Annotated in this window: 54 protein-coding genes, 1 pseudogene and 1 riboswitch (1 of these 56 running past the window's edge); of the genes and pseudogenes, 35 read left to right on the top strand and 20 right to left on the bottom strand. The window is 39.9% G+C overall.

The annotated features are described in order from the left end of the window. Both DK861_RS01840 and DK861_RS01835 read left to right on the top strand, forming a co-directional pair. Positions 1-296, top strand: the 3' portion of a protein-coding gene (locus tag DK861_RS01840; protein WP_109399088.1) for an aminodeoxychorismate synthase component II. The gene continues 280 nt to the left of window position 1, outside the view; only the last 296 of its 576 coding nucleotides appear in the window; the start codon falls outside the window, past its left edge; its stop codon occupies positions 294-296. A 117-nt stretch (positions 297-413) separates the two neighbouring features. Next, complete coding sequence (locus DK861_RS01835) at positions 414-1,628, top strand: aspartate aminotransferase family protein (protein WP_072064792.1); 1,215 nt, start codon at positions 414-416, stop codon at positions 1,626-1,628. 95 nt (positions 1,629-1,723) lie between these two features. On the opposite strand, the gene crp is transcribed toward DK861_RS01835, so the two are convergent. After that, positions 1,724-2,356 (bottom strand): cAMP-activated global transcriptional regulator CRP, encoded by a 633-nt coding sequence (gene crp / locus DK861_RS01830; protein ID WP_004246872.1) that lies wholly within the window; start codon positions 2,354-2,356, stop codon positions 1,724-1,726. Between the two features lie 313 nt (positions 2,357-2,669). Between crp and DK861_RS01825 the strand changes: the two genes are divergently transcribed. Beyond that, complete coding sequence (locus tag DK861_RS01825) at positions 2,670-3,077, top strand: OsmC family protein (RefSeq protein ID WP_072064790.1); 408 nt, start codon at positions 2,670-2,672, stop codon at positions 3,075-3,077. 89 nt (positions 3,078-3,166) lie between these two features. Here DK861_RS01825 and DK861_RS01820 read toward each other — a convergent pair whose 3' ends face one another. The 3 genes from DK861_RS01820 to DK861_RS01810 form a co-directional block, all read right to left on the bottom strand. Further along, complete coding sequence (locus DK861_RS01820; protein WP_006534664.1) at positions 3,167-4,036, bottom strand: phosphoribulokinase; 870 nt, start codon at positions 4,034-4,036, stop codon at positions 3,167-3,169. A gap of 65 nt (positions 4,037-4,101) precedes the next feature. Continuing rightward, a complete protein-coding gene (locus tag DK861_RS01815; protein WP_006534665.1) occupies positions 4,102-4,323 on the bottom strand; it encodes a YheU family protein in 222 nt (73 codons plus the stop codon). After that, complete coding sequence (locus DK861_RS01810; RefSeq protein WP_072064788.1) at positions 4,320-5,300, bottom strand: hydrolase; 981 nt, start codon at positions 5,298-5,300, stop codon at positions 4,320-4,322. The genes DK861_RS01815 and DK861_RS01810 overlap by 4 nt, the downstream gene beginning before the upstream one ends. Before the next feature lie 99 nt (positions 5,301-5,399). On the opposite strand from DK861_RS01810, the gene DK861_RS01805 reads away from it, so the two are divergent. The 3 genes from DK861_RS01805 (at position 5,400) to DK861_RS01795 (ending at position 9,272) form a co-directional block, all read left to right on the top strand. Next, entirely contained in the window at positions 5,400-6,005 is a 606-nt protein-coding gene (locus DK861_RS01805; protein ID WP_109399087.1) for a LysE family translocator, read from the top strand. A gap of 712 nt (positions 6,006-6,717) precedes the next feature. Then, on the top strand, positions 6,718-7,578 hold the full coding sequence (locus DK861_RS01800; protein ID WP_109399199.1) for an SIS domain-containing protein: 861 nt from the start codon (positions 6,718-6,720) through the stop codon (positions 7,576-7,578). A 149-nt stretch (positions 7,579-7,727) separates the two neighbouring features. Then, a complete protein-coding gene (locus DK861_RS01795; protein ID WP_109399086.1) occupies positions 7,728-9,272 on the top strand; it encodes a PAS domain-containing methyl-accepting chemotaxis protein in 1,545 nt (514 codons plus the stop codon). Between the two features lie 92 nt (positions 9,273-9,364). Here the strand turns inward: DK861_RS01795 and DK861_RS01790 are convergent, their stop codons facing one another. The 3 genes from DK861_RS01790 to DK861_RS01780 all read right to left on the bottom strand — a co-directional run bounded on the left by DK861_RS01790 (position 9,365) and on the right by DK861_RS01780 (position 15,607). Beyond that, entirely contained in the window at positions 9,365-11,113 is a 1,749-nt protein-coding gene (locus tag DK861_RS01790) for a methyl-accepting chemotaxis protein (RefSeq protein ID WP_109399085.1), read from the bottom strand. A 539-nt stretch (positions 11,114-11,652) separates the two neighbouring features. Then, positions 11,653-13,341: a methyl-accepting chemotaxis protein gene (locus DK861_RS01785; protein WP_109399084.1), complete on the bottom strand. Its 1,689-nt coding sequence runs from the start codon at positions 13,339-13,341 to the stop codon at positions 11,653-11,655. Between the two features lie 331 nt (positions 13,342-13,672). Then, positions 13,673-15,607: an ABC transporter ATP-binding protein gene (locus tag DK861_RS01780; RefSeq protein WP_109399083.1), complete on the bottom strand. Its 1,935-nt coding sequence runs from the start codon at positions 15,605-15,607 to the stop codon at positions 13,673-13,675. A gap of 121 nt (positions 15,608-15,728) precedes the next feature. Here DK861_RS01780 and kefG point away from each other — a divergent pair, with 121 nt between their 5' ends. The 4 genes from kefG (at position 15,729) to slyD (ending at position 19,068) form a co-directional block, all read left to right on the top strand. Further along, the gene (gene kefG, locus DK861_RS01775) at positions 15,729-16,280 is read left to right on the top strand and encodes a glutathione-regulated potassium-efflux system ancillary protein KefG (RefSeq protein WP_109399082.1); all 552 of its coding nucleotides are present in this window, start codon (positions 15,729-15,731) and stop codon (positions 16,278-16,280) included. Beyond that, complete coding sequence (kefB, locus tag DK861_RS01770) at positions 16,280-18,142, top strand: glutathione-regulated potassium-efflux system protein KefB (RefSeq protein WP_109399081.1); 1,863 nt, start codon at positions 16,280-16,282, stop codon at positions 18,140-18,142. The genes kefG and kefB overlap by 1 nt, the downstream gene beginning before the upstream one ends. Positions 18,143-18,146: 4 nt before the next feature. After that, positions 18,147-18,350, top strand: coding sequence for a YheV family putative zinc ribbon protein (locus DK861_RS01765; protein ID WP_006534684.1), 204 nt, complete (start codon positions 18,147-18,149; stop codon positions 18,348-18,350). An 88-nt stretch (positions 18,351-18,438) separates the two neighbouring features. After that, complete coding sequence (slyD, locus tag DK861_RS01760; RefSeq protein WP_109399080.1) at positions 18,439-19,068, top strand: peptidylprolyl isomerase; 630 nt, start codon at positions 18,439-18,441, stop codon at positions 19,066-19,068. Between the two features lie 80 nt (positions 19,069-19,148). Here slyD and DK861_RS01755 read toward each other — a convergent pair whose 3' ends face one another. Beyond that, positions 19,149-19,367, bottom strand: a complete 219-nt coding sequence (locus DK861_RS01755; protein ID WP_023583298.1) for a SlyX family protein — start codon at positions 19,365-19,367, stop codon at positions 19,149-19,151. A 458-nt stretch (positions 19,368-19,825) separates the two neighbouring features. Between DK861_RS01755 and fkpA the strand changes: the two genes are divergently transcribed. Then, positions 19,826-20,575, top strand: a complete 750-nt coding sequence (gene fkpA / locus DK861_RS01750; protein ID WP_109399079.1) for an FKBP-type peptidyl-prolyl cis-trans isomerase — start codon at positions 19,826-19,828, stop codon at positions 20,573-20,575. A gap of 56 nt (positions 20,576-20,631) precedes the next feature. On the opposite strand, the pseudogene DK861_RS01745 reads toward fkpA, so the two are convergent. From DK861_RS01745 to DK861_RS18125, 3 genes and pseudogenes are all read right to left on the bottom strand, one after another. Then, positions 20,632-20,876 (bottom strand): annotated as a pseudogene (locus tag DK861_RS01745) (EamA family transporter); the annotation flags it as partial. Beyond that, positions 20,833-20,973 (bottom strand): hypothetical protein, encoded by a 141-nt coding sequence (locus tag DK861_RS18130; RefSeq protein ID WP_162556749.1) that lies wholly within the window; start codon positions 20,971-20,973, stop codon positions 20,833-20,835. The gene DK861_RS18130 and the pseudogene DK861_RS01745, both read right to left, overlap by 44 nt. A gap of 144 nt (positions 20,974-21,117) precedes the next feature. After that, positions 21,118-21,276: a hypothetical protein gene (locus DK861_RS18125; protein WP_157955979.1), complete on the bottom strand. Its 159-nt coding sequence runs from the start codon at positions 21,274-21,276 to the stop codon at positions 21,118-21,120. Between the two features lie 347 nt (positions 21,277-21,623). On the opposite strand from DK861_RS18125, the gene DK861_RS01740 reads away from it, so the two are divergent. The 18 genes from DK861_RS01740 (at position 21,624) to DK861_RS01655 (ending at position 43,029) form a co-directional block, all read left to right on the top strand. Continuing rightward, on the top strand, positions 21,624-22,328 hold the full coding sequence (locus DK861_RS01740) for a transcriptional regulator (protein ID WP_072064772.1): 705 nt from the start codon (positions 21,624-21,626) through the stop codon (positions 22,326-22,328). A gap of 9 nt (positions 22,329-22,337) precedes the next feature. Continuing rightward, on the top strand, positions 22,338-22,733 hold the full coding sequence (gene tusD, locus DK861_RS01735; RefSeq protein ID WP_072064770.1) for a sulfurtransferase complex subunit TusD: 396 nt from the start codon (positions 22,338-22,340) through the stop codon (positions 22,731-22,733). Continuing rightward, positions 22,734-23,102, top strand: a complete 369-nt coding sequence (tusC, locus tag DK861_RS01730) for a sulfurtransferase complex subunit TusC (RefSeq protein WP_109399078.1) — start codon at positions 22,734-22,736, stop codon at positions 23,100-23,102. A 31-nt stretch (positions 23,103-23,133) separates the two neighbouring features. Further along, complete coding sequence (gene tusB, locus DK861_RS01725) at positions 23,134-23,427, top strand: sulfurtransferase complex subunit TusB (protein WP_006534698.1); 294 nt, start codon at positions 23,134-23,136, stop codon at positions 23,425-23,427. A gap of 127 nt (positions 23,428-23,554) precedes the next feature. Continuing rightward, the gene (rpsL, locus tag DK861_RS01720) at positions 23,555-23,929 is read left to right on the top strand and encodes a 30S ribosomal protein S12 (protein WP_004236497.1); all 375 of its coding nucleotides are present in this window, start codon (positions 23,555-23,557) and stop codon (positions 23,927-23,929) included. A gap of 99 nt (positions 23,930-24,028) precedes the next feature. After that, positions 24,029-24,499, top strand: a complete 471-nt coding sequence (rpsG, locus tag DK861_RS01715) for a 30S ribosomal protein S7 (protein ID WP_004246897.1) — start codon at positions 24,029-24,031, stop codon at positions 24,497-24,499. 78 nt (positions 24,500-24,577) lie between these two features. Further along, the gene (gene fusA, locus DK861_RS01710; RefSeq protein WP_109399077.1) at positions 24,578-26,692 is read left to right on the top strand and encodes an elongation factor G; all 2,115 of its coding nucleotides are present in this window, start codon (positions 24,578-24,580) and stop codon (positions 26,690-26,692) included. A gap of 67 nt (positions 26,693-26,759) precedes the next feature. Continuing rightward, positions 26,760-27,944 carry an elongation factor Tu gene (gene tuf, locus DK861_RS01705; protein WP_006535489.1) on the top strand — a complete coding sequence of 395 codons (1,185 nt, stop codon included), beginning with the start codon at positions 26,760-26,762 and terminating at the stop codon, positions 27,942-27,944. A gap of 273 nt (positions 27,945-28,217) precedes the next feature. Then, the gene (gene secE, locus DK861_RS01700; RefSeq protein ID WP_006534701.1) at positions 28,218-28,595 is read left to right on the top strand and encodes a preprotein translocase subunit SecE; all 378 of its coding nucleotides are present in this window, start codon (positions 28,218-28,220) and stop codon (positions 28,593-28,595) included. Between the two features lie 7 nt (positions 28,596-28,602). Beyond that, on the top strand, positions 28,603-29,148 hold the full coding sequence (gene nusG, locus DK861_RS01695) for a transcription termination/antitermination protein NusG (RefSeq protein ID WP_004246900.1): 546 nt from the start codon (positions 28,603-28,605) through the stop codon (positions 29,146-29,148). A 146-nt stretch (positions 29,149-29,294) separates the two neighbouring features. Continuing rightward, the gene (rplK, locus tag DK861_RS01690; RefSeq protein WP_006534703.1) at positions 29,295-29,723 is read left to right on the top strand and encodes a 50S ribosomal protein L11; all 429 of its coding nucleotides are present in this window, start codon (positions 29,295-29,297) and stop codon (positions 29,721-29,723) included. Between the two features lie 4 nt (positions 29,724-29,727). Continuing rightward, positions 29,728-30,429: a 50S ribosomal protein L1 gene (rplA, locus tag DK861_RS01685; protein ID WP_072064767.1), complete on the top strand. Its 702-nt coding sequence runs from the start codon at positions 29,728-29,730 to the stop codon at positions 30,427-30,429. 326 nt (positions 30,430-30,755) lie between these two features. After that, entirely contained in the window at positions 30,756-31,253 is a 498-nt protein-coding gene (rplJ, locus tag DK861_RS01680) for a 50S ribosomal protein L10 (RefSeq protein ID WP_006534706.1), read from the top strand. Positions 31,254-31,316: 63 nt separating this feature from the next. Beyond that, on the top strand, positions 31,317-31,682 hold the full coding sequence (rplL, locus tag DK861_RS01675; protein WP_023583093.1) for a 50S ribosomal protein L7/L12: 366 nt from the start codon (positions 31,317-31,319) through the stop codon (positions 31,680-31,682). A 350-nt stretch (positions 31,683-32,032) separates the two neighbouring features. Next, positions 32,033-36,061, top strand: coding sequence for a DNA-directed RNA polymerase subunit beta (gene rpoB / locus DK861_RS01670; protein ID WP_072064766.1), 4,029 nt, complete (start codon positions 32,033-32,035; stop codon positions 36,059-36,061). 122 nt (positions 36,062-36,183) lie between these two features. Continuing rightward, complete coding sequence (gene rpoC / locus DK861_RS01665; protein ID WP_109399076.1) at positions 36,184-40,410, top strand: DNA-directed RNA polymerase subunit beta'; 4,227 nt, start codon at positions 36,184-36,186, stop codon at positions 40,408-40,410. An 80-nt stretch (positions 40,411-40,490) separates the two neighbouring features. Beyond that, a complete protein-coding gene (locus DK861_RS01660; protein ID WP_109399075.1) occupies positions 40,491-41,846 on the top strand; it encodes a polysaccharide deacetylase family protein in 1,356 nt (451 codons plus the stop codon). Positions 41,847-42,033: 187 nt separating this feature from the next. Further along, positions 42,034-43,029 carry an Rpn family recombination-promoting nuclease/putative transposase gene (locus tag DK861_RS01655; RefSeq protein WP_109399074.1) on the top strand — a complete coding sequence of 332 codons (996 nt, stop codon included), beginning with the start codon at positions 42,034-42,036 and terminating at the stop codon, positions 43,027-43,029. A gap of 236 nt (positions 43,030-43,265) precedes the next feature. Here DK861_RS01655 and thiH read toward each other — a convergent pair whose 3' ends face one another. The 7 genes from thiH to DK861_RS01620 all read right to left on the bottom strand — a co-directional run bounded on the left by thiH (position 43,266) and on the right by DK861_RS01620 (position 49,677). Further along, positions 43,266-44,384, bottom strand: coding sequence for a 2-iminoacetate synthase ThiH (thiH, locus tag DK861_RS01650; protein WP_109399073.1), 1,119 nt, complete (start codon positions 44,382-44,384; stop codon positions 43,266-43,268). Continuing rightward, entirely contained in the window at positions 44,384-45,163 is a 780-nt protein-coding gene (locus DK861_RS01645; protein WP_109399072.1) for a thiazole synthase, read from the bottom strand. Before DK861_RS01645 ends, thiH begins: the two co-directional genes overlap by 1 nt. 1 nt (position 45,164) lies before the next feature. Beyond that, complete coding sequence (thiS, locus tag DK861_RS01640; protein ID WP_006534717.1) at positions 45,165-45,365, bottom strand: sulfur carrier protein ThiS; 201 nt, start codon at positions 45,363-45,365, stop codon at positions 45,165-45,167. Beyond that, positions 45,362-46,111: a HesA/MoeB/ThiF family protein gene (locus DK861_RS01635; protein WP_072064755.1), complete on the bottom strand. Its 750-nt coding sequence runs from the start codon at positions 46,109-46,111 to the stop codon at positions 45,362-45,364. The genes thiS and DK861_RS01635 overlap by 4 nt, the downstream gene beginning before the upstream one ends. Further along, the gene (thiE, locus tag DK861_RS01630) at positions 46,105-46,752 is read right to left on the bottom strand and encodes a thiamine phosphate synthase (protein WP_109399071.1); all 648 of its coding nucleotides are present in this window, start codon (positions 46,750-46,752) and stop codon (positions 46,105-46,107) included. The genes DK861_RS01635 and thiE overlap by 7 nt, the downstream gene beginning before the upstream one ends. Beyond that, positions 46,736-48,688 carry a phosphomethylpyrimidine synthase ThiC gene (thiC, locus tag DK861_RS01625; protein ID WP_109399070.1) on the bottom strand — a complete coding sequence of 651 codons (1,953 nt, stop codon included), beginning with the start codon at positions 48,686-48,688 and terminating at the stop codon, positions 46,736-46,738. Before thiC ends, thiE begins: the two co-directional genes overlap by 17 nt. Positions 48,689-48,829: 141 nt before the next feature. Then, a riboswitch (TPP riboswitch) is annotated at positions 48,830-48,952 on the bottom strand. Between the two features lie 44 nt (positions 48,953-48,996). Next, the gene (locus tag DK861_RS01620) at positions 48,997-49,677 is read right to left on the bottom strand and encodes an HAD family hydrolase (RefSeq protein ID WP_072064751.1); all 681 of its coding nucleotides are present in this window, start codon (positions 49,675-49,677) and stop codon (positions 48,997-48,999) included. A gap of 147 nt (positions 49,678-49,824) precedes the next feature. On the opposite strand from DK861_RS01620, the gene nudC reads away from it, so the two are divergent. The 6 genes from nudC (at position 49,825) to DK861_RS01590 (ending at position 54,268) form a co-directional block, all read left to right on the top strand. Beyond that, positions 49,825-50,610, top strand: coding sequence for an NAD(+) diphosphatase (gene nudC, locus DK861_RS01615; protein WP_109399198.1), 786 nt, complete (start codon positions 49,825-49,827; stop codon positions 50,608-50,610). Between the two features lie 88 nt (positions 50,611-50,698). After that, positions 50,699-51,772, top strand: a complete 1,074-nt coding sequence (gene hemE / locus DK861_RS01610; protein ID WP_072064749.1) for a uroporphyrinogen decarboxylase — start codon at positions 50,699-50,701, stop codon at positions 51,770-51,772. Then, complete coding sequence (nfi, locus tag DK861_RS01605; RefSeq protein WP_109399069.1) at positions 51,765-52,433, top strand: deoxyribonuclease V; 669 nt, start codon at positions 51,765-51,767, stop codon at positions 52,431-52,433. The genes hemE and nfi overlap by 8 nt, the downstream gene beginning before the upstream one ends. A gap of 74 nt (positions 52,434-52,507) precedes the next feature. Beyond that, the gene (locus tag DK861_RS01600; protein ID WP_109399068.1) at positions 52,508-53,098 is read left to right on the top strand and encodes a YjaG family protein; all 591 of its coding nucleotides are present in this window, start codon (positions 52,508-52,510) and stop codon (positions 53,096-53,098) included. 190 nt (positions 53,099-53,288) lie between these two features. Continuing rightward, the gene (locus tag DK861_RS01595; RefSeq protein WP_004246922.1) at positions 53,289-53,561 is read left to right on the top strand and encodes an HU family DNA-binding protein; all 273 of its coding nucleotides are present in this window, start codon (positions 53,289-53,291) and stop codon (positions 53,559-53,561) included. Between the two features lie 44 nt (positions 53,562-53,605). After that, positions 53,606-54,268 carry a DUF1481 domain-containing protein gene (locus DK861_RS01590; protein ID WP_239452121.1) on the top strand — a complete coding sequence of 221 codons (663 nt, stop codon included), beginning with the start codon at positions 53,606-53,608 and terminating at the stop codon, positions 54,266-54,268. 27 nt (positions 54,269-54,295) lie between these two features. On the opposite strand, the gene purD is transcribed toward DK861_RS01590, so the two are convergent. Both purD and purH read right to left on the bottom strand, forming a co-directional pair. Beyond that, entirely contained in the window at positions 54,296-55,585 is a 1,290-nt protein-coding gene (purD, locus tag DK861_RS01585; RefSeq protein ID WP_109399066.1) for a phosphoribosylamine--glycine ligase, read from the bottom strand. 12 nt (positions 55,586-55,597) lie between these two features. Beyond that, positions 55,598-57,187, bottom strand: a complete 1,590-nt coding sequence (gene purH, locus DK861_RS01580; protein WP_006534734.1) for a bifunctional phosphoribosylaminoimidazolecarboxamide formyltransferase/IMP cyclohydrolase — start codon at positions 57,185-57,187, stop codon at positions 55,598-55,600. Positions 57,188-57,671: the final 484 nt, after the last annotated feature.

Genomic DNA, 57,671 nt, shown 5'->3' with positions numbered 1-57,671 from the left:
TCAGAGCGCGAGAAGTGATGCATGGTAAAAATTCATTAATACATCATAATCAACAAGGTGTTTTTAAAGGACTTAATCGACCTTTAAGTGTGACGCGTTACCACTCTTTAGTGATTGATGCGACAACATTGCCTGTACCTTTTGAAGTGACGGCATGGAGCCAGCATGATGGAAATGTTGATGAAATTATGGGAATTCGTCATCGTACTCTGCCTATTGAAGGAGTTCAATTTCACCCTGAAAGTATTTTAAGTGAACAAGGACTTGAGCTGTTAAATAATTTCCTTAAATATTAAATGGATAGCATTTAAATAGCGAAATAACGTCTTTTTATACAAAACCACATTTGATTTTTTATTCATATTTAGTGATTATATTTTCATATTGAACATGAATAACGATCAGGTGGGGTAATGACAACGCAAAGCATTAACAGGGCAACTTACGATCAAGTAATGTTGCCAATTTATTCACCCGCAGAATTTATTCCTGTAAAAGGGGTGGGGAGTCGTGTTTGGGATCAGCAGGGAAAATCGTATATTGATTTTGCTGGTGGTATTGCTGTTTTAGCATTGGGGCATGCTCATCCGGCTCTAAACCAAGCCTTGAAAGAACAAAGTGAAAAACTTTGGCATGTTAGTAATATTTTTACTAATGAACCTGCATTATGTTTAGCTCAAAAATTAATAGATAACACATTTGCAGAACGTGTCTTTTTTGCCAATTCAGGCGCAGAAGCGAATGAAGCAGCATTTAAATTGGCTCGCCATTATGCCATCACTCGCCATAGTCCTTATAAAACTAAAATTATTGCTTTTCACCATGCATTTCATGGTAGAACGTTGTTTACAGTATCTGTTGGTGGACAACCTAAATATGCCGATGGATTTGGCCCAAAACCTGCCGATATCGTACATGTTCCTTTTAATGATTTAGATGCTGTTAAAGCAGTAATAGATGATCACACTTGCGCCATTGTTTTAGAGCCAGTTCAAGGTGAAGGTGGCGTAACAGCTGCAACATCTGAGTTTATGAGAGGGCTACGTGCATTGTGTGATAAGCACCAAGCTCTGCTTGTTCTTGATGAAGTACAGACAGGTATGGGCCGTACAGGTAAGCTCTTCGCCTATATGAACTATGATGTGACACCTGATATTATTACCACTGCAAAAGCGCTAGGAAGTGGTTTTCCACTCAGTGCGATGTTAACAACAGATGAAATAGCTTCTGTAATGGGCGTAGGGACTCATGGCACAACTTATGGTGGTAATCCATTAGCTTGCGCAGTGGGCAATGTCGCATTTGATTTGATTAATACACCTGAAGTACTTGAGGGTGTTGAAAAGCGCTATCAATGGATTGTAGATGAGCTGGCGGTAATCAATCAAACGTACAATGTCTTTTCGCAAATCCGTGGGCAAGGTTTACTGATTGGTGCGCAATTGGCACCACAATATGAAGGTAAAGCCAAAGAGTTACTCGGCCTTGCTGCCAAACATGGTTTAATGATGTTAAACGCAGGAGCGAATGTGATGCGTTTTACACCATCATTAATTATTACTCAAGAAGAGCTACAAGAAGGAATGGCGGCATTAAAAGCGGCTATTGCGGAGTTTGTAAAAGGGTAGGCATTATTATAAACCCCATCGCAAGAATGGGGTTTATACAGATTTGTTATCAATAGCCCTTTGTATCGGGCTATTGTTTGTTCGGGCTGGGAAACTTAGCGAGTCCCGTAAACGACGATAGTTTTACCGTGTGCAGAGATCAGATTTTGATCTTCTAACATTTTCAGAATACGGCCTACAGTTTCGCGTGAACAACCAACGATTTGACCGATTTCCTGACGTGTAATTTTAATTTGCATGCCATCAGGATGCGTCATTGCATCGGGTTGTTTTGCTAAGTTTAATAAGGTTTGTGCAATACGACCTGTTACATCTAAGAAAGCAAGGTTGCCTACTTTTTCTGATGTCGTTTGTAATCTGTTCGCCATTTGAGCAGAAAGGCGCATCAGAATATCAGGGTTAACCTGAATTAATTGGCGGAATTTTTTATAGGAAATTTCTGCTACTTCACAGGCTGTTTTTGCTCTAACCCATGCACTACGTTCTTGATCTTCTTCAAATAATCCAAGTTCACCGATGAAATCCCCCTGATTTAGGTAGGAGAGGATCATTTCTTTTCCTTCTTCATCTTTAATAAGAACAGCCACGGAACCTTTAACAATATAATAAAGTGTTTCCGCTTTCTCACCTTGGTGGATCAGCGTGCTCTTGGATGGATATTTGTGAATATGGCAGTGTGACAAAAACCATTCAAGAGTCGGGTCTGTTTGCGGCTTGCCGAGAACCATTCGCGTTATCCTCTGTACGTTAAATGCAGCCTTTCAAAACGGATAGGCTCCCTTTTGAGACAGCGTGCTTAAAAATCCTATCTTGACCTATTAACTTCCTGAGAACACGGTAAGTTAATATGGAGTAGATTATAATAAATGAGAAAATAATGCATTGATCTTAACCACTATCATCAAGCAGATATTGTTTTTAACACAATTAGTGCATTAAGTCTCGTTTTACGCAGTCAGCATAATAAACCTATTTGCTAATTGCTAGTTGAATTATGAGAATGTACTCTTTTAGTTTCTGTCATCTTTAGGGGGAAAATAAATGGAAGCGAGAGTTAAGTGGGTTGAAGATTTATCTTTTGTCGGCGAATCTTCATCTGGCCATCAAATTATGATGGATGGGAATTCAGGAGATAAAGCCCCAAGCCCAATGGAAATGGTATTAATTGCTGCGGGTGGATGTAGCGCTATTGATGTTGTAAGCATTTTACGAAAAGGTCGCCACCAAGTGACTGATTGTGAAGTAAAATTAACATCAGAACGACGCGAAGAAGCTCCTCGTTTATTTACTGATATCAATTTACATTTTATTGTTTCAGGTAAGGAATTAACGGATAAAATCGTAGAACGAGCTGTTCAATTATCTGCAGAAAAATATTGTTCTGTTTCTTTAATGTTAGGAAAAGCAGCCAATATCACACATTCATTTGAAATAAAAAACGCTGACTAATTTTGATATTTTAAAATAAAGTTTAATTTGAAAAATAATATCCCTTAATTAATGGGATATTATTTTTATAGAGATAATTTTTATTTTGGTTAACTTATCTTTTCGCCATTTAATAATTTTTTGACTAATGGCGCCATAATTAATTCCATCGCTAATCCTAATTTCCCTCCCGGTACAACAATTGTGTTTATTGTCGACATAAATGAGCCATGCAGCATCGCAAGTAAATAGGGAAAATCAATATCGGTTAAACCTCGAAAACGAATAACAATAAAGCTTTCATCAAGAGTGGGAATTGCTTTGGCAGAAAAAGGGTTTGAAGTATCAACAGTTGGGACTCGTTGGAAATTAATGTGAGTGCGCGAGAATTGAGGAATAATGTAGCTAATATAATCATCCATTGAGCGTACAACCGAATCTCTTACCGCTTCTTGTGAGTGTCCCCTTTCAGTGGTGTCTCTAATAAGCTTTTGTATCCACTCTAGGTTTACGATAGGAACAACTCCGACTAATAAATCAACATGTTGAGCTACATTATGTTCGTTAGTAACAACGCCACCATGTAATCCTTCATAAAAGAGAACATCAGTATTATTGGCTAAGGGTTCCCAAGGGGTAAATGTTCCTGGTAATTGATTGTAAGGTGTTGCTTCATCATAAGAGTGTAGATATTTGCGGGATTGACCTTGTCCTGTATCACTATATTGACTTAATGTCTTGCTCAGTAGGCTAAAATCATTTGCTTCAGGGCCAAAATAACTGATATGTCTACCTTGTTCTCTCGCTTTCCTTATCGCCATATCCATTTCGGGACGGGTATAGCGATGGAAACTATCTCCATCAATTAATGCGGCATTTGCATTGAGTTGTTGGAATATTTTACGAAAAGCTTGGCTTGTTGTGGTAGTTCCTGCACCACTTGAGCCAGTCACTGCGATGATAGGGTGCTTGATTGACATAGGTTATCCTTTTGCTAAATAAGGTTGGCCCTTATTGATGGCGATGCATTGCTTGCTTTGAATAACTAACCAGAGCGAAACTGCGATGCTGGCATAATATTAACGCTCTCATGAAGTTCAGACCAAACCAACACAGCTTCACCCGATTTAAGTTGTTTTTTTACGTCGGCGACTTTTTGTTCAAGCGTTTTCTCTTGGATACCATAATCAGTGCCTTCTCGTAAAACAAAACTTTCAATAAGATTATCAAGTGTCTCTGCTGAAAGCTCATTCCAAGGAATTATCATTGAGTTTTCTCCAAATAAGCGGATAACCAGTCAGGTATTCGGCTTTCAAGCCACATCACAGGTTTTGAGAGTTTTCCACCAACAAATCCCACATGACCACCAAATTCTGTAAGTTGATATTCAATGTTGTTGGGGAGTGTTCTGACATCAGGAATAACATCCGCAGACATAAATGGATCATCTTTAGCATGAATGATAAGTGTAGTTTTCTTTATTTTATTTAATAAAGGTAATGCACTGCATTGGCGATAATAATCTAACGCATCTTTAAATCCGTGAATTTTAGATGTAATAAGATCGTCAAACTGGCGTAGTTTTTTGATGGATTTTATCGTTAATAAGCTGATTGGTAAGGATTCTGGATAACGAATAAGTTTTCGTGTTGCGTTATTTTTGAGTTCTTTTAACAGATACCATTGATAAAAACGAGAAAAGCCATGTTCAATTTTTGTTGAGCAAGGTTCTAGCATTAATGGTGCAGAGACAATAACGGCTGCATCTACAACGGCATTTTCGCCACTTTCTGCAAGATAATAGGCAAGCATATTTCCACCAAGAGAATAGCCAACCGCGGCTGTTGGTTGTTCACCAAATTCCTTTTTCAACCAATTTAAGAAGTAGCGAGCATCTTCCGTTTCACCTGAGTGATAAATACGGTTTTGTCTATTGGGTTCACCACTACATCCTCTAAAGTGCATCACAACGCCTAGCCAGCCTCTCTCTTTTGCTGCGGTTAACATGCCGTGAGCATAAGGACTACTAAATCCACCTTCTAAGCCATGAAAGATGACTAAGCGCGGTTTATTGAGTGCTGTTGTCGGATCTTCACTCCACGCTAAATCAACAAAATCGTTATCTGGAAGATTGAGTCGTTGCCAATGTGGCGTCAGTTGTGGCGTCCTACGTATAATTCTTGGTAAGAGTGTCTGTAAATGTGGATTTTTAGCCCAACGCATTGGATTAAAGTATTGAGACATATTTTCCGTCTATCAAAATGAATTAACACTTGTTTGCTAAATAACATACTGCTATTTTCGGTGAAAATAAAACGCCTGTCACATTTTTGAGCCTTTATCATGACAATTAGCCTTATTTTTTCCTTAACTATTTTCCTGTTTATTGCCGCGATAACACCTGGACCAAACAACTTACTGCTTACCTCATCAGGGGCAAATGTAGGTTTTAAAGGCTCGTTAAAACTAATGGCTGGCATTATGCTAGGTATGCAATGTGTTTTATTGAGCTCTGCATTTGGTGTTGCCACTTTATTGATAATTTATCCTGCTCTGCATGTCGGATTGAAGATAGTTGGGAGTGCGTATTTGCTTTGGCTTGCTTGGAAAACCGCAGCATCATCTTATCAGCGTTTAGATATTCCAGCAAAAACCTCGCAGGCAGTAAGTTGGTTTCAGGGTGGATTATTGCAATTTCTAAATCCAAAAGCGTGGATGATGGGATTAGGTGCAGTAGGAAGCTTCAGTTTATCGGGAGATGCTTATTTTAGCTCGGTTATTACTATTAGTATTGTTATGGTCATTGTTAATTTCGTTGCGGGTATTGTTTGGATATTAGGTGGAACATTTATTAGTCTATTTTTACAAAGCCGACGTGCTTGGTTTATTTTCAATATCTCAATGGGATTATTAACGGCGCTCTGTGTACCGTTGATCTGGATAGAATAAGTTAATAAAATAATTTAAAATCAATAACTAATAAATATTTTTTGATGTAAATGATGTTTGTTTAAGATTGGTCGAAATGATATCTTTTAATATGTATTAAAAAAAGAGTATTTCTCTATAAAAAGAGCGATCTACGATCGCCCACCGACACAATTATTCATGTTAAAATACTACTTTATATAAACAGATGACTCATTTTTAGTCGCCATACAGATCTTATTATTTAACGACTTGATTTTTTATTTTTCATTCTTTACATCATTAAAATGAAAAAATAATTATTTTATAGAGAATTATTTATTCTTTTTTTGTGGTTTTCTTTTAAAATAATTTATATTACGTTTACGTTTTTGAATTGTTGTTAACTTAATGAAACTATTTGAAAATAATAAATCATTAAGTGTAAATAGAATAAGCCTATATCGTCCTATTGACCTAAAAGAATAAATTATTATTTAAAACAAAGAGGAAAGTAAATTAAGTATTATAAAAGCTGGGTTCGATAAACATAGATTGGATTGAAAAGATAATTATAAAACTATTATAAAAATAAGTATTCTAATAATAAGGCAATTTCCCCTATACTTTATGATTGTTTATTTTCTATTTTTAATTGATTTTATTCTAAAAATTTCATTTTTTAGGTAGTAAACGCTGTACTAAGAACTATTCCAGATATAACTATATAGAACTCGAAGTGGATATTGTCATTATGCCAACATTAACAAAAATTGCCTGGATAAAGCCAGGTATGGCTACAAATCAGCGCAAAATAGCGGACTATATTTTAGACAATCCGGAAAAAACAGTGACTCTTTCATCACAACAACTTGCTCAAATTATGGGGGTGAGTCAATCGGCAATTGTTAAATTTAGCCAAAAAATAGGATTTAAAGGTTTTCCTTCTTTGAAACTTGCAATCAGTGAAGATCTTGGCAGGAAAAATGCGAACTCAGGAACCAACCCTAATATATTACATAACCAAATAGACGCTGATGATAGCTTAGTTGTTATTGCACAGAAACTCGCTCAAGAGAAAAGTAATTCAATTTATGATACGACTCGTCAAATTAATTACCTTCATTTTGAAAAAGTCGTTCAGCTTATTGATGAAGCACAACGTGTTCAAATTATCGGTATTGGTGGCTCAGGGTTAGTTGCGAGAGATCTAAGTTATAAATTGCAAAAAATAGGAATAACAACGCTGATTGAAACAGATCATCATGTACAAATATCTGTTGCCCAAATGTTAAGTCCAAAGGATTTACAGATTGTAATTTCTTATAGCGGTAAAAGGAAAGACATGTTAGTTGCAGCCTCTGTGGCTAAAAAACAGGGGGCCAAAATCATTGCTATTACAGGAGAAAAACATTCACCATTGGGCCAAATTTCTGACTATATATTAGAAACAATTGCGGATGAGGGAGAGTGGCGAAGCGCTTCAATCTCTTCACGTACAGCACAAAATACGATCACTGATCTTATTTTTATGGCGTTATTAAAGAAACGAGATGAATGTGCGAAGACATTAGTACTAAGTTCACAGGCATTAATTAATAGTCTTGATAATTAAAAAATTTGAACTGATTCAAAAAACTAATATTTAAAGATGGGTATTTACACTTATCACTAAAGTTATTCTCTTAACGGCCGAAACGATAGTTATTTAGGCAGTCTTTTTTTGTTGAGATGTTTTAATTTCAATATCGAGGAGAGTAACTGATGCGTAACAATCAACCGGTGACACAGCGAGAATACCCGGTATCTGAAAACGCAACACTGATGTCGACGACAGATCTTGATGGCAATATTATTTATGCCAACGAGGACTTTATTGAAGTCAGTGGATTTTCAATGGAAGAGCTTGTGGGGCAACCCCATAATATTGTCCGACATCCAGATATACCTTCAGCAGTCTTTAAGGATATGTGGCAAACGTTAAAGCAAGGAGAAGTTTGGACTGGGATCGTGAAAAATCGACGTAAAAATGGGGATTATTATTGGGTAAGAGCAAATATCACCCCAATTATACGTCAGGGTAAAATTCAAAGTTTTATGTCGGTAAGGACTTCAGTAAAAAAAGAGGAAACCGCACAGGCTTCAGCACTTTACGCTGCATTTAATCAAGGTAAGTATCCTTCACATATGTTTTTAAAAGGCGCTTTTGTGTATAAAGGATGGCAACGTTGGCGCTCATGGAATCAAACCATTTCATTAAAAAAACGACTCCGTCTTTTTATCCTATTACCTCTACCTTTCATGTTGTTAAGTGCATGGTTTGCTGGTTTATCGGGTTATGCTCTTTTTATGCATATTATGATTTTGCTGGTATTACTGATGGCAAATGAGCGTATTCTCTATTTTCAGCTTGTTAAGCCAATTAGACTACTTAATGAACAAGCAAATCGTGTTGCAACTGGCGATGAACATAACGTTACATATATAAACCGCATTGATGAAGTGGGTATGACACAGCGTTCAGTTAATCAATTAGGGCGTATGTTCCGTTGGTTAGTCAGTGATGTGAGTCATCAAATTCATCAAGTCGATATCTCTTGTGATCAATTAGCCGCAGGTAATCGCGATCTGTATGTGAGAACGGAGCAAACCGCTAGTAATGTTGAAGCAACTGCCTCAACAATGAATGAGTTAACAACAGCGGTAAGTAGTAATAGTGAAACGGCAGGGCAGGCAAACAGTCTTTCTAATATCACTTGTGAAGCTGCGATAAAAGGAGGTAGTGCAATGGATAGTATCGTTAATACAATGAATGATATTGCGAAAAGCTCTGATCGCATTAGTAATATCATTGGTGTTATTGATAGCATTGCCTTCCAAACTAATATCCTTGCACTTAATGCATCCGTAGAAGCGGCCAGAGCCGGCGAACAAGGTCGAGGCTTCTCCGTCGTTGCGACCGAAGTCAGGGAGCTGGCACAGCGTAGTGCAGAAGCGGCTAAAGAGATCAAAGCCTTGATCAGTGCCTCAAGTAGCAATATCAAAGTCGGTTCAAAGCAAGTCAATGAAACAGTCGGAACTATGGAAGATATAGTGGTGCATGTTAAAAACGTGACTGATTTAATTGGTGAAATTAGTCTTGCCTCATCAGAGCAGAGTGCGGGGTTAAAAGAGCTTGGTCGCGCGGTTGAAAAATTAGAATCGATTACGCATGAAAATGCAAATTATGTTTCCAAAGCCTCAATGATTTCAGGTGAAATGAAAGTACAAACTAACTACTTAGTTAGTGCAATCAATGTATTTCATTAATTTGTCATGAGTTAAAAAATAAAAGACACCCACTAAAATAGGTGTCTTTGTGTTTATCTAAATCGTGTTTTTGTCATGATCAAATTAATGGATTAAAAACTTGTCCAATCATCATCTTCATCATCATTTACAGTCGCTGTTCCTTTTGCCGATTTTCTCTCTTTCGCTTCATCTTTGACTGTATTTTTTATCTCCTCATGTTTTGTCTGTAGTGATTTTTCAGATGAGAACTGTTTTTCTATTGCTTTGTGCTGTGCCTTTTTGTTATTGAACTGTTCACTTTCCGCTGTTTTAAACTGTTCAACGATTTGTTCAAGATTACCTGCTTCTTCAGTCAATAAACTGGCAACAGCGGAAGATTGTTCAACCATCGTTGCATTTTGCTGTGTTGCTTTATCCATTTCAGTGACTGCAAGAGAGACTTGAGTGATACCTCGAGTTTGTTCTTCTGACGCAGATAAAATTTCAGTCATTGAGTCTTCAACATGTTTTACAGATGTCAATATTTCACCCATAGAAATGCTAACTTGTTCAACGAGATCATTACCATGACGAACACGGCTAATAGAGGCATCAATCAATTCTTTAATTTCTTTCGCTGCTTCAGCACTACGCTGTGCTAACTCCCTCACTTCCGTCGCCACCACAGAAAAACCACGCCCTTGTTCGCCTGCTCTAGCTGCTTCAACGGCTGCGTTTAAGGAGAGAATATTGGTTTGGAACGCAATGCTATTGATAACGGCAGTGATTTCACCAATTTTTTGTGAGCTATCGGCTATATCAGTCATCGTTTTCACCATTCTATTGGTGACATCGCCCCCTTTGCTGGCAATATTGGAGGTCTGGCTGATAAGGTGTGAAACTTCACGAGCACTTTCTGTATTGTTTCTCACTGTTGCTGTGAGTTGTTCCATACTTGATGCAGTTTCCTCTAAGGCACTCGCTTGTTCTTCAGTACGACAAGAGAGGTCAGTATTTCCTGCTGATAATTCTTGAACGCCTGTATAAATATGATGACTTGTTCCTCGGATCGCATTCACAATTAATGACAGTTCGGTACGCATATATTGAATACCTGTAATTAATTGGTCGATTTCATTATTTCCTTTTGCGGTGATATCTTTATTTTCTAATAAATTTCCTTGTGAAATTTCCGACATATAACCGACAATTTGATTGATACGTAAAACAATATTTCGGCGTATCCAAACTACAACAAGAATAGTGAAAAGAATAAAAATAAACATAAAGACAAAAGCTAAGACCAAGGTACGTTCATAATTACCTTGAGCGGCTTTTATTGCGTGAGTAACAACGTTATCACTGAGATAATCTGTTGCTTCATAAAGGGATTGAGTAAAGCGTTCATTGGTATTATGTGCATAAATAGATTGAAAACCGTAGTAATCGCGGATCTCTAGACATGATGCAAGTTGATCAAGGTCGTAAAGCACACGATTAAAGAGTTTTTTCATACTCTCTATTTTTTCGGGAGCAAAATTTGCTTTTTCGGTAGCTGTAAAATATTCGGTAATAATACGTATAACTTCTTGTTTTCTTTGTGGATAAGAGGAAAGGAAATCAGAGGTTTTATTTTCTGCTATATCGGGTGTGAGATGAGCTTCAAACATAACATTTAGCATATCTTCACGTAATTTATTTAACTCGGCATAACCATAATCCATCGTTTGTATCTGTTCAAAACCATTCGCTAATTGTGAGAGCCGTTTGTTTGTTAAACTCGCATCACGGATACTCATTGCACCTGAAAAAAGTTGAATAGCGCAAAACAGTATTAAGATAAACATTAAGCCATTAGATATTTTTATTCGTTTCAGCATAGCCTTACCTATTTAATTGGTTTATAGGACACACAGCAAGGAGCGATAACTATTTATCAATTAAACTTATTCGGCTTGATATTTAAAAACTTTACCTTTTCTACTCAGTTTGATAGTAAAGACAACTTATATTTCTTTTTTTAGCTTTAATTGTCAGCTAATGGCTAAAATTTTCTAATGATTAATAGAAAAAACCATAAGTATATTACCTTACTTATTTTTTGTGTTAATTACTAATATGTAAATCTTAATAATGCATTGTTTAATATTAAAACGATAATAAGCAGTATTTTGTTTTTATTTATTTTTTTATCTTATGATAAGTAAAATAAAATTTTCTATTTCATAAATGCTCTTAATCTTTCTTAAAAAAATTCTTTATTTTGTATGAAAAACGATCTTTTTTGGGTGTTTATGTACGACAGAAACAGAAATACTCCCAGAAAAATCACTGGGAGTAGGGTAGGTAGAGGTTTTGTTATATGTTCTGGACTATTTTCTACACAGAGCTCTCACACGATGTTGTGTGAGAAATATCATTAAAAGCTTTCCCAATTATCATCTGTTTCATGATTATTGGTTTTTATTGTTGGTGTTTTTAGTGTTTCAGTGTCTTGTGATTTAGCTGATAATGTAGGCAATATAGCTTTAACGGGTGTGACTTTTTCATGCTCAACTTTAAATGTATTCACAATAGTATCCAACATACTTGCTTGTTCACTTAATGTGGCAGAAGCTGCTGTTGACTGTTCAACCATCGCTGCATTTTGCTGAGTTGCTTTATCCATCTCATTAACAGCAAGACTGATTTGTGTGATACCACGCGTTTGCTCTTCTGATGCCGATAAAATTTCTTTCATCGAACCCGAGACATGATTAACCGATGTCACAATCTCGCCCATTGATAAACTAACTTGTTCGACGAGATCGTTACCTTGTCTAACACGTAATATCGTCGATTCAATAAGCTCTTTAATTTCTTTCGCTGCTTCTGCACTACGCTGTGCTAAATTGCGGACTTCACTTGCCACTACAGAGAAACCTCGGCCTTGTTCGCCGGCTCTGGCTGCTTCAACGGCAGCGTTAAGGGCTAAGATATTTGTTTGGAATGCAATATCATCAATAACAGCCGTAATTTCACCAATCTTTTGTGAGCGATCGGCAATATCTGTCATTGTCATAACCATCTTATTACTGTGTTCGCCACCTTGAACGGCGATATCTGCAGTACTCATCACCAACTCTGTGACTTCACGAGCGCTCTCTGTGTTATTGCGAATGGTTGCGGTCATCTGCTCCATGCTAGACGCCGTTTCTTCTAGTGCGCTAGCTTGTTCTTCAGTTCGGCTCGATAAGTCATTATTACCTGCAGCAATCTCTTGTACACCTGTATAAATAGCCGCACTACTATTTCGGATGGAGCTTACCATCTCTTTTAATTGTGCGCGCATTTGCTGTAATCCCAGCATTAGCTGGTCTATTTCAGTATTACCTGAAATGTCACCGTCCACACGACTGACTAAATCACCTTTAGCAATTGTCTCTTGATAGGTGATCATTTGATTAATACGAGCAATGATGTATTTACGTATCCAAATAAGCACTAATGTGGTGAAAATAAGGAAAATCCCCATAAAGGTAGACGCTATCCACAGCATGCTGTAGTAGTTCTTTTCCGCTTCGGTCACTGACGGATTAACCACTTCATCTGTAATAAAGTCTGTGGCTTCATACAGTGAGTTAGTAAAGTTAGTATTCGCTGGGCTTTTTAAGATCAATCGAACAGCATTAGTATTTCGTTCATTTAAATATTGTGCCAATAAATCAAGATCAGCTCGGCTCTTTTGATAAAGCTGTTTGATCTGTGCCATACGTTGCTGATCGAAACCTGTTTGAGCAGATAACTCAACATACTCATTCATCAAAGCATCAACTTGCGCTTTACGTGCTGGCATGGTTTGCATAAATGCGGTGATGTTTGCTTCTTCTGCTTGAGGGTTTGATATATAGCTAAATGCTTGTGCAATAATATCTGTACGCAATGTATTCAACTCCGCATAGGTATTATCCATTGTGCGTAGTTGGTCGAAACTGTATGAAATTTGCTTGAGTTTATTTTGAGTTTGGTAGGCATCGTGAATGCTCTGTATTCCAGAAATGATCTGAATAATACAAAACAGAGTCAGGACACACATTAAACCTTGAGAGATTTTAATTCGTTTTAACATAACCCTACCTATTAGCTTTGTCTTTTCGTTGGTAAGTGGGAGGTCCACTTAGCAGAATGATTAATTCGGCTGGAATGTTAAAAACTTTAGCGTGAAAGAATTTATTTCCTTTACTTAATATAAATAGGTAAAAAATAAACGTTAGATGGTTATTTTTATTGGGTTATTACTAGATAGGGTGAGATTATGTTTTGTGTAAATAGTGCTATTGTAAAATGATATAAATCCCCTAAGCGAAATGAATTGTATAAATTTTAAGAATGAATTGAAGGGTAAAAATAAAGGAACGATTTTAAGTGAAATAGTTCCTTTATTAATGAATTGCGTTGTATTACTGGGCTTCAAATGCGTTTGTCATTTCTTCCAGCGTTTCTTGTAATTCCATCCACTCCATTTCAACTTCTTCAAGTGCTGACTTTGCGATACCTTGTCGGCTTAAACAATCTGAAAGCTCATTTTTACGGCTGATATCGTAAATGCCACTGTCAGAAAGTGCTGTTTCAATGAGGGTAAGCTCTTGGCTGAGTTTATCCATTTTACTTTCTAAGGTAGTCAGTTTTTTACGTAGCGGTTGAGTTTGTTGTCTAAACTCGGCTTCTTTACGTTTTTGTTCTTTTTTGTCTTGCGCACTTAAATTGGCGGTTGCCGTAGCATTGCCATTCTCTTGTTGGCTCTTATTTGCCTGTGTCTCTTGACGATTTTGATCAACTAACCATTGTTGGTAATCATCAAGATCGCCATCGAATGATTCAACTTGACCATCGTGAACAAGATAGAGGTCGTCAGTGGTTGAACGTAATAAATGCCTATCATGCGATACGACTACAATTGCCCCTTCAAAGCTAATTAAAGCTTGGGTCAGTGCTTGGCGCATATCTAAATCAAGGTGGTTTGTTGGCTCATCCATTAATAGCAAATTAGGGCGTTGCCAAACTAAAAGTGATAAGACCAAACGTGCCTTTTCACCACCAGAAAATTGACCACAAGCATCAGTGACTTTATCGCCATGGAAACCAAATCCCCCCAAGTAATCACGTAATTTTTGTTCCGTTTCTTTGGGCGCTAAACGAGTTAAATGTTGTAGTGCCGATTCATCAGAGCGTAAAAACTCTAATTGATGCTGGGCAAAATAACCAAGCTTTATACCTTTAGAAAGAGCCAATTTCCCTTGTAATGGTTGAATTTCACCTGCAAGTAATTTAATCAGTGTTGATTTACCTGCACCATTGCGCCCTAATAATCCAATACGTGAGCCAGGAACTAAATTGAGTTTGATGTCATTAAGAATAACTTTTTCACCATAACCCGCGCTGACTTTCTCCATTGATAAAAGTGGATTAGGTAAACTTTCGGGTTGGCGGAAACTAAATTGGAATGGGTTATCTGAATGTGCAGGAGCGACTCGTTCCATTCGTTCAAGCATTTTGACACGGCTTTGGGCCTGTTTTGCTTTTGTCGCTTTTGCTTTAAATCTATCTATAAAACTCTGTAAATGTGCAATTTTGGCTTGTTGATTTTCAAACAAAGCTTGTTGTTGTGCGAGTTTGGTTGCACGTTGCATTTCAAACGAAGAGTAGTTACCCGAATATTCAAAGATTTTTTCTTGCTCAATATGTAATATTTTATCCACGATAGGATCAAGAAAATCACGGTCATGGGAAATTAAAATAAGTGTGCCTGTGTAGCTTTTCAGCCATTTTTCTAGCCAAATAACAGCATCTAAATCTAAGTGGTTGGTGGGTTCATCGAGTAGTAGTAAATCAGATCGACAAATCAGCGCTTGTGCTAAGTTTAAACGCATTCTCCAGCCACCTGAAAATGATTTTACAGGTTCACTAAGCTGCTGTTGGCTGAAACCTAAACCATTTAGTAAGGTCGCTGCACGAGATTGTATTGTCCATGCGTTTATTGCATCTAATTGCCCATGTATTAGTGCAATGGCGTGGCCATCATTTATCTCGTTAGCTTTTTGTAATCGTTGCTCTAACTGGCGATATTCTCTATCACCATCAATAACATAATCAATAGCCGGTACATCAAGTGCCGGTGTTTCTTGGTTAACCCATGCCATTGACCATGTACTAGGATAGGTGACATTGCCTGCTTCTGCTTGAAGTTCACCTTTTAATAAAGAGAGCAATGTGGTTTTACCACAACCATTTTTGCCGACTAGACCAATTTTTTGCCCTGGATTAATGGTTGCACTGGCATTATCCAGTAACACTCTGACGCCACGGCGAATTTGCAAAGAAGAAAAAACAATCATAAATATCGTCTATTAAGAGTATGTAAATTAATATATAGAGTAAGTTGTTCGTAACAGTTGGTCACAATGCGTGCATGGTAACGGAAAAAACAGTTTCTGACACGTTTTGTAAGGAGGAATGATGTCAAACGCATCAAATGTATTACTGGTGTATGTTCATCCCGAGCCGCGCCAATCAGTCGCCAATAAAGCGTTATTAAAAGCGGTAAGGGATTTAGAGAATATAACTATCCATGATTTATATGCTACTTATCCTGATTTTTTTATTGATATACACCATGAACAATCCTTGTTGTGTAAGCATCAAGTGATCGTTTTTCAATTTCCATTGCAAACATATAGTTGCCCTGCGTTATTAAAAGAATGGCAAGACAGAGTGTTAACACGTCCATTTGCGAATGAAAGTGGACGGTCACATTTAAAAGGGAAAGCATTCCGCTGTGTTGTGACCACCGGTGAACCTGAATATGCTTACCAACATAATGGAAAAAATCACTATACACTCACAGAACTATTACGTCCCTTGGAATTAATGGCAGAAATGTGTGGTATGCGCTGGCTACCACCCATGATTGTGTATTCAGCAAGACAACAATCTAAAACAACACTGACCCATATTGGTGAAGCTTATCGTCATTGGTTAAGTGCGCCACTTGAAGGGGAGCAAGCTTAATGGAAGATAATTGGATGATTAAGGCGGTGCTCTTTTTCCTGTGTGCTGCTGTCGTTATGGTACCTATTGCTCAACGTCTTAAAATTGGTGCAGTACTCGGTTATTTGATTGCTGGGATTGTCATTGGACCTTGGGGATTCGGACTGTTTAAAGATGTTGATGATATCTTGCATTTTTCTGAGCTAGGTGTGGTCTTTTTAATGTTCCTTATTGGTTTGGAATTAAATCCAGCTAAGTTATGGGAATTGAGACGTGCTATTTTTGGTGTTGGTTCAATGCAAGTGGTATTAACCGCTTCTATTTTTTCAGGGCTCATTCTCGTTTTTACTTCTTTTTCATGGCAGGCTGCTGTTATTGGTGGATTAGGTATTGCGATGTCTTCTACGGCGATGGCATTGCAACTTATGAATGAGAAAGGAATGAACCATAATGAAGGCGGGCAATTAGGTTTTGCTGTTTTACTTTTCCAAGATATGGCGGTTATTCCTATCCTTGCCGTTATTCCTTTGTTAGCCGGAGAAACGGCAAGCAGCGATTGGTATCGAATTGGGTTGAAAGTAGCTGCTTTTGCTGGATTGCTGATTTGTGGGCGTTATTTATTACGTCCACTCTTACGCTTAGTTGTGAAATCTGGAGTAAGGGAAGTTTTTACTGCGGCTGCGCTACTTGTTGTATTAGGTGCTGCTATCTTTATGGAAACCCTAGGTTTTTCTATGGCAATGGGAACCTTTATTGCAGGGGTGTTATTGGCAGATTCAGAATATCGACATGAATTAGAGATCTCTATTGAACCTTTTAAAGGTCTTCTATTAGGACTCTTTTTTATCTCTGTCGGTATGTCTTTAGATATCGGTATTTTATGGCGTTATCTTCCACAAGTATTATTAGGTGTCTTAGTGCTGGTTATTGTGAAAGCATTGATACTTTATAGTATTGCTTGGTTAGCCAGATTACGTTTTTCTACGCGCTTACAATTTTCAGCTGTATTAAGCCAAGGTGGGGAATTTGCGTTTGTTGTTTTCTCGACATCTATGGCAATGGGTGTATTAGAAAGTCAGCAAATGGCATTATTGTTGGTTGTTGTCACGCTTTCTATGATGACAACGCCACTTGTGATGCAAATGACAGACGCTGTATTATCTCGCCGTTATAATGAGCCTAAAACAGACGAACAGCCTTTTGTTGAAAACAATCATCCAGAAGTTATTCTTGTTGGTTTTGGTCGAATGGGACAGGTTGTAGGACGCTTATTAATGGCGAACAAGGTTAATGTCACGGTATTAGAGCATGATGTCGGAAGCATAAGCACCATGCGTAAATACGGCTATAAAGTTTATTACGGTGATGCAACCGATCTCAATCTATTGCGTGCAGCGGGTGCGGAACACGCAAAAACGATTGTAATCACTAGTAATGAACCTGAAGCGACGATGGAAATTGTTCATCTCTGTCAGCGACACTTCCCTAATTTGCATATTATTTCCAGAGCGAGGGGACGTGTTGAGGCTCATGAATTGCTTAAAGCAGGTGTAACAGATTTTAGCAGAGAAACATTTTCTAGTGCTTTAGAGTTAGGGCGTAAGACATTAATTGAATTAGGTATGCATCCTCACCAAGCTTATCGAGCACAACAGCATTTTCGTCGTTTGGATATGCAATTACTTAGAAAGTTGGTGGATGAATCACCTGAAGAAGTTTCCAATGTTTCTCGTGTAAAAGAAGCAAGGCGAGAGCTTGAAGAACTTTTTAGTGAAGAAATTCGTCAAGAGCATCACCAACCGGATATTTGGGATGAGTCTTTAACAGAGGATATTCCTCAAATAAGTAAAGAAAAAAGATCTATTGATAAACAGGAGAACTGACCCCATGTCTGCAACCCGTAAACGCTTTATTGCAGGAGCTGTGTGCCCACACTGTCAAGCTCAAGATACACTTAAAATGTGGCGTGAAGATAAAGTGGATATTGTGGAATGTGCGAAATGTGGCCATCAACAACGGCAAACAGAGGGTGAAGTTAACTCACTTGTTCGTAAAAATGAACAAGTCATTGGGATCTTTACACCACAATAATTATAGGTTTTTTGATATAACCCGATACAGAAGATTTATTTTTCGTTACAATCGGGAAAATTTTGCCCACGGGTATGTAGGAGATGTCATGAAAGTAGCAAACGACTTGGTAGTTAGTCTGGCTTATCAAGTAAGATCAGAAGACGGTGTTTTAGTTGATGAGTCCACGGTGAGCGCACCGTTAGACTATCTGCATGGCCGTGGTTCTTTAATTAGTGGTTTAGAAAATGCATTAACAGGTCGCGAAGTCGGTGAGAAATTCGACGTAGAAGTGGCTTCTGATGATGCATATGGTCAATATGACGAAAACTTAGTTCAACGCGTACCGAAAGATGTTTTTGTGGGCGTTGATGAGTTAGAAGTTGGTATGCGTTTTCTGGCTGATACCGACCAAGGTCCAGTACCAGTAGAAATTACAGGTATTGAAGGTGACGAAGTTATTGTTGATGGTAACCACATGTTAGCAGGTCAAAACCTGAAGTTTCATGTTGAAATCGTTGCAATTCGTGAAGCGACCGAAGAAGAATTAGCTCACGGTCACGTACATGGTGAAGAAGAGCACGAATGTTGTGGTGGCCACGGTCACGGTGAAGAAGGCGGATGCTGTGGCGGTGGTCACGGTCATGGTCATTCACACGGTGAAGAAGGTGGATGCTGTGGCGGCGGTCATGGTCACGGTCATGGCCACGGCAATGGCGGTTGTGGTTGTCAGCACTAATCTTTCTTTGAAAAGATCAAAAGGAGCGTTTAAGCGCTCCTTTTTTGTTTTCAGCTTTGATATTAACAGCGAACAACAACTCAATAGTGAGGTGGAGGTGTTTCATCCTCAGGTCTAGCAAGTATTGAGGTTTGAGAATTTTTTAGGCGCTCAGAAACAATTTTTAAAGCTTCTTTAAAGCGGCTGATTTCAATTTGTTGCTGTGTGACCACCTGATTTAATTCTTCAATAGTCGCATCTTGGAAAGCAACTTTGCTTTCTAATTGAATGAGCAATCGCTCTACTTCCTTAATATCCATTGTGTTTTTCCTCCTTTAAAATGTCCTATTACGACGACTATGACTAACAAACTTGCGAAATTTAATCTTATTTACTGATATATACACAGGAAGACATAAATCTGGTTTGAGATAAAAGACTATTTTGCTAATGTGGTAGCACTCAGTGCTGACAAAAATCCTAACATTAACTGTTAAGAGTGTCGGCAAAATTTTTTAAATTCATATAAAATTGCTACCCGTAGATGAGGTTTATACTCTGAATATTCGAGGTGCGACTAGGCGACAAGTGAATAAGTCACTAAGAACATACATCGTATGTGACTCGTGCAAATAAACTCAGTCAACAACTCGACAACTTGAAGTATGACGAGTACATACCGCAACGACAGCAAGAAGTGATGCAAAACGTTTTAGTGAAGGTCTATGATGATCGTTTGCAAAACGTAGCGACTCACTAACATATACTGGAGAATGGGATGAAATCTTTATTAAAAACGACGTTGTTGGCAACCAGTTTAGCTTTCGCATTCAGTGCACCGCATGCATTCGCTGAAGAAGCAGCTAAAGTGCCAACACTAAATAGCGCATTTAAAACTCAAAATGAGCAAAATGCCTATGCGTTAGGGGCGTCGATGGGTCGCTATATGGAAGCTGCATTACAAGAACAAAAAAATATTGGTATTACTTTAGATTCTAAACAACTGTTAGCAGGTGTTCAGGATGCATTTAATAGTAAATCAAAATTATCAGATGCTGAAATTGAATTAACATTAGCGGCTTTTGAAGATCAAGTCCGTACTGCAGCAACGGCAAAAATGGAAAAAGAAGCGACTGAAAACAAAGCTGCTGGTGATAAATTCCGCACAGAATTTGCTGCTGAAAAAGGTGTGGTAAAAACAAAATCCGGTTTACTGTATTTAGTTGAAAATCCAGGTAAAGGAAAAACACCAACAGATGCTGACCGTGTTACTGTAAACTACAAGGGTATGCTGATTGATGGTAAACAATTTGATAGCTCTTATGAGCGTAAAGAACCTCTGACAATTAGCCTGAAAAGCGTTATTCCTGGTTGGACTGAAGGTATGAAATACATTAAAGAAGGCGGTAAAATCAAATTAGTTATTCCACCTGAATTAGGTTATGGACAACGTGCAACTAGCGGTATTCCAGCTAACTCAACCTTAGTGTTTGAAATTGAATTACTGAGTGTTGAAAGCGACAAGTAATTTATTTATAAAGAAAAAATGCTGACATAAATGTCAGCATTTTTGTTTCTAATACATTATTTATTAACACATATAGTATTAATCGATTTTTTCTTCAATAATGGTTGTATTGTTTTTTTAAATACAAACAGCAAACCAATAATAATAGCCCCATTCCTACTAAGCTAAGTAGCGACATCTTATTGCCCAAGAAAATATAATCCATTAAGGTTGTCACTCTGGGTACTAAATAGAATAAGCTCGTGACATTAACTAAGTTACCGCCTGAGAGTAAGCGGTATAATAGCAAATGAGCTACCATTATCTAAGCCCCAACGAGAAAAGATAGCACCGCTATTCCATAATAAAACAAATAATGTCGTTGGACCGAATCTCGCCCAATATTGACGTAAATACATGATGATACACCTGTAAAATGAGCAGTAAGATAGCTTGATTATTTTTAGTCATGGTTGGCGATTGATAAAACATCAATAAATAAACGTAAATAACACATCAATTTAGTCTGTTGGTTAAATACGCGATTAAGCCGATTAAATAGATCAAGCGATGCAAGTTGCAACAATAACCGTTGTATTGACTACAACCTCTTTCATAGGTTGAGGTGGTGGAAAGAGAGTTTCAATAGGCATAGAAGCGACAGAAATTAATCCTATTATTGATGAAGTTTGCTGAGATTGGCATATCATCAGTATATTCATGGGATTAATCACTCGTTAAAATAACAATAAATTGGAATATAGGTAATCTATTCAATAGAGTCAATTTTTATCCTTCTCACGCCTAAAAAAGGAATTCTTCAAAAATAAAAAGAGGGGATGAGTACAAAATATGAAGAAAAATGAAAAAAGCTGTGACCTATCACAAAGCTCTTATTTTAAGTCACTTGACGTAGATCTTCTGACGATCTAACGTCAGAATCGTTCTTAATTCTGTTTTTATATTTAAATTTTTTCAATATTGAATTGATCCGCAATGACGAATCGTTATAAAAAATAGAACCTCAAGTCATTATCATAATTAAAGCCTTTAAGGATTATATAATCAAATGTCTAGCCCGTTATTTAATGGTGACAGCAGCGAGTTTGAAAAACTAGATAGCCGACCTTTTACTCAAACTGATCACGAAATATTGAAGTCCTATGAAGCAGCCGTGGATGGTTTGGCTATGCTCATTGGCAACCATTGCGAAATTGTATTGCACTCTCTGGAAGATTTGAAATGTTCAGCGGTTAAAATCGCCAATGGAGAACACACGGGTCGTAAGATTGGCTCTCCAATTACCGATTTGGCATTACAAATGTTACATGATATTACAGATGAAGATTCAAGTTTTTCAAAGGCTTACTTTACTAGAGCGAAAAGTGGTGCATTGATGAAATCAATCACGATTGCTATTCGTAATCGTGAGCGTCGAGTCATTGGTTTATTGTGTATCAATATGAACCTTGATGTTCCATTCTCTGAAGTAATTAAAACCTTTATTCCTGAAGAAACACATGAAGTTGCATCTGATGTTAACTTTGCCTCATCAGTTGATGATTTAGTGGCTCAAACATTAGAGTTCACGATTGAAGAAGTAAATAATGATCGTGAAGTCGCGAATAATGCCAAGAATAAGCAAGTTGTGTTAAATCTTTATGAGAAAGGTATTTTTGATATTAAAGATGCCATTAATCAGGTTGCAGACCGCTTAAATATTTCAAAACATACTGTGTATCTTTATATTCGCCAATTTAAAAATGGAGAATAAGGCAACATTATGAGTTCCTTGACATATTGTTTAGTGGTTACGGGGCCTCATTACGGAACTGAACAAGCTTCAAGTGCCTATTTATTCGCAAATGCCCTTATTGAAAAAGGGCATCAAATTGCACAAATTTTCTTCTATCGAGAAGGTGTTGTGAATGCTAATAAATTGGTATCGCCTGCAAATGATGAATTTGATCTTCCTAAAGCGTGGGTTGCGTTGGCGAAAAAACATCAAATCCCCTTACATGTTTGTGTTGCTGCGGCATTGCGTAGAGGAATTATTGATAAACAACAGGCCAAAGAACTGGAAATGATGAACGATAACATGGCACCTGAATTTGAGTTAAGTGGTTTGGGTTCACTGGCTCAAGCTATGTTGACTTGTTCTCGTGTGGTGCAATTTTAAATGAAGAAAATGAATTCAGTTGCCTTCCTTTTTACTCAAGCACCTCATGGTAATAGTGCGGGTCGAGAAGGTTTGGATGCTTTACTAGCAACCTCAGCCTTAACAGAAGATATTGGCGTTTTTTTTATCTCTGATGGTGTATTTCAACTCGTTGAAAATCAACAGCCTGAAGGGGTGTTATCCCGTCATCATGCAGCAACATTTAAAGTGCTACCCTTGTATGATGTGACAAACGTCTATATATCACTGAAAGACATGGTTCATCGTGGATTATCCTCTCAAACTTCTTTTGTCTTAGATGCACAGATGATATCCCAACAAGATATTGCTCAAAAATTGAGTGAATATGATGTGGTATTGCGCTTTTAATACAGAAGTTAGTCAGGAAGGTTGAACGGTTATGTTGTATACTTATTCCGTCTCTATTTATCAAAGTGATTTAGAGACTTTTTTATCTTTATTGACAAAAGAAGATGATGTTTTGTTAATACAAGATGGTGTACTGGCAGTTCTTGAAGAGAATCCCTTATTAAAATATTGTCTTCAACAGCAAATTTCAATTTACGCATTAATTGATGATGTTTTGGCTAGAGGCTTAAAAGATCAAGTATCTCATCATATTAAACTCATCAATTATGGTGATTTTGTCGATTTAACGGTAAAACACCCCCAACAAATTCATTGGGGAGCGTAGAATTGCTGTATAATTCTTGACACATGAGCCCGTCAGCAATAAAATTCTGCGTCCTCATGTTTTGTCTTGTTGACAAGACAGAGTTCAAATCCGTGTTTACGAAGCAAAAACCAGGAGCTTTTTTTAAATGGCAACTATTAATCAGCTGGTACGCAAATCTCGTAGCTCGAAAGTTGTTAAAAGCAACGTTCCAGCTCTGGAAGCTTGCCCGCAAAAACGTGGCGTATGTACTCGTGTATATACTACCACTCCAAAAAAACCAAACTCAGCACTGCGTAAAGTATGCCGTGTGCGTTTGACTAACGGTTTCGAAGTTTCTTCCTACATCGGTGGTGAAGGCCACAACTTGCAGGAGCACTCCGTAATCTTAATCCGTGGTGGTCGTGTTAAAGACTTACCAGGTGTGCGTTACCACACTGTTCGCGGCGCGCTGGACTGTTCTGGTGTTAAAGACCGTAAACAAGCTCGTTCTAAGTACGGTGTGAAGAAGCCAAAGGCTTAATGGTTCTCCGTTAAGTAAGGCCAAACATTTTTTCACCAATAATGTCAAAATAAACTCATTGAGTTTTGGACAACCCTGAATTTTAAACGGAGTATTTCCATGCCACGTCGTCGTGTAATTGGTCAACGTAAAATTCTGCCAGATCCTAAGTTCGGATCAGAACTGCTGGCTAAATTTGTAAACATTCTGATGGTAGACGGTAAAAAATCTACTGCAGAATCTATCGTATATAATGCGCTTGAGACCCTGGCTCAGCGTTCAGGCAAAACTGAACTGGAAGCGTTCGAAATCGCATTAGATAACGTACGCCCTACTGTGGAAGTTAAATCCCGCCGTGTTGGTGGTTCAACTTACCAAGTTCCAGTTGAAGTACGCCCAGTTCGTCGTAATGCATTAGCAATGCGTTGGATTGTTGAAGCTGCTCGTAAACGCGGTGATAAATCCATGGCTCTTCGCCTGGCAAATGAATTATCTGATGCGGCTGAAAACAAAGGCGCTGCTGTTAAGAAACGTGAAGACGTTCACCGTATGGCAGATGCAAACAAGGCGTTCGCACACTACCGTTGGTAATCCACGGAGTATCGCAACTCTTTTCAGGACAGCTCTGCTGTCCTTTACCTGAATTGAACGCCCACGAGAGAGGAAAAAATGGCTCGTCAAACCCCCATAGCACGCTACCGTAATATCGGTATTAGTGCGCACATCGATGCCGGTAAAACCACTACAAGTGAACGTATTCTGTTTTATACCGGTGTAAACCATAAAATTGGTGAAACTCACGAAGGTTCAGCAACAATGGACTGGATGGAGCAGGAGCAGGAACGTGGTATTACTATCACATCCGCAGCAACTACTGCATTCTGGTCTGGTATGGCTAAACAGTTTGAGCCTCACCGTGTAAACATCATCGACACCCCAGGACACGTTGACTTCACAATCGAAGTAGAACGTTCTATGCGTGTTCTTGATGGCGCGGTTATGGTTTACTGTGCAGTTGGTGGTGTTCAGCCTCAGTCAGAAACAGTATGGCGCCAGGCTAACAAATATCATGTACCACGTATCGCGTTCGTTAACAAAATGGACCGTATGGGTGCAAACTTCCTGCGTGTTGTTGAACAAATCAAAACACGTCTGGCAGCAAACCCAGTTCCACTGCAAATTCCAGTAGGCGCTGAAGAACATTTCACCGGTGTTGTTGATTTAATTAAAATGAAATCAATCCGTTGGAATGAAGAAGACCAAGGTGTTACCTTCGAATACGAAGACATTCCTGCAAATCTGCAAGATTTAGCTGAAGAATGGCACAACAACCTAGTCGAATCAGCAGCTGAAGCATCAGAAGAACTGATGGACAAATATCTGGGCGGCGAAGAACTGACAGAAGCAGAAATCAAAGCTGCTCTGCGTAAACGCGTTCTAGATAACGAAATTATCCTGGTTACCTGTGGTTCTGCGTTTAAGAACAAAGGTGTTCAGGCAATGCTGGATGCGGTAATTGAATACCTGCCAGCACCAACAGATGTTCCTGCAATTAAAGGTATGTTACCAGACGGTAAAGATACTCCAGCAGAACGTCATTCAAGCGACGATGAGCCATTCTCATCTCTGGCATTCAAAATCGCAACTGACCCATTTGTTGGTAACTTAACATTCTTCCGTGTGTACTCTGGTGTTGTAAACTCAGGTGACACAGTTCTGAACCCGGTTAAAGACAAAAAAGAACGTTTTGGCCGTATTGTTCAGATGCATGCTAATAAGCGTGAAGAAATTAAAGAAGTTCGTGCAGGCGACATCGCTGCTGCTATCGGTCTGAAAGACGTTACTACAGGTGATACTCTGTGTGCAATTGAGGCACCAATCATCTTAGAACGTATGGAATTCCCAGAGCCAGTAATCTCTGTTGCTATCGAACCTAAGACTAAAGCTGACCAAGAAAAAATGGGTATCGCTCTGAACCGTCTGGCTCAGGAAGATCCATCTTTCCGCGTATCAAGTGACGAAGAAACTGGTCAGACTATCATTGCTGGTATGGGTGAGCTGCACTTAGACGTGTTAGTTGACCGTATGCGTCGTGAATTTAAAGTTGAAGCGAACGTAGGTAAACCACAGGTTGCTTACCGTGAAACTATTCGTGATACAGTAACTGATATCGAAGGTAAGCACGCGAAACAATCTGGTGGTCGTGGTCAGTACGGTCATGTTGTTATCGACCTGTCTCCATTACCAGCAGGTGGTGAAGAGAACTACGTATTTATCAACGATATCGTTGGTGGTGTAATTCCTAAAGAATTCATCCCAGCTGTTGATAAAGGTATTCAAGAACAGCTGAAATCTGGTCCATTAGCAGGTTATCCTGTTGTGGATATTCAGGCTCGTTTACATTATGGTTCTTACCATGATGTTGACTCCTCAGAAATCGCGTTTAAAATCGCCGCATCAATGGCATTTAAAGACGGCTTCATGAAAGCTAAGCCAATTCTGCTTGAGCCAGTCATGAAAGTTGAGATTGAAACGCCAGAAGATTACATGGGCGACGTTATCGGTGACTTAAACCGTCGTCGTGGTATGGTTGAAGGTATGGACGATCTGCCTACCGGTAAGATCATCCGTGCCCAAGTACCACTGGCTGAGATGTTCGGTTATGCAACTGACCTGCGTTCACAAACTCAGGGTCGTGCTTCATACTCTATGGAGTTCTTGAAGTACAACGAAGCGCCTAGCAACGTCGCTCAGGCTATTATCGAAGCTCGTAAAGCGAAATAAGATCCTTTCGAGTTCAATTTAGTTTACGCTCCCTCTATTTGAGGGAGCGATATTAAGGAATATAGTCGTGTCTAAAGAAAAATTTGAACGTTCAAAACCGCACGTTAACGTTGGTACTATCGGCCACGTTGACCACGGTAAAACAACTCTGACTGCTGCAATCACTACAGTTTTAGCTAAAACTTATGGTGGTGCTGCTCGTGCATTCGATCAAATCGATAACGCACCAGAAGAAAAAGCTCGTGGTATCACCATCTCTACTTCACACGTAGAATATGACACCCCAACTCGTCACTACGCACACGTAGACTGCCCAGGTCACGCCGACTATGTTAAAAACATGATCACTGGTGCTGCGCAAATGGACGGAGCTATCCTGGTTGTTGCTGCGACAGATGGCCCAATGCCACAAACTCGTGAGCACATCCTGTTAGGTCGTCAGGTTGGTGTTCCTTACATCATCGTATTCCTGAACAAATGTGACATGGTAGATGATGAAGAGTTACTGGAATTAGTAGAAATGGAAGTTCGTGAACTTCTGTCTCAGTACGATTTCCCAGGTGATGACACTCCAGTAATCCGTGGTTCAGCACTGAAAGCACTGGAAGGCGAAGCAGAGTGGGAAGCAAAAATTGTTGAATTAGCAGAAGCACTGGATTCATACATCCCAGAACCAGAGCGTGCAATCGACAAACCATTCCTGTTACCAATTGAAGACGTATTCTCAATTTCAGGCCGTGGTACAGTAGTAACAGGTCGTGTTGAGCGTGGCGTAATCAAAGTTGGTGAAGAAGTTGAAATCGTTGGTATTAAACCAACAGCGAAAACAACTTGTACTGGCGTTGAAATGTTCCGTAAATTACTTGACGAAGGTCGTGCAGGTGAGAACGTAGGTGTTCTTCTGCGTGGTACTAAACGTGAAGAAATCGAACGTGGACAAGTACTGGCGAAACCAGGTTCAATCAACCCACACACTAAATTTGAATCAGAAGTTTATATTCTGAGCAAAGATGAAGGTGGTCGTCATACTCCATTCTTCAAAGGCTACCGTCCACAGTTCTACTTCCGTACAACTGACGTAACTGGTACTATCGAATTACCAGAAGGTGTAGAAATGGTAATGCCAGGTGACAACATCAACATGATCGTTGAACTGATTCACCCAATCGCGATGGACGACGGTTTACGTTTCGCTATCCGTGAAGGTGGCCGTACAGTAGGTGCGGGCGTTGTTGCTAAAGTATTAGGTTAATTACTCGCGTAATTTCCTAAAAAAGGGCATCAATTGATGCCCTTTTTATGCGTTGTTTGAAAAAGAACCTATCTCATCACTAGTTTGTTGTAAATTATTGGTGAGATAGGCTCTGATACAACGAATCGAGTCCAGTATCTTGCAGATACGAATGTCATAGAGATATGACACTGTGTCAGATGCAATCATAGTTGATTTTATGGTTAGTCTGATTTGTTTTGCTCTTGCGAGGCAAGCTGGCTATTTATTTACATCATAGTGACAGGTTAATTTATGAGTGCGAATAGCGGAGCTCAAGATAGCAAACGCGGTGGTGATATCGCTAAGTGGATCATTACCGTTTTATTGCTGGCAGTAGCAGTGGGTGGCAACTATCTTTACCGTGAATTTAACCTAGCGTTGCGAGCTTTAGCTGTTGTTGCTTTGTTCGTAGCAGCAGGTGGTTTCGCGTTGTGGACAACACAAGGTAAAGCAACGTTAGCATTTGCTCGTGAAGCGCGTATTGAAATGCGTAAAGTAGTATGGCCAACACGTCAAGAAACATTGCAGACAACTCTGATTGTTGCTGCGGTGACGGCTATTGTGTCATTAGTTCTTTGGGGACTGGATGGCATTCTGGTTCGTTTTGTTTCATTTATTACTGGCCTGTGAGGTGTTCATGACTGATTCTCCAAAAAAACGCTGGTATGTCATTCAGGCATTTTCAGGCTTTGAAGGCCGTGTTGCACAGTCTTTGCGTGAACATATCAAATTAAACGAAATGGAAGACTCATTCGGCGAAGTTATGGTTCCAACTGAAGAAGTGGTTGAAATCCGTAGCGGTCAACGTCGCAAAAGTGAGCGTAAATTTTTCCCAGGCTATGTTCTTGTCCAAATGGTCATGAATGATGCGACTTGGCACTTAGTACGTAATGTACCTCGTGTTATGGGATTCATTGGTGGAACGTCAGACAGACCTGCACCAATTAGCGATAAAGAAGTTGATGCGATTATGAATCGCTTACAACAAGTTGGTGATAAACCACGTCCTAAAACACTATTTGAACCAGGCGAAATGGTTCGTGTTAGTGATGGTCCATTTGCTGACTTTAATGGTGTTGTTGAAGAAGTTGACTACGAAAAAAGTCGCTTAAAAGTCTCTGTATCAATCTTTGGTCGTGCAACACCAGTTGAATTAGACTTTAGTCAGGTTGAAAAAGGTTAAACCTTTTTACCTTGCTTTCTTGCAAAAGGTGGAAAAGTTATCTACAATTTTGCACCTTTCGTTTTGAGTTGTTTTGTCATAAGACAGAACAAAGTAAAATCGGGGAGCCCTAGCCGGGCGATATACCCAAATTGAGGAATTAATTAATGGCTAAGAAAGTCCAAGCCTATATCAAACTGCAGGTTTCTGCAGGTATGGCTAATCCAAGTCCACCAGTTGGTCCAGCTCTGGGTCAACAAGGTGTTAACATCATGGAATTCTGTAAAGCATTCAACGCTAAAACTGAAAGCGTTGAGAAAGGTTTACCAATTCCTGTTGTTATTACAGTTTACGCTGACCGTTCTTTCACTTTCGTTACCAAAACTCCTCCAGCAGCAGTTCTGCTGAAGAAAGCAGCGGGCGTGAAATCAGGTTCTGGCAAACCGAACAAAGAGAAAGTAGGTAAAATTACTTCTGCTCAAGTTCGTGAAATCGCAGAAACTAAAGCTGCGGACCTGACTGGTGCTGACGTTGAAGCTATGATGCGTTCAATTGCTGGTACTGCTCGTTCCATGGGCCTGGTAGTGGAGGATTAATCTGATGGCTAAACTAACCAAGCGCATGCGCAATATCCGTGAGAAAGTTGAAGTAACTAAACAGTACGAAATTACTGAAGCTGTTGCTTTACTGAAAGAACTGGCTACTGCTAAATTCGTTGAAAGCGTTGACGTTGCTGTTAACCTTGGCATCGATGCACGTAAATCAGATCAAAACGTTCGTGGTGCAACTGTACTTCCACACGGTACTGGCCGTTCAGTTCGCGTTGCTGTATTCGCACAAGGTGCAAATGCAGAAGCTGCTAAAGAAGCAGGCGCTGAATTAGTCGGTATGGACGACTTAGCTGCTAAAGTTAAAGCTGGCGAAATGGACTTTGACGTTGTTATCGCATCTCCAGATGCAATGCGCGTTGTAGGTCAATTAGGTCAAATCCTTGGCCCACGTGGCTTAATGCCAAACCCGAAAGTGGGTACTGTAACGCCTAACGTTGCTGAAGCAGTTAAAAATGCTAAAGCGGGTCAGGTTCGTTACCGTAACGACAAAAATGGTATTATCCATACCACTATCGGTAAAGTTGATTTCAACGAAGCTCAGTTGAAAGAAAACTTAGAAGCTCTGCTGGTTGCGTTGAAAAAAGCAAAACCATCAGCAGCGAAAGGCGTTTATATCAAGAAAGTAAGCCTGTCTACTACTATGGGTGCAGGTGTTGCTATTGATCAAGCTAGCTTGAGCGCGACAGTTTAATCTGAGATTAGACTAAAGTCATAAAAGACTTTACCTTGGCGTCAAATTTGTATAGAATTTGACGCCTTGAGTTTAGCTATGTGGTATTTTATTTAAGTCTACATAACTAAATTCTCTGAATTTCGGTTGGAGTCTGGCCTATCCAGACCCCGTCCAAGACCGCAGGTGTAAGTGATTACTTAATTTTCCTGCGTAGACGGTGAGAGAGCCAATAAAGAATTATATATTCTGGATTCTACTCACCGTGTTTTAGCGCTTATACCATTGTGGTTATAAGTGATGTGAGTCCCGAGTTTTTACTCGGTTAATCCAGGAGCAAGAAGCTAATGGCACTAAATCTTCAAGACAAACAAGCGATTGTTGCTGAAGTCAGCGAAGTTGCCAAAGGTGCGCTTTCTGCAGTTGTTGCGGATTCCCGTGGCGTTACTGTAGCTAAAATGACCGAACTGCGTAAAGCATGTCGTGAAGCTGGCGTTACTGTACGTGTAGTGCGTAACACTCTTCTGCGTCGTGCTGTTGAAGGTACTTCTTATGAAGTACTGAAAGATGCATTTGTTGGTCCAACCTTGATTGCATTTTCTGCTGAACATCCGGGCGCTGCTGCTCGTCTGTTCAAAGATTTCGCGAAAGCGAACCCAGCATTCGAGATTAAAGCGGCTGCCTTTGAAGGTGAGTTTATCCCAGGTTCGAACATCGATCGTCTGGCTACACTCCCAACTTACGATGAAGCAATCGCACGCCTGATGGCAACCATGAAAGAAGCCTCTGCAGGCAAATTGGTTCGCACTCTGGCTGCTCTGCGCGATCAGAAAGAAGCTGCTTAATAGCCAATTTCTTCGTTGCTTTATTTACGTATAAACTTTTTCTGAATTTTAGGAACACTTGTTATGTCTATTTCTAAAGACGATATCTTAAACGCAGTTGCTGAAATGTCTGTAATGGACGTTGTTGAACTGATCTCTATGATGGAAGAAAAATTCGGTGTATCTGCTGCTGCAGCTGTTGCTGTTGCTGCGGGTCCAGCAGAAGCTGCTGAAGAGAAAACTGAATTTGACGTTATCCTGAAAGCTATCGGCGGTAACAAAGTAGCAGTAATCAAAGCAGTACGTGGCGCTACCGGTCTTGGCCTGAAAGAAGCTAAAGACTTAGTAGAATCTGCACCAGCAGCTCTGAAAGAAGGCGTAAGCAAAGATGATGCTGAAGCTCTGAAGAAAGCTCTGGAAGAAGCAGGCGCTGAGGTTGAAGTTAAATAATTTAACTTCCCAGAGTGCAGCCTAACGGCTGATGGCTGGTGATTTTTTGGTCACCAGCCTTTTTGCGCTGTAAGGTAAGAGTAGCTTTTTCACACTTTTTGGCTTTCTCTTTACCTCAATATTTTTTGCTATTGACGACTTAATATACTGTGTTAGTCACTACGATCCACGTTGTCCAAAAGCTCGGTAGTGAGCTCAATGCAATGAAATGATTTAAGAGTAATAGCAATAAGTATTATGGAAAATTACATTTTCCTACCTACAAAAAATAGTGTTAGCAGAATGTCGTGTCGCCCTTAATAACTAAGGGTAGGCAGAGTGGGTCACTTTTCAGCGAGCTGAGGAACCCTATGGTTTACTCCTATACCGAGAAAAAACGTATTCGTAAGGATTTTGGTAAACGTCCACAAGTTCTGGATGTTCCCTATCTCCTTTCTATCCAACTTGACTCGTTCCAGAAGTTCATCGAGCAAGATCCTGATGGCCAAAACGGTCTGGAAGCAGCTTTCCGTTCCGTATTCCCTATCCAAAGCTATAGTGGCAATGCTGAATTACAGTATGTCAGCTACCGCTTAGGCGAGCCTGTTTTTGATGTTAAAGAATGTCAGATCCGCGGTGTAACTTATTCTGCACCTTTGCGTGTAAAACTGCGTCTGGTCATTTATGAACGTGAAGCCCCAGAAGGCACCGTTAAAGACATCAAAGAACAAGAAGTCTATATGGGTGAAATCCCATTAATGACCGATAACGGTACCTTTGTAATCAATGGTACTGAACGTGTTATCGTTTCCCAGTTACACCGTAGCCCTGGTGTGTTCTTTGATAGTGACAAAGGTAAAACACACTCATCTGGTAAGGTACTGTATAACGCACGTATTATCCCTTATCGTGGCTCATGGTTAGACTTCGAATTCGACCCTAAAGATAACCTTTTTGTCCGTATTGACCGTCGCCGTAAATTACCTGCGACTATCATTTTACGCGCAATGAACTACAGCACCGAAGAAATCTTAGGTTTATTCTTCGAAAAAACATTGTTTGAAATCAGCAACAACAAGCTGATGATGACATTAGTGCCTGAACGTCTGCGTGGTGAAACTGCTTCATTTGATATTGAAGCAAACGGCAAAGTGTATGTCGAAAAAGGCCGTCGTATTACCGCTCGCCATATTCGTCAATTAGAAAAAGAGCAAATTGACCGCATTGAAGTACCTGTTGAATACATTGCAGGTAAAGTGGTTGCTCGTGACTATATTGATGAAGCGACAGGTGAACTGATTTGTGCTGCTAACATGGAAATCTCTTTAGATGTGTTAGCTCGCTTAAGTCAAGCTGGTCATAAAACGATTGAAACGCTGTTTACCAATGACTTAGATCATGGTGCTTATATTTCAGAAACTGTTCGCGTCGATCCTACCAATGATCGTTTAAGTGCATTAGTTGAAATCTATCGCATGATGCGTCCTGGTGAACCACCTACACGCGAAGCTGCAGAAAACTTATTTGAGAACTTATTCTTCTCTGAAGATCGTTATGATCTGTCTGCTGTGGGCCGTATGAAATTCAACCGTTCTTTAGGCCGCGACGAAGTTGAAGGTTCTGGCATCTTAAGCCAAGAAGATATCATTGAAGTAATGAAAAAACTGATTGATATCCGTAATGGTAAAGGTGAAGTGGATGATATCGACCACTTAGGTAACCGTCGTATTCGTTCTGTTGGCGAAATGGCTGAAAACCAATTCCGTGTTGGTCTGGTGCGTGTTGAGCGTGCAGTTAAAGAACGTCTGTCTTTAGGCGATCTTGATGCATTAATGCCACAAGATATGATCAACGCAAAACCGATTTCTGCTGCTGTCAAAGAGTTCTTTGGCTCTAGCCAGTTATCACAGTTTATGGATCAGAATAACCCGCTATCAGAAATTACGCACAAACGTCGTATTTCTGCATTAGGCCCAGGTGGTTTGACCCGTGAACGTGCAGGCTTTGAAGTTCGAGACGTACACCCAACTCACTACGGTCGTGTGTGCCCAATCGAAACGCCTGAAGGTCCAAACATCGGTCTGATCAACTCATTATCTGTTTATGCACAGACTAACGAGTACGGTTTCCTTGAAACGCCTTACCGTGTTGTTGAAAATAACGCTGTAACAGATGAAATTCACTATCTGTCTGCAATCGAAGAAGGTAACTTCATCATTGCTCAGGCTAACTCCGTATTAGACGATGACAATCACTTCGTTGAAGAATTAGTTACTTGCCGCCATAAAGGTGAGTCAAGCTTATTTAGTCGTGACCAAGTTCAGTACATGGACGTTTCAACCCAACAGGTTGTTTCTGTCGGTGCTTCACTGATCCCATTCCTTGAACACGATGACGCCAACCGTGCATTGATGGGTGCGAACATGCAACGTCAGGCTGTTCCTACACTTCGTGGTGATAAACCACTAGTAGGTACAGGTATGGAGCGTGCTGTAGCGGTTGACTCCGGTGTTACTGCGGTTGCTAAACGTGGTGGTGTTGTTCAGTATGTTGATGCTTCTCGTATCGTTATCAAAGTTAACGAAGAAGAGACTTACGCTGGTGAAGCGGGCATTGATATCTATAGCTTGACTAAATACACCCGTTCTAACCAGAACACATGTATTAACCAAACTCCTTGCGTATCTTTAGGTGAACCTGTTGATCGCGGTGATGTGTTAGCTGATGGTCCTTCAACAGACCTTGGTGAGTTAGCATTAGGTCAAAACATGCGCGTGGCATTTATGCCATGGAATGGTTATAACTACGAGGACTCCATCCTTGTATCTGAGCGTGTTGTTCAAGAAGATCGTTTCACAACTATCCACATTCAAGAACTGGCTTGTGTCTCTCGTGATACTAAGTTAGGGCCTGAAGAGATCACTGCTGATATCCCGAACGTCGGTGAAGCTGCGTTATCTAAACTGGATGAATCAGGTATCGTTTATATCGGTGCTGAAGTGAAAGGCGGTGACATTCTGGTTGGTAAAGTAACACCTAAAGGTGAAACTCAACTGACTCCAGAAGAGAAACTGCTGCGTGCTATCTTCGGTGAAAAAGCGTCTGATGTTAAAGATTCTTCTCTGCGTGTTCCTAATGGTGTGTCTGGTACAGTTATCGACGTACAAGTCTTCACCCGTGATGGCGTAGAAAAAGATAAACGTGCATTAGAAATCGAAGAGTCACAGTTACGTGAAGTTAAGAAAGACTTAACTGAAGAACTGCGTATCTTTGAAGCTGGTCTATTCGCTCGTATCCGTGGTGTTCTGATTGCTGGCGGTATTGAAGCTGAGAAATTAGATAAATTACCTCGCGAACGTTGGTTAGAACTGGGTATTGCGGATGAAGAGAAGCAAAACCAGTTAGAACAATTAGCTGAACAGTATGATGAACTGAAAGCTGAGTTCGCGAAGAAACTGGAAGCTAAACGTCGTAAAATCACTCAAGGTGATGATTTGGCACCAGGCGTGCTGAAAATCGTTAAGGTTTACCTAGCGGTTAAACGTCAGATCCAACCTGGTGATAAGATGGCGGGTCGTCATGGTAACAAGGGTGTTATCTCTAAGATTAACCCAATTGAAGACATGCCATACGATGAAAACGGCAACCCGGTTGACCTCGTACTGAACCCACTGGGTGTTCCATCACGTATGAACATCGGTCAGATCCTTGAAACTCACTTGGGTATGGCTGCTAAAGGTATCGGTGATAAGATCAATGCGATGCTGAAACAGCAACAAGAAGTTGCTAAATTACGTGAATTTATCCAGAAAGCTTACGATCTGGGTATGGCACCTCGTCAGAAAGTTGATCTGGACACCTTCAGCGATGAAGAAGTGTTACGTCTGGCTGAAAACCTGAAAAAAGGTATGCCAACCGCAACACCAGTGTTCGATGGTGCAGAAGAAATGGAAATTAAAGAGATGCTGAAATTAGCTGATCTTCCAACTTCTGGTCAGATTACACTTTTCGATGGTCGTACAGGTGAACAATTTGAGCGTCCAGTAACTGTTGGTTACATGTACATGCTGAAACTGAACCACTTAGTTGATGATAAGATGCACGCCCGTTCAACCGGTTCGTACAGCTTAGTTACTCAGCAACCTCTTGGTGGTAAAGCTCAGTTTGGTGGACAGCGTTTCGGGGAGATGGAAGTGTGGGCACTGGAAGCATACGGTGCAGCTTATACTCTTCAAGAAATGCTTACTGTTAAGTCGGATGACGTTAACGGTCGTACCAAAATGTACAAAAACATCGTTGATGGTAACCATCAGATGGAACCAGGTATGCCAGAGTCGTTCAACGTATTGTTGAAAGAGATCCGTTCACTGGGTATCAACATCGAATTGGAAGACGAATAACGGATTCCATATAGACAGACTGCTAGAGATGGCAGTCTGTCAAACAGTGACTACACTGGTTTAAAGGGGTGAATGACAGGGGTCATTTGCCTGGCAGGTCTAACTCCGACAGGAGCCATTTCGTGAAAGACTTATTAAAGTTTCTGAAAGCGCAAACCAAGACCGAAGAGTTTGATGCGATCAAAATTGCTCTGGCATCACCTGATATGATCCGTTCATGGTCATTCGGTGAAGTTAAAAAGCCAGAAACAATTAACTACCGTACGTTCAAGCCAGAACGTGACGGTCTTTTCTGTGCCCGTATTTTCGGACCAGTAAAAGATTACGAATGTTTGTGTGGTAAATACAAACGTTTAAAACACCGTGGTGTTATCTGTGAGAAGTGTGGCGTTGAAGTTACACAAACTAAAGTTCGTCGTGAACGTATGGGTCACATCGAATTAGCTTCTCCAGTTGCTCACATTTGGTTCTTGAAATCACTGCCGTCCCGTATCGGTCTGCTGCTGGATATGCCACTGCGCGATATTGAACGTGTACTGTATTTCGAATCTTACGTTGTTGTTGAAGGCGGGATGACTAGCCTTGAACGTGGTCAAATCTTAACAGAAGAGCAATACCTCGATGCATTAGAAGAATTCGGTGACGAATTTGATGCGAAGATGGGTGCTGAAGCTGTTCAGAACCTCTTACAGAGCATGGATCTGGAACAAGAGTGTGAAACGCTACGTGAAGAGTTAAACGAAACTAACTCTGAAACTAAACGTAAGAAACTGACTAAACGTATCAAGTTACTTGAAGCGTTCATGCAATCAGGCAATAAACCTGAGTGGATGATCTTAACTGTACTGCCTGTGTTACCACCAGACTTACGTCCACTGGTTCCACTTGATGGCGGTCGTTTTGCGACATCTGACCTGAACGATTTATATCGTCGTGTGATCAACCGTAACAACCGTTTAAAACGTCTGCTTGATTTAGCAGCGCCAGATATCATCGTACGTAATGAAAAACGTATGTTGCAAGAGTCTGTGGATGCGTTATTAGATAATGGTCGTCGTGGTCGTGCGATTACAGGTTCGAACAAACGTCCTCTGAAATCTTTGGCTGATATGATCAAAGGTAAACAAGGTCGTTTCCGTCAAAACCTGTTAGGTAAACGTGTTGACTATTCTGGTCGTTCTGTAATCACCGTTGGTCCATACCTGCGTCTGCATCAGTGTGGTCTGCCGAAGAAAATGGCGCTTGAGTTATTCAAACCATTTATTTACGGAAAACTGGAAACCCGTGGTTTAGCGACAACAATCAAAGCCGCTAAAAAAATGGTTGAGCGCGAAGAAGCGATTGTTTGGGATATCTTAGATGAAGTTATCCGTGAACATCCAGTGATGCTAAACCGTGCACCAACACTTCACCGTTTAGGTATTCAGGCATTTGAACCAATCCTTATCGAAGGTAAAGCTATTCAGTTACACCCACTCGTTTGTGCGGCATACAACGCCGACTTCGATGGTGACCAAATGGCGGTTCACGTACCATTGACATTAGAAGCACAGCTAGAAGCTCGTGCGCTGATGATGTCAACAAATAACATCCTGTCTCCAGCAAGTGGTGACCCAATCATCGTTCCTTCACAGGACGTTGTATTAGGTCTTTACTACATGACTCGTGACTGCATTAATGCCAAAGGTGAAGGCATGGTGCTAAGTGGCCCTAAAGAAGCTGAACGCGTTTATCGCGCTGGTTTAGCCTCTTTACACGCACGCGTTAAAGTACGTATCACTGAAGAGATCAAAGATGGCGAAGGTAACATCACCACTGAAACTAGCTTAAAAGATACCACTATCGGCCGAGCTATTTTATGGATGATCGTACCAAAAGGTCTACCTTACGCGCTGGTTAACCAACCATTAGGTAAGAAAGCAATTTCTAAAATGCTGAATACCTGTTATCGCGTATTAGGCTTGAAGCCAACTGTTATTTTTGCTGACCAAATCATGTATACCGGTTTTGCTTACGCAGCACGTTCAGGTGCTTCAGTAGGTATCGATGACATGGTTATCCCTGCGAAAAAAGCAGAGATCATTGCAGAAGCAGAAGCAGAAGTTGCAGAAATTCAGGAACAGTTCCAATCCGGTCTGGTAACAGCGGGCGAACGTTACAACAAAGTCATCGATATTTGGGCTGCGGCGAATGAGCGCGTAGCAAAAGCGATGATGGAAAACCTGTCTACTGAAACCGTTATTAACCGTAATGGTGAAGAAGAACAACAAGTATCTTTCAACAGCATCTTTATGATGGCTGACTCCGGTGCTCGTGGTTCTGCAGCTCAGATCCGTCAGTTAGCAGGTATGCGTGGTCTGATGGCTAAGCCAGATGGCTCAATCATCGAGACACCAATCACAGCGAACTTCCGTGAAGGTCTGAACGTACTCCAGTACTTCATCTCAACCCACGGTGCTCGTAAAGGTCTTGCGGATACCGCACTGAAAACAGCAAACTCCGGTTACTTGACTCGTCGTTTAGTTGACGTTGCACAAGACTTAGTTGTCACAGAAGACGACTGTGGTACAACCGAAGGTGTTATGATGACTCCGGTTATCGAAGGTGGAGATGTTAAAGAGCCACTGCGTGAACGTGTATTAGGTCGTGTAGCTGCAGAAGATATTCTGAAACCAGGTACTGCCGATATCCTTGTTCCACGTAACACCCTGTTAAACGAAAAACTGTGTGACTTGTTAGAAGAAAACTCAGTTGACAGCGTGAAAGTACGTTCAGTTGTAACCTGTAACACAGACTTCGGTGTATGTGCTAAATGTTATGGTCGTGACCTTGCTCGTGGTCATATCATCAACAAAGGTGAAGCTATCGGTGTTATCGCGGCACAGTCAATCGGTGAACCAGGTACACAGTTAACGATGCGTACGTTCCACATCGGTGGTGCGGCATCTCGTGCGGCAGCAGAATCTAGTATTCAAGTACGTAACAAAGGTACTCTGAAGCTGTTCAATGCGAAGTTCATTACCAATACTGCGGGTAAATTAGTTATCACTTCTCGTAACACAGAATTACGTTTAATTGACGAATTCGGTCGTACGAAAGAGAGCTACAAAGTGCCTTACGGTGCTCAATTAGCGAAAGGTGATGGCGAAGCGGTTAACGGTGGCGAAACTGTTGCTAACTGGGATCCACATACAATGCCAGTTGTGAGTGAAGTATCTGGTATCATCCGTTTTGCTGACATGGTTGATGGTCAAACTATCACACGTCAAACAGATGAATTAACAGGTCTTTCTTCACTGGTTGTTCTGGATTCAGCAGAGCGTACAGGTAGCGGTAAAGATTTACGTCCAGCATTACGCATCACTGATGCACAAGGTAATGACGTATTAATTCCGAATACTGATATGCCAGCACAGTACTTCCTGCCAGGTAAAGCAATTGTTCAGTTAGACGATGGCATTACAATTAACGCAGGTGACACTTTAGCGCGTATTCCACAAGAATCAGGCGGTACTAAAGATATCACCGGTGGTCTGCCACGCGTTGCTGACCTGTTTGAAGCTCGTCGTCCGAAAGAGCCTGCAATCCTTGCTGAAATCAGCGGTATTGTATCGTTCGGTAAAGAGACTAAAGGTAAACGTCGTCTAGTTATTTCTCCATTAGACGGTAGCGATGCATACGAAGAGATGATCCCTAAATGGCGTCAGCTTAACGTATTCGAGGGTGAGGTTGTGGAACGCGGTGATGTTATCTCCGATGGCCCAGAGTCACCACACGACATTCTGCGCTTACGTGGTGTTCATGCGGTTACTCGCTATATCACTAACGAAGTACAGGAAGTTTACCGTTTACAAGGCGTTAAGATTAACGATAAACACATCGAAGTTATCGTTCGTCAGATGCTACGTAAAGTTACCATTGAGAACGCAGGAAGTTCTGAGTTCCTCGAAGGTGAACAGGTTGAATACGCTCGCGTTAAAGTGTCAAACCGTATTCTGGAAGAGGAAGGTAAAGTACCAGCAACGTATGCTCGTGATCTGTTAGGTATTACGAAAGCATCTCTGGCAACTGAATCTTTCATCTCTGCTGCATCGTTCCAAGAAACAACTCGTGTTCTGACTGAAGCGGCGGTAGCAGGTAAACGTGACGAATTACGTGGCTTGAAAGAGAACGTTATTGTTGGTCGCTTGATCCCAGCAGGTACAGGGTATGCGTATCACCAAGATCGTATGAAGCGTCGTCAATCACAACTGCCGACAGATGAAACTGAAACAACAATCAGTGCTGATGAAGCATCTGCGAACTTAGCAGAATTACTGAATGCTGGTTTTGGTGGATTAAAAGACTAAAATCTAATTTAGATTAGATTGAAATGCCCTCCATTGTGAGGGCATTTTTTGTTTCTGTTCTACAATAAGTAGGCGAAATGATGAGAATAATAACTAACGGATTGATTATCCTATTTTTTATTTTTACTGGTTTTACTTTTGCAACCTCTTTAGAAAGGGAAATACCAACAGAAACGCAATGGGATTTAGAAACTCCGACCACAACATTGATGCAGGTTCGCCAACAAAAAACCTTATATGCTTTTATTGGTAATAAATTAAGACCTGTTGCTGAGCTATATCCTAATCAGGGATTTTATGTTTCAGATGCGATAAATAATTACCATAAAATACAATTTGGAAATGCCCAAGGTTATTTGGAAGCAGGTTATTTAGAAGATGGTTACTTTGAAGATATTGCTTCTATTTCGGCTGATAAGAAAATACGTTTCTTATCAGATAGTACGAAGAAAACCGATTACCCTATCTATGGATATCTGATCACAACAAAAAACACCCCTATCTATAGTGATAAAGATATTGCTAGCCCACAAATAGCGACTCTCTTATCCAATTTACGTTATCCCGTACTCTCTCGCACAATAAAAGAAGAGGCTAATGGAAGTAAGATCAATTGGTTTGAAATCTCTTTAGGTGACCGCTTAGGTTATATTTCATCAAGGGATGTAAAGCCTGATTTAGGAATACCAATACTTACTTATCATCATATTCTCAAAGCAACGGAAAACCATAATTTTCGCCATACATCAACAACAACATCATTAACTGCCTTTACAGAGCAGATGAATTATTTAAAAGAAGCCGGATATGAAACGCTTTCACTAAATCAAGTTGCAGGCTATTTAAATAAGAGTATTAATTTACCAGGGAGAGCTGTTGCATTAACATTTGATGATGGTTTGCAATCCGTTTATCGCTATGCTTATCCTCTTTTAAAAGAAAATGGCCAACGTGCAACACTATTTGTTATCTCATCGCGGATAAAATCTAAAACGTCCAAATGGGCACCTAATTCATTACAGTTTATGAGTTGGCAGTCACTTAGATCGAGTCGTGATGTTTTTGATATTCAATCACACTCCCATTTTTTACATCGTTTAGATAATAATAAAAAACCTATTATCTTTAGCCGTCAGTCCCACACAATTATATTGGATTTGCAACGTTCACAACGTGTATTGAGCTTATTAAATCCACATCAATATGCATTTGCATATCCTTTTGGTGGATATAACCAAAGGGCAATTAATGCAGTCAAAGCATCAGGAATGACATTGGCAGTGACGACACAACAAGGAAAAGTACGTTTAGGTGATCCGCCTTTTGCTTTAAAACGACTCTATGCGTTAAGTACCGATCCAATTGAGAAATTTGCGAGGATGGTGGGCAATGATGAATATGAAGTAGTAAATAAAAATATCGTTGTCGATAAATAACTAAAGATGGTATATGAAATTATTAATAATTACCCTCGACAATTATCGAGGGTATTTTTCTATTATTACAAACTCATTTTAAATTAATAAATAACGTATATTTTTCAGATGATTATGATAATTTTTCAGTAAGGGGAATACATTTTTTTCTGTAAGCTGGCAGTCCAAATTCGGCATGGAGTCAGCTATGAATAAGCCCCTATCAATTTCTTCTCATGATTCTGCATTCAAACGTTTTATGATGAATGTCAGTAATGCCAAAGACTTTTTCTTTATCCATTTGTCTGAAGAATTAAAAAGCCAGTGTGATTTTTCGACTTTGCAATTACAGAATTCTTCTTTTATTGATATTAAATTACGTTCTCGTATGTCTGATATTTTATATTTGGTGAAAACCAAAGAGGGTGATGTGCCCATTTATTTATTGATAGAGCATCAATCTAGACCTGATAAAATGATAGCTTGGCGTATGATGCACTATGCATTTTGCACCATGAATCAGCATTTACAGCAAGGTTATAAGTCTTTGCCTCTCGTTGTTCCAATCTTGTTTTATCATGGAAAGAAGAAACCTTATCCTTTTCCTGTTAATTGGATGGAATGTTTTCCACTTTCTTCACTTGCTAATCATATTTATTCTAATGACTTTTCTTTAATTGATTTGACCTCGATTGATGATGATATTTTGCTGACACATAAAAAAGCGGCGGTAATGGAAATTGCAATGAAGCATGTTAATAGCTGTCATGATCTTAATAAGATTGCAATGCTATTATCAAAAGCCATAAATCAGAAAAACTGCAGAGATGAAGACACTGTTGCTGTTGTACAATATTTATTCTCAATCATGGATGCATCAGATTTCGAATTTATTATAAATAAGATAGCTGAACGAGTAGATAACCACAGAGAGACAATTATGAATATCGCATGGAGATTAGAAAATAAAGGGTTTAAATTAGGTATAGATGAAGGATTTGAAATAGGAAAAACTGAAGGTATTGAATTAGGGAAAACTGAAGGTATTGAAATAGGAAAAACTGAAGGTATTGAAATAGGAAGAAAATCAGTGCAATTAGAATTGGCACAAAAATTATTAAAAGAGAATTTTGATCTTCCATTTATCGAACGAATGTCTGGTTTAAGTCTACACGAGATTAAATTATTATTGATAGTCTCGTAAATATAATCAATAGCTATTATTAATTAAACACCAATAATTTATTAGAGTAACTTTTTATTTTATCTCTTTACGTATTTATTATAAATAGAATACTCCTTTCTATCATTTAAGAGGAGTATTCATATTTTATAACCGAGGGATTAATTACCATTCATCTCGATATTTAAAAGCAGCTTGATAATCATATTTATCTAACTAAATAAACTAAAGGTAGTTTTATATGATTTAAACTTTAATTAACGCCCCAAATAATTGTCCCAATCTTTCCATACGGGTTGTAATCCTCGTTCTTTTAATGCGTTAATCACATCATTAACATGGCGATTATCATTAGGCGAGAATTGTTCTAATTCTTCATGACTATCAGAATATCCTCCCGGTTGAGTTTTAGAGCCTGCGCTAATGTTATTAATGGCTAATGGCACTGTGTTATCACGAAAATAAGGGGATTCACGGGTTGAAAGTGAAAGTTCAACATCAGGTGCTAAAATACGAAAAGCACAGATCAATTGCACTAATTCCGCTTCACTCATTACTGATGCAGGGCTTAGTCCACCAGCACAAGGACGTAAACGAGGAAAAGAGATTGAATAACGGCTTTTCCAATAGCGTTTTTGTAAGAACAAGAGATGTTCTGCCACCATATAACAATCGCTACGCCACTGGCTTGAAAGACCAATCAATGCGCCTAAACCAATTTTATCAATTCCAGCTTGCCCTAATCTGTCAGGTGTTTGTAGTCGCCAATGGAAGTCCTGTTTTTTACCTTTTAGATGATGCAATTGATAGGTTGGTTCATGATAGGTTTCTTGATAAACCATCACGCCATCAATACCGAGTGTTTTTAACTCGGCATATTCTTCTGTAGCAAGAGGTTGAACTTCCATCATTAATAAACTGAAATGTTTTCGAATAAGAGGGATATATTGGCGAAAATAATCCATCCCCACTTTTCTTTGGTGTTCTCCAGTCACTAATAACAAGCTATCAAAACCTAATTGCCTGATGCTATTGCATTCAGCGATGATTTCACTTTCATTTAATGTTTTACGTTTAATGGCATTACTCATTGAAAAACCGCAATAAGTACAGTCATTCGCACATAAATTAGAAAGGTAAAGTGGCACATACAATCCTACGACATTACCAAAACGCTGACGCGTTAATTGTTGAGCGCGTTGTGCCATTGGCTCTAAATAATGACGACCCGCGGGTGAAATCAGCGCCATAAAATCATCAAGTGTCAGCGTGTGGCGATTTAATGCGACTTCAACATCCGCATTGGTTTTACTATTAAGTTTTAGTGTAATGTCATCCCAATCAAGTTGTTGCCAATAATCAGAAAAAGTGTCCATTAGAATGCCTCTAAATATTGAGTTAATGGACTAGAAGCCTGTGCTTGCATATTTACAACTGAAGCAGGTGTAGCAAGTCCTGATTGTCGAGCAAGTTCACCCGCCTCAAGCGCTGCTTTAAATGCTTGTGCCATTAGAATAGGATTTTTTGCAACAGCAATTGCGGTATTAACCAATACGGCATCAGCCCCTAACTCTAAAGCGTCGAGTGCATGACTTGGTGCACCAATTCCGGCATCGACAACAACAGGAATTGAGGCTTGTTCAATGATAATTTGTAGAAAGTCACGAGTCTGTAAGCCTTGATTGGAGCCAATAGGGGAGCCTAAAGGCATCACAGCGGCGCAGCCAACTTCTTCTAAACGACGACATAAAACAGGATCTGCACTGCAATAAGGCAAAACAATAAAACCTTCTTTAACGAGGAGCTCAGCGGCTTTAAGTGTTTCAATAGGATCGGGTAGTAAATATTTAGTATCAGGATGAATTTCTAATTTTACCCAATGGGTGCCAAAGGCTTCTTTGGCTAAACGAGCCGCAAAAATAGCTTCTTGTGCTGTTTTTGCGCCAGAAGTATTAGGTAATAATTTTACTCCTAATGATTTAAGTGGTGCGATTAGATCATCATTACCATTTTTTAGATCTACACGTTTCATGGCCATCGTGACTAATTGGCTACCTGAAGCCTTAATAGCTTCTGTCATTAGTGTTGATGTCGCAAATTTCCCTGTGCCTGTAAATAGTCTAGATGTGAATGTTGTATCAGCAATTTTTAACATATCAGCCCCCTGCAATTGCTTGGAAGAGAAGAATAGTATCGCCATCATTGATAAAATGTGTTTCCCAATTTTCACGGGGAACAATGGTTTCATTGATAGCAAGCGCTACACCAATTGGTGGTTGCTCTAACTGAATAAGGAGCTGACAGATGGTGACAGGCATATCCAGAGAATATTGTTCGTCATTTACGGTGATGTTCATGCTACCCCTCGACAAACAGGACATGTTTTTGATGGTGTTAAACGCAAAGTACTCCAATTTTGTTTTCTACCATCGAAAAGGCGAAGTTTTCCACTCAGAGAGCAGGGTAAACCAGAAAGCAATTTAATTGCTTCAAGTGCCTGAAGTGTGCCAATTACACCCACAACAGGGCCTAGAATTCCAGCTGTTTTGCAGTTTCTTTGTGGTTCAGTTTCATCAGGATACAGGCAGTGATAACAGCCATAAGTAAAAGGAGGTTCAAACACCATAAGCTGGCCACTAAACCCTACGGCACTGCCACTGATAAGTGAAGTTTGCTGTGCGACACAAGCACGGTTAATCGCTTGGCGTGTAAGCATGTTATCTGTGCAATCTAAAACTAAATCGACCTCTTTAACTAATTTATATAATGAATCATCATTAATACGTTGTTTATAAGAGGTAATTTTTATATCCGGATTTAATGCAAGGAGAGACTGCTTTGCGACCTCTGATTTTGCATCAGGAATATCTTGGGTACGATAAAGAATTTGACGCTGTAGATTAGAAACATGTAACTCATCATCATCAACTAAAATAAGTTCGCCAACACCTGCACCTGCAAGATAAAGAGAAGCAGGAGAGCCTAATCCACCCAGACCAACAATTAAGACTTTAGCGCATTGAAGTTTATTTTGACCTTCTAAGCCAATATCTTCTAACATCACTTGTCGGCTATAACGCATAAAATCATTATCATTTAGCATGATGGTTTTCCTTCTACTAATTCTAATAATTTACGAGTCACTTGTTGCCAATCTGGTGCTTTTGTTATTGCACTGACTAAGGCAACACTCCCAACACCAGTTGCAACAACATCAGGCACTCTTTCTAGTGAGATCCCACCAATAGCAACAGTGGGAAAATCAGGCGTCTGTTCTACTTGATGTTTGAGTGCTTTCAAACCTTGAGGCTTAGATGGCATCTCTTTTGTTGTGGTTGGAAATATATGCCCTAATGCGATGTAAGATGGGTATAACGCTTTTGCTTTTTGTAATTCCGCTTCATCGTGAGTGGAAATACCAAGGCGTAATCCTGCATGTTTAATAGCATTAAGGTCAGCAATATCAAGATCTTCTTGACCAAGATGAACACCATAAGCCTGATGTTTAATGGCAAGTTGCCAATAATCATTGATAAACAGTCTTGCGTGATACTGTTTACCTAGTTTTATTGCCTCGATGATCTCTTGTTCAACGTCTTCTGGCTGTTTATCTTTTATACGCAATTGAAGTGTGGTAACGCCTGTTTTTAACAGGCGTTCTATCCATTCAATAGAATCAACAACGGGGTAAAGCCCAAGCTTTTTTTCTGTTGATGCAAACGGTGTGTTAGAGGATTTGTTCATTTTCAGTCACCTCAACCCTGGCGATTTCTGCACCGTGGTATAATTCACTGCCGTGCTCTTTAAAGGCTTGAGACATTTGTTCCATACCAGCTGCATAATCACGTACTTCTTGCGTTATCTTCATTGAACAGAATTTAGGACCACACATTGAGCAAAAGTGAGCCACTTTACCTGATGCTTGAGGCAAGGTTTCGTCGTGATATTGACGTGCGGTTTCAGGATCAAGCGCCAAATTAAATTGATCTTCCCATCTAAACTCAAATCGCGCTTTTGACATTGCATTATCACGAATTTGAGCGCCAGGATGTCCTTTAGCTAAATCGGCAGCATGAGCAGCGATTTTGTAAGTAATAAGGCCTTGTTTTACATCTTCTTTATTTGGTAAGCCAAGATGTTCTTTTGGCGTAACATAACAGAGCATTGCACAACCAAACCAGCCAATCATTGCTGCACCAATACCTGATGTGAAGTGATCGTAACCTGGTGCAATATCCGTAGTAAGAGGGCCTAATGTATAAAAGGGTGCTTCATGACAATGCTCTAATTCTTCTGTCATATTGCGGCGGATCATCTGCATTGGAACGTGGCCAGGGCCTTCTATCATGACTTGCACGTCATATTCCCATGCAATTTTTGTTAGTTCACCTAATGTATGTAACTCAGCAAATTGTGCTTCATCGTTTGCATCTTGAATTGAACCTGGTCTTAACCCATCGCCCAGTGAAAGGGAAACATCATAAGCGGTACAAATTTCACAGATTTCACGGAAATGTTCGTAGAGGAAATTTTCTTTGTGATGTGATAAACACCATTTCGCCATTATTGAACCGCCACGAGACACAATACCGGTTAGGCGTTTTGCCGTCATTGGCACATAACGTAACAATACACCTGCATGAATAGTAAAGTAATCAACCCCTTGCTCTGCTTGCTCAAGTAACGTATCGCGGAACATTTCCCAAGTGAGATCTTCAGCAATACCGTTAACTTTTTCGAGTGCTTGATAAATGGGAACTGTGCCGATAGGAACAGGGCTATTGCGAATGATCCATTCACGCGTTTCATGAATGTAACGACCTGTTGAGAGATCCATTACGGTATCTGCTCCCCAGCGTGTAGACCAAATTAGCTTTTCAACTTCCTCTTCAATCGAAGACGTTACAGAAGAATTTCCGATATTGGCATTCACTTTCACTAAGAAATTACGCCCAATAATCATCGGTTCTGATTCTGGGTGATTAATATTGGCGGGAATAATGGCTCGACCAGCGGCAACTTCTTGGCGCACAAATTCAGGCGTAATATTGTCAGGGAGATGAGCCCCAAAGCTAAAGCCTGCATGCTGTTGGCGTAAAACTTCGCTACGAATTCTCTCGCGCCCCATATTTTCACGAATCGCAATAAACTCCATTTCAGGTGTGATAATACCTTTTCGAGCATAATGCAATTGCGTCACGCTTTTCCCCTTTAGCGCTTTTTTAGGGCTTGGTTTTAACGGGAAACGCAGATGCTCTAATCCTGCATCAGAAAGACGTTGTTGCGTGAAATCAGAGCTTAAGAGTGAAAGTGCTTCAGTATCGTTACGCTCATCAATCCATGGTTGGCGTATTTTTTTTAAGCCAAGATTAACGTCGAGTTGAGAAGCTGGATCGCCATAAGGGCCAGAAGTGTCATATACGGGAACAGGTTCATTATCTTCAAAAACAGGGTTTTCTTTTGATCCGCCTACCAATGTTTTATCAAGCTGGATCTCACGCATTGGTACTTGAATATCGCTACGAGAGCCTTCAAGGTAAATACGTTTTGAATTTGGGAAACTTACGCCTTGAATGGTGCTAATAAACTCTTGAGCAGCATCACGCTGTTCTTTTCGTGGGCGTTGTTTGTTGTTTGTTGGTGAAATATCTTTAACGGATATAGTTTGATTTTGGGACATAGCATTTCCTAATAAATATCATGCAGGCTAATCGCCTGTCGGGTGAATATTGAGAAAAATGCTTGTCTGGAGGTCGCAGGGAGTATCGACAGATAGGTGTATATGGGAGTGTAAAAAATATACGTAATAAAGCTATCAAAAGGTCGAATCACTCTTGTTCCCTTCGCGGGTATTAACCCGATCAGGTTCCGCGGATCCCGAATTAACGGTCTCAGCCTGTGTTTATAATAGCCTTATAAACACTAGGCACTCCGACAAGAAGAAGTCCAGTATATGAAAGATTTTGAAAACTACAAGTCTGACATGGGTTATTTATTTAAATTCCAATGTTGCTGTTTCCAGTTTTTCATGTGTGAAATTTGAGCTAACTGTTCATCTGGATTGATAACTGTGACGTTATCAGCTTGATAACACAATGGGAGGTCATTAGCAGAGTCCGTATAGAAATAAACATAAGTATTGTTAATGTTATTGGCTTCTTTCCATTGATTTAGACGCTGCACCTTTCCTTCTCGAAATGTAGGTGTACCTTCAATATATCCAGTGTAATAATTATCTTTAATTTGCATATCAATGCCCATTGAAATATCTGCATTGAGTTGTTTTGCAATAGCGTGAACGAGAAAAGACATTGTTGCTGAAATAATTATAACAGGAATATTTTGCTGTCGATATTGTGTAATTATTGATATTCCTTCTGGGTAAAATAGTGGCTGAACTTTTGTTTCAGTAAAGTCATTAACCCAATGATTTATTTTGTTTATATCATGATGTTTAAAATAAGATAAATGTTGATAAAGATATTGATTCATATCCAATTTTTCAGCGTAATAGTCTGCAATCATCTGCTCATCTAGTTTTAGGAAATGAGGATCAGTGACTATTTTTTTATCCCATAAATAGCGTGTCCATAAACGACTAGAATCACCCGCTAAAAGCGTTTCATCTAAATCAAAAATCGCAATTTTATTTTTGGTTTTATCTATCATGCTAGTATTCCTTTATTATAAATATAATTTATAAAATTCCTTTTTGAATGTTAATAAATTATAGAGAATAATCATAATACATTGAGAGGGTCTAACTAAAGAGAGTATCCTCTATTCTATATCATTATTTTGGATAGAATGGTCGTTATGCATTTATATACATTAACAGGCTCAGAAAAGGGCTGGTGGACAGTCAGTCTTGGTGGGCGGGTGTGGTTGCCTAGAGGTGAACTTCCGTTTGGTTTAGCTAAAGATTGGGATCTCATTGGTCAGCACGCCAAAATTGTGGGTGAGTGGCAAGGTGAAACAGTTTGGCTTATTCATGGAAAAATGGATAACGATATGTGTTCACCAAGGCTTATCGCCTCACAAGATGAAAACTTATTTAAATTAGTCGGCCGTGGTGTCCAACTGGCTGAGTTTTATCGTTCTCACCGTTTTTGTGGTTATTGTGGTTCTAAAATGCGCCATAGCGAGAGTGAATGGGCGTGTTTATGCGATAACTGTCATGAACGTTATTACCCACAAATTGCCCCTTGTATTATTGTGGGTATTCGTCATGAAGATAAAATTTTACTCGCACATCATGTTAGGCATAAACATTCCCCGCTTTATACTGTGCTCGCTGGTTTTGTTGAGGTTGGTGAAACCTTAGAAGAGGCCGTCGCTCGCGAAGTATTTGAAGAAAGTAATATTCGTATTCGCAATATTCGCTATGTATCTTCTCAGCCTTGGCCGTTCCCTCATTCTTTAATGATGGGCTTTTTAGCTGATTATGATGGTGGTGAGCTACGTCATGATCCTTCTGAATTAACCAGTGCGGCTTGGTATCGTTACGATCAGCTACCACAGATCCCACCGCCAGATACTATTGCGCGACGCTTGATAGAAGATACGATAGCGAATATTAGACAAGATAAAGAAAAGAACTAAATAAAGACGTTGTCTGCCAACAGTTATTTTTCCAGCATGTTACAATGCATGCTATTTTGCGGCCCTATTACTGTTAATGGAGTTAGTCATGAGTGAGTTGAAAAACGACCGCTATTTACGTGCGCTGTTGCGCCAACCTGTTGATGTCACCCCAGTTTGGATGATGCGTCAGGCAGGCAGATATCTTCCTGAATATAAGGAAACACGGGCACAGGCGGGGGATTTCATCTCATTGTGCAAAAATACAGAATTGGCATGCGAAGTGACATTACAGCCTTTAAGACGCTTCCCTTTAGATGCCGCTATTTTATTTTCTGATATTTTAACTATTCCTGATGCTATGGGATTAGGTCTTTACTTTGAAACGGGTGAAGGCCCTCGTTTTAAATCACCAATAAAGAGTCTTGCCGATATTCAAAAACTGCCAATCCCTGATCCTGAAGATGAACTTGGCTATGTAATGAATGCAGTACGTGCAATTCGTCATGCATTGCAAGGCAGTGTGCCATTAATCGGTTTTTCAGGGAGTCCTTGGACGCTGGCAACCTATATGGTGGAAGGTGGAAGTAGTAAGGCCTTCACAAAAATTAAAAAAATGATGTACGCAGAGCCACAAGCACTACATCTATTACTGGATAAACTCGCAGATAGCGTTATCCTTTATCTGAATGCTCAAATTAAAGCGGGCGCACAATCCATCATGATCTTTGATACATGGGGTGGTGTGCTAACAGGACGTGATTACCAACTTTTCTCATTACACTATATGCATAAGATTGTTGATGGTCTTATCCGTGAATATGATGGAAGAAAAGTGCCAGTTACTTTATTTACCAAAGGTGGCGGTCGCTGGTTAGAAGCGATGGCGGCGACAGGTTGCGATGCATTAGGGCTAGATTGGACGATTGATATTGAAGATGCACGTCGTCGAGTGGGGGATAAAGTTGCGCTACAAGGTAATATGGATCCTTCTATGCTGTATGCACCACCTGCCAGAATAGAACAAGAAGTCGAAACTATTTTGGCTGGGTTTGGTAAAGGCAACGGTCATGTCTTTAATCTTGGGCACGGTATTCATCAAGATGTTCCACCTGAACATGCTGGTGCATTTATTGATGCGGTTCACCGTTTATCGAAGCCTTATCATCAGGATAATGATTAATACCCAACAATTACGTCAGGAGCAGACAGAAAAAGCTCAACAAATTATTTTGACAGACCAATTTACAATGCCTACTTATATTGCTGGCGCTGACGTTGGTTTTGAAGATGGTGGCGCAGTCACTCGCGCTGCCATCGTGATAATGCATTATCCTTCTTTTAAAATTCTTGAATACCAAATCGCGCGAATACCTACAACTCTTCCTTACATCCCAGGTTTGCTTTCATTTAGAGAGTGTCCAGCGTTATTGACTGCTTGGCAATTAATCAAACAAAAGCCTTCTCTTATTTTTGTCGATGGGCAAGGTATTGCTCATCCAAGAAGGCTAGGTGTTGCCAGCCATTTTGGTTTATTAGTGGATACACCGACTATTGGCGTAGCAAAAAGTCGTTTATGTGGTATTGATAAAGCAGTCAATGAAGAAATGGGAAGCTATGAGCCATTAATGGATAAGAATGAGCAAATAGGGTGGATCTATCGTAGTAAGAAAAAATGCAAACCCCTGTATATATCTCCGGGTCATAAAGTGAGTATGAAAGGCGCTTTGCAGTGGGTTGAGATGTGTATGAAAGGGTATCGATTACCAGAACCAACGCGTTGGGCTGATGGTATTGCTTCAAATAGGCGATTATTTGAGCAATTGAATAAGAATAAGCTCTAAATGACCGGGAAATATGTGGATATTTTTAATTTTCAGGTAAACTGCGCCTAAGTTAAGAAAATGAGTAATCACGAATGTTGAAGAACCCAATCCATTTACGTTTAGAAAAGCTAGAGGCTTGGCAACACCTGACGTTTATGGCGTGCCTGTGTGAGCGAATGTACCCAAATTATCAGGTATTTTGTCGCGAAACAGGATTTGCTGATCCAACGCTTTATCGCCGTATTCTCGATCTGGTTTGGGAAACTTTAACGGTGAAAGATGTAAAGGTTAATTTTGATTCTCAATTAGAGAAATTAGAAGAAGCGATCCCTGATGCATCTCAGTTTGATATTTATGGTGTCTATCCTGCGATTGACGCCTGTGTTGCGCTTAGTGAAATTGTTCACTCTCGTTTAAGCGGTGAATCGTTAAGTCACGCTATTGAAGTGAGCAAATTATCAGTAGGGACAGTTGCTTCACTTGAAATGACACAAGCAGAAAGAGAAATGAGTGAAGAAGAGCTTAGGTCGCTACCTGCTGTTATTGAAGAATTCGATATCCAATGGGAAATTTACCGTCTACTTGTAGAGTGTGAAGAAAGAGATATCGAGCTGATTAAAGGTCTACGTGCAGACCTTCGTGAAGCAGGAATGAGCAATATCGGTATAGAATTAACGCACTAAATCAGAAAAACGTGATTTAGTGCTTGAAAAGCGACGTTTAAAGACTTCACATCACCCCCGTGTATGTTCTACATTGGGTACGAAAAGAAGTGGCTCAGGTGTTTTACTTAATTCATCTTTTTAAAAAGATAAGTTAAGTTTTTTCACCAGATGTTTTTCAAACGATAAAACATACTTTAAGGACTATTTTATGAACAAAGCTGAATTAACCGAATCAGTTGCTGAAAAAGCGGATCTGACAAAAACTCAGGCAAAAGCTGCTATTGAAGCGTTTATCGACTCAGTAACAGGAGCTCTGAAAGAAGGCGATTCTGTACAGTTAGTTGGTTTCGGTACATTCAAGGTAAATCACCGTGCTGAGCGTACTGGTCGTAACCCTCAAACTGGTAAAGAAATTAAAATTGCAGCAGCTAACGTTCCTGCATTTACTGCCGGTAAAGCACTGAAAGACGCAGTAAAATAATTCCTTTGAACGGAATGAACAATAGAGGGGGATTTACTCCCCTTTTGTTGAAACGACAGGGGCTGTTAGCAATAGGATCTGCTTTTTTGCTCAGCGCCTGCTCTTCTACTGTGCAACTCCCTGAATTTTCTGCAACAGGTTATATTGCGGACGAAGGTGTTGTACGTCTATGGCGTCTAAATAATAAAACGTCAGAACCTCAAGTGATCATGAGTGTTTATAGCTTTTATAAAAAGCCAGAAACTGTCATCACATTTTATGAGTATCGCCAAAATAAACTTTGGCAAATCCGCTCTGAAGTTATTAATCGTAACGATCCTTCATCTTGGCACCTTCGTTTAAACAAACGTGGTGAAGTTATTTTCATGCAACAAGAAAGCCAGAAGCAAAAACGCGCGTTAACAGACGATGAACGTTTAAGAATGGTATTTGCTGCAAATAAAGAGCGTGAAATCAGTGAAGCACTTACTATTGGAAAAGTGAACTTAGTACAGGGTGTCTGGTATCAAAATACAATGACAACATGTGCTGGTGAGAAAGTGAGTGTTTCATTTGAAGGCCCAGAGCAACGCTGGTTAAAAACAAGGACACGTAATTCAAGTAAACCTTCTTATGTTGCTTGGCTTGATTCACCAGAAGGTAAACAGTTGCTTATGGTAGCCGACCATGATTTCTGTAAATGGGAGCCAACAAAAGAGAGCTTGTGATCACTCCCTTCTGCTGTATTTAGTCACTTACTTCTTTAAACGCGCAATTGCACGATAGCCAATATCATGGCGATAAAAACTTCCATCCCAATGAATACTTTTTGCTAAGGCATAAGCATTTTTTTGAGCTTGTTCGATATCATCACCTAATGCAGTTGCACATAGTACTCGCCCGCCGGCAGTGACTACCTCGCCTTTGTCATTGAGTGTTGTTCCCGCTTGAAATATTTTTGCTGTTGTTGATGATGTCGGTGTTAATCCTTCGATAACATCACCTTGGCGATAATCAGCAGGATAGCCGCCGGCTGCAATCACAATTCCTAAAGCTGGACGAGGATCCCAAACAGAATCTTTATCTTTTAAATTGCCTTTTGCTCCAGCTAAACAAAGCTCAACTAAGTCAGATTGCATACGCATCATAATAGGTTGGGTTTCTGGATCGCCAAAACGACAGTTAAATTCGATAACTTTCGCAACGCCTTGTTTATCAATCATTAGTCCAGCATAAAGAAAACCCTGATAACGATGACCTTCAGAAGCCATGCCTTTTACTGTTGGGTAAATGATTTTTTTCATTACTTGCTGGTGGATCTCATTAGTGACAACGGGGGCAGGCGAGTAAGCGCCCATCCCACCAGTATTAGGACCAGTATCACCATCACCAACACGTTTATGATCTTGACTTGTTGCCATTGGAATAACGTGCTCACCATCAACCATGACAATAAAACTGGCTTCTTCGCCATCAAGAAATTCTTCAATAACAATGCGATGCCCAGCATCTCCAAAGGCATTACCTGCTAGCATATCTTTTATGGCATTTTCAGCCTCAGATTGCGTCATTGCAACAATAACGCCTTTACCTGCGGCTAAACCATCGGCTTTAATAACAATCGGCGCGCCTACTTTATTGAGATACTCAAGTGCTGGCGCTATTTCTGTAAAATTTTGATAATCCGCAGTTGGGATTTTATGACGGGCTAAAAAATCTTTTGTGAAGGCTTTAGAACCTTCTAATTGCGCCGCTCCTTTTGTTGGACCAAAGATGGTCAGCCCCGCTTCTTTAAATGCATCGACAACACCAATAACCAGTGGTGCTTCTGGGCCTACGATAGTTAAATCAATTTGATTTTCGAGGGCAAAAGCGACCAATGTAGGAATATCTGTTGCACTAATAGCCACATTCTCAACACCATTTTCTAATGCTGTACCTGCATTACCGGGGGCAACAAAAACCTGTGTTGCAAGCGGTGATTGAGCTACTTTCCATGCTAAAGCGTGCTCACGACCGCCATTACCAATAATCAAAATCTTCATATCAATACCCTATTAATGACGGAAGTGACGCATATTGGTGAAAATCATTGCGATGTTGTGTTCATTAGCCGCGGCAATCACTTCATCATCACGAATTGAGCCACCAGGTTGAATAACACAAGTCACACCGGCAACTGCTGCCGCATCAATGCCATCTCTGAATGGGAAGAATGCATCTGAAGCCATCGCGCAACCTGCAACTTCTAAACCTTCATCAGCAGCTTTTATACCTGCAATTTTTGCAGAATACACTCTGCTCATTTGTCCTGCGCCAATACCGACTGTCATATCGTTTTTAGCGTAAACAATGGCATTTGATTTTACGAATTTAGCCACTTTCCAGCAGAAGAGTGCATCTTTAAGTTCACGTTCACTTGGTTGGCGTTGAGTAACTACTCTTAAGTTTTCTTCTTTAACCATGCCTAAATCACGATCTTGCACTAAAAGCCCACCGTTAACTCGTTTGAAGTCAAAAGCAGGTTTTGGCTCTTGCCACTGGCCACAAGCTAATACCCGAACATTTGGTTTCGTTTCTAAAATTGGTAGTGCATCTTCATTAATAGAAGGAGCAATGATCACTTCAACAAACTGACGTTCGATGATTGCACTAGCTGTTTTTGCATCTAAAGGCCGATTGAATGCGATAATGCCACCAAATGCAGAGGTTGGATCAGTTTTAAATGCATTGTCATACGCCTGTGTGAGCGTGCTCGCAATAGCTACACCACAAGGGTTTGCATGTTTCACAATAACACATGCAGGCTCGGAGAATGATTTCACACATTCTAATGCGGCATCAGTATCAGCGATGTTGTTATAAGAAAGCGCTTTGCCTTGTAATTGGTTTGCAGTAGCAATAGATGCTTCTTCTATATTCTCTTCTATATAGAAAGCAGCTTGCTGATGAGCATTTTCACCATAACGCATATCTTGTTTCTTTATATAGTTCAGATTTAAGGTACGAGGGAAAGTACCTGATGGTTGTGAAGTATCACCATAATAAGGTGCAACCTTCTGACCAAAGTAGTTAGCAATCATTCCGTCGTAAGCCGCTGTGTGTTCAAAGGCTTTAATCGCCAAATCAAAACGGGTATCTAAAGTAAGGCTATTTTCGTGATTATCCATTTCTTCAATCACTCTTTCATAGTCATTACTATTTACTACAATCGTAACGTCTTTATGATTTTTCGCTGCTGAGCGAACCATTGTTGGTCCACCGATATCAATATTTTCAACGGCATCTGCTAATGAGCAATCAGGGCGAGAGACTGTTTTAGCAAAGGGATAAAGATTCACTACGACCATATCGATAGGACGGATCTCATGTTCTTCCATTATTGCATCGTCTTGGCCACGGCGACCTAAAATGCCACCATGTACTTTAGGGTGTAGCGTTTTTACTCTGCCATCCATCATTTCTGGGAAACCGGTATAATCGGAAACTTCGATAACAGGTAAGCCAGCTTCTGCTAATAGACGTGCAGTTCCACCTGTAGATAATAGTTCTACGTTTCTTTCAACAAGCGCTTTAGCAAATTCTAAAATACCTGCTTTATCAGACACACTTAAAAGCGCACGGCGGATAGGACGAAGATGTTGCATGAGTTTTATCCCTTGGGTTTTTGGTATAACGGTAGTAATGATGAAGTTAAATCACATTAATACAGTGAAATTGTGTTTGCTTAACTAACATTTCAGAAGATGGACACAAAATCAATCTTACTTAATAAGCCCTCATAATAACGCAAACGATTGCGTTTGACATGCTAATTTTATGTAAAAAGGAAGACTGTGGATAAAATTGTTGATAAGTGCGTATAACTAGGGGTTTTGCTGTGGAATTAAGCAAACGATTTTTTTTCTTAAAAAAACTATTGCCAGCCTCAGAAAACTCCCTATAATGCGTCCTCGTTGTCACGGCACAGGGCGCTAAGCGAACTGACTGAGAGAACAAAAAATAAAGTGAAAAGCCTTGAAAATAAACGCTTGACACTGAATGAGGAAAATGTAGAATGCACCTCCTCGCAACAACGCAGAAGACCGGAAACGGCAGCGAATGTTGCACTGCTCTTTAACAAATTATCAG

The organism is Proteus sp. TJ1640 (assembly GCF_003144445.1).
Lineage (GTDB): Bacteria > Pseudomonadota > Gammaproteobacteria > Enterobacterales > Enterobacteriaceae > Proteus > Proteus penneri.
Note: the sequence above shows the minus strand (reverse complement) of the source record. Positions and strands in the feature narration are given on the sequence as shown.

What these genes read in the sequence shown, in the direction of transcription:
- DK861_RS01835 (WP_072064792.1), top strand. Translation starts at nt 414, where the DNA reads ATGACAACGCAAAGCATTAACAGGGCAACTTACGATCAAGTAATGTTG.
- crp (WP_004246872.1), bottom strand. Translation starts at nt 2,356, where the DNA reads ATGGTTCTCGGCAAGCCGCAAACAGACCCGACTCTTGAATGGTTTTTG.
- DK861_RS01825 (WP_072064790.1), top strand. Translation starts at nt 2,670, where the DNA reads ATGGAAGCGAGAGTTAAGTGGGTTGAAGATTTATCTTTTGTCGGCGAA.
- DK861_RS01820 (WP_006534664.1), bottom strand. Translation starts at nt 4,036, where the DNA reads ATGTCAATCAAGCACCCTATCATCGCAGTGACTGGCTCAAGTGGTGCA.
- DK861_RS01815 (WP_006534665.1), bottom strand. Translation starts at nt 4,323, where the DNA reads ATGATAATTCCTTGGAATGAGCTTTCAGCAGAGACACTTGATAATCTT.
- DK861_RS01810 (WP_072064788.1), bottom strand. Translation starts at nt 5,300, where the DNA reads ATGTCTCAATACTTTAATCCAATGCGTTGGGCTAAAAATCCACATTTA.
- DK861_RS01805 (WP_109399087.1), top strand. Translation starts at nt 5,400, where the DNA reads ATGACAATTAGCCTTATTTTTTCCTTAACTATTTTCCTGTTTATTGCC.
- DK861_RS01800 (WP_109399199.1), top strand. Translation starts at nt 6,718, where the DNA reads ATGCCAACATTAACAAAAATTGCCTGGATAAAGCCAGGTATGGCTACA.
- DK861_RS01795 (WP_109399086.1), top strand. Translation starts at nt 7,728, where the DNA reads ATGCGTAACAATCAACCGGTGACACAGCGAGAATACCCGGTATCTGAA.
- DK861_RS01790 (WP_109399085.1), bottom strand. Translation starts at nt 11,113, where the DNA reads ATGCTGAAACGAATAAAAATATCTAATGGCTTAATGTTTATCTTAATA.
- DK861_RS01785 (WP_109399084.1), bottom strand. Translation starts at nt 13,341, where the DNA reads ATGTTAAAACGAATTAAAATCTCTCAAGGTTTAATGTGTGTCCTGACT.
- DK861_RS01780 (WP_109399083.1), bottom strand. Translation starts at nt 15,607, where the DNA reads ATGATTGTTTTTTCTTCTTTGCAAATTCGCCGTGGCGTCAGAGTGTTA.
- kefG (WP_109399082.1), top strand. Translation starts at nt 15,729, where the DNA reads ATGTCAAACGCATCAAATGTATTACTGGTGTATGTTCATCCCGAGCCG.
- kefB (WP_109399081.1), top strand. Translation starts at nt 16,280, where the DNA reads ATGGAAGATAATTGGATGATTAAGGCGGTGCTCTTTTTCCTGTGTGCT.
- DK861_RS01765 (WP_006534684.1), top strand. Translation starts at nt 18,147, where the DNA reads ATGTCTGCAACCCGTAAACGCTTTATTGCAGGAGCTGTGTGCCCACAC.
- slyD (WP_109399080.1), top strand. Translation starts at nt 18,439, where the DNA reads ATGAAAGTAGCAAACGACTTGGTAGTTAGTCTGGCTTATCAAGTAAGA.
- DK861_RS01755 (WP_023583298.1), bottom strand. Translation starts at nt 19,367, where the DNA reads ATGGATATTAAGGAAGTAGAGCGATTGCTCATTCAATTAGAAAGCAAA.
- fkpA (WP_109399079.1), top strand. Translation starts at nt 19,826, where the DNA reads ATGAAATCTTTATTAAAAACGACGTTGTTGGCAACCAGTTTAGCTTTC.
- DK861_RS18130 (WP_162556749.1), bottom strand. Translation starts at nt 20,973, where the DNA reads ATGTATTTACGTCAATATTGGGCGAGATTCGGTCCAACGACATTATTT.
- DK861_RS18125 (WP_157955979.1), bottom strand. Translation starts at nt 21,276, where the DNA reads ATGAATATACTGATGATATGCCAATCTCAGCAAACTTCATCAATAATA.
- DK861_RS01740 (WP_072064772.1), top strand. Translation starts at nt 21,624, where the DNA reads ATGTCTAGCCCGTTATTTAATGGTGACAGCAGCGAGTTTGAAAAACTA.
- tusD (WP_072064770.1), top strand. Translation starts at nt 22,338, where the DNA reads ATGAGTTCCTTGACATATTGTTTAGTGGTTACGGGGCCTCATTACGGA.
- tusC (WP_109399078.1), top strand. Translation starts at nt 22,734, where the DNA reads ATGAAGAAAATGAATTCAGTTGCCTTCCTTTTTACTCAAGCACCTCAT.
- tusB (WP_006534698.1), top strand. Translation starts at nt 23,134, where the DNA reads ATGTTGTATACTTATTCCGTCTCTATTTATCAAAGTGATTTAGAGACT.
- rpsL (WP_004236497.1), top strand. Translation starts at nt 23,555, where the DNA reads ATGGCAACTATTAATCAGCTGGTACGCAAATCTCGTAGCTCGAAAGTT.
- rpsG (WP_004246897.1), top strand. Translation starts at nt 24,029, where the DNA reads ATGCCACGTCGTCGTGTAATTGGTCAACGTAAAATTCTGCCAGATCCT.
- fusA (WP_109399077.1), top strand. Translation starts at nt 24,578, where the DNA reads ATGGCTCGTCAAACCCCCATAGCACGCTACCGTAATATCGGTATTAGT.
- secE (WP_006534701.1), top strand. Translation starts at nt 28,218, where the DNA reads ATGAGTGCGAATAGCGGAGCTCAAGATAGCAAACGCGGTGGTGATATC.
- nusG (WP_004246900.1), top strand. Translation starts at nt 28,603, where the DNA reads ATGACTGATTCTCCAAAAAAACGCTGGTATGTCATTCAGGCATTTTCA.
- rplK (WP_006534703.1), top strand. Translation starts at nt 29,295, where the DNA reads ATGGCTAAGAAAGTCCAAGCCTATATCAAACTGCAGGTTTCTGCAGGT.
- rplA (WP_072064767.1), top strand. Translation starts at nt 29,728, where the DNA reads ATGGCTAAACTAACCAAGCGCATGCGCAATATCCGTGAGAAAGTTGAA.
- rplJ (WP_006534706.1), top strand. Translation starts at nt 30,756, where the DNA reads ATGGCACTAAATCTTCAAGACAAACAAGCGATTGTTGCTGAAGTCAGC.
- rplL (WP_023583093.1), top strand. Translation starts at nt 31,317, where the DNA reads ATGTCTATTTCTAAAGACGATATCTTAAACGCAGTTGCTGAAATGTCT.
- rpoB (WP_072064766.1), top strand. Translation starts at nt 32,033, where the DNA reads ATGGTTTACTCCTATACCGAGAAAAAACGTATTCGTAAGGATTTTGGT.
- DK861_RS01660 (WP_109399075.1), top strand. Translation starts at nt 40,491, where the DNA reads ATGAGAATAATAACTAACGGATTGATTATCCTATTTTTTATTTTTACT.
- DK861_RS01655 (WP_109399074.1), top strand. Translation starts at nt 42,034, where the DNA reads ATGAATAAGCCCCTATCAATTTCTTCTCATGATTCTGCATTCAAACGT.
- thiH (WP_109399073.1), bottom strand. Translation starts at nt 44,384, where the DNA reads ATGGACACTTTTTCTGATTATTGGCAACAACTTGATTGGGATGACATT.
- DK861_RS01645 (WP_109399072.1), bottom strand. Translation starts at nt 45,163, where the DNA reads ATGTTAAAAATTGCTGATACAACATTCACATCTAGACTATTTACAGGC.
- thiS (WP_006534717.1), bottom strand. Translation starts at nt 45,365, where the DNA reads ATGAACATCACCGTAAATGACGAACAATATTCTCTGGATATGCCTGTC.
- DK861_RS01635 (WP_072064755.1), bottom strand. Translation starts at nt 46,111, where the DNA reads ATGCTAAATGATAATGATTTTATGCGTTATAGCCGACAAGTGATGTTA.
- thiE (WP_109399071.1), bottom strand. Translation starts at nt 46,752, where the DNA reads ATGAACAAATCCTCTAACACACCGTTTGCATCAACAGAAAAAAAGCTT.
- thiC (WP_109399070.1), bottom strand. Translation starts at nt 48,688, where the DNA reads ATGTCCCAAAATCAAACTATATCCGTTAAAGATATTTCACCAACAAAC.
- DK861_RS01620 (WP_072064751.1), bottom strand. Translation starts at nt 49,677, where the DNA reads ATGATAGATAAAACCAAAAATAAAATTGCGATTTTTGATTTAGATGAA.
- nudC (WP_109399198.1), top strand. Translation starts at nt 49,825, where the DNA reads ATGCATTTATATACATTAACAGGCTCAGAAAAGGGCTGGTGGACAGTC.
- hemE (WP_072064749.1), top strand. Translation starts at nt 50,699, where the DNA reads ATGAGTGAGTTGAAAAACGACCGCTATTTACGTGCGCTGTTGCGCCAA.
- nfi (WP_109399069.1), top strand. Translation starts at nt 51,765, where the DNA reads ATGATTAATACCCAACAATTACGTCAGGAGCAGACAGAAAAAGCTCAA.
- DK861_RS01600 (WP_109399068.1), top strand. Translation starts at nt 52,508, where the DNA reads ATGTTGAAGAACCCAATCCATTTACGTTTAGAAAAGCTAGAGGCTTGG.
- DK861_RS01595 (WP_004246922.1), top strand. Translation starts at nt 53,289, where the DNA reads ATGAACAAAGCTGAATTAACCGAATCAGTTGCTGAAAAAGCGGATCTG.
- purD (WP_109399066.1), bottom strand. Translation starts at nt 55,585, where the DNA reads ATGAAGATTTTGATTATTGGTAATGGCGGTCGTGAGCACGCTTTAGCA.
- purH (WP_006534734.1), bottom strand. Translation starts at nt 57,187, where the DNA reads ATGCAACATCTTCGTCCTATCCGCCGTGCGCTTTTAAGTGTGTCTGAT.